At 60.1% G+C, this 54,592-nt stretch carries 61 protein-coding genes (2 of these 61 cut by a window edge); 37 read left to right on the top strand and 24 right to left on the bottom strand.

Features of this window, described 5'->3' with window-relative positions; translation table 11 throughout:
- The 8 genes from Q7W83_RS12515 to Q7W83_RS12480 form a co-directional block, all read left to right on the top strand.
- A protein-coding gene (locus tag Q7W83_RS12515; RefSeq protein WP_150634357.1) for a YceI family protein crosses the window boundary here: on the top strand, positions 1 to 273 show its final stretch. 297 nt of this gene lie to the left of the window's left edge; only the last 273 of its 570 coding nucleotides appear in the window; its start codon lies beyond the left edge, outside the window; the stop codon is at positions 271 to 273.
- Positions 274 to 393: 120 nt separating this feature from the next.
- Positions 394 to 939, top strand: coding sequence for a sigma-70 family RNA polymerase sigma factor (locus tag Q7W83_RS12510; protein WP_150634358.1), 546 nt, complete (start codon positions 394 to 396; stop codon positions 937 to 939).
- A complete protein-coding gene (locus Q7W83_RS12505; RefSeq protein ID WP_150634359.1) occupies positions 936 to 1,895 on the top strand; it encodes a FecR family protein in 960 nt (319 codons plus the stop codon). The genes Q7W83_RS12510 and Q7W83_RS12505 overlap by 4 nt, the downstream gene beginning before the upstream one ends.
- A 225-nt stretch (positions 1,896 to 2,120) precedes the next feature.
- On the top strand, positions 2,121 to 4,619 hold the full coding sequence (locus Q7W83_RS12500) for a TonB-dependent siderophore receptor (RefSeq protein ID WP_473656142.1): 2,499 nt from the start codon (positions 2,121 to 2,123) through the stop codon (positions 4,617 to 4,619).
- Between the two features lie 160 nt (positions 4,620 to 4,779).
- Complete coding sequence (locus tag Q7W83_RS12495; protein WP_150636115.1) at positions 4,780 to 5,289, top strand: sigma-70 family RNA polymerase sigma factor; 510 nt, start codon at positions 4,780 to 4,782, stop codon at positions 5,287 to 5,289.
- Positions 5,290 to 5,295: 6 nt separating this feature from the next.
- Complete coding sequence (locus Q7W83_RS12490) at positions 5,296 to 6,249, top strand: FecR domain-containing protein (protein ID WP_150634362.1); 954 nt, start codon at positions 5,296 to 5,298, stop codon at positions 6,247 to 6,249.
- 114 nt (positions 6,250 to 6,363) lie between these two features.
- Positions 6,364 to 8,850 (top strand): TonB-dependent siderophore receptor, encoded by a 2,487-nt coding sequence (locus Q7W83_RS12485; protein WP_150653229.1) that lies wholly within the window; start codon positions 6,364 to 6,366, stop codon positions 8,848 to 8,850.
- A 247-nt stretch (positions 8,851 to 9,097) separates the two neighbouring features.
- Positions 9,098 to 9,790 (top strand): GNAT family N-acetyltransferase, encoded by a 693-nt coding sequence (locus tag Q7W83_RS12480; protein WP_150634364.1) that lies wholly within the window; start codon positions 9,098 to 9,100, stop codon positions 9,788 to 9,790.
- A gap of 227 nt (positions 9,791 to 10,017) precedes the next feature.
- Here the strand turns inward: Q7W83_RS12480 and Q7W83_RS12475 are convergent, their stop codons facing one another.
- Both Q7W83_RS12475 and Q7W83_RS12470 read right to left on the bottom strand, forming a co-directional pair.
- Positions 10,018 to 11,136: a DmpA family aminopeptidase gene (locus Q7W83_RS12475; protein WP_150636119.1), complete on the bottom strand. Its 1,119-nt coding sequence runs from the start codon at positions 11,134 to 11,136 to the stop codon at positions 10,018 to 10,020.
- Between the two features lie 161 nt (positions 11,137 to 11,297).
- Positions 11,298 to 12,401: a polyamine ABC transporter substrate-binding protein gene (locus Q7W83_RS12470; RefSeq protein ID WP_150634366.1), complete on the bottom strand. Its 1,104-nt coding sequence runs from the start codon at positions 12,399 to 12,401 to the stop codon at positions 11,298 to 11,300.
- A 111-nt stretch (positions 12,402 to 12,512) separates the two neighbouring features.
- Between Q7W83_RS12470 and Q7W83_RS12465 the strand changes: the two genes are divergently transcribed.
- Positions 12,513 to 13,286 (top strand): helix-turn-helix transcriptional regulator, encoded by a 774-nt coding sequence (locus Q7W83_RS12465; RefSeq protein ID WP_150634367.1) that lies wholly within the window; start codon positions 12,513 to 12,515, stop codon positions 13,284 to 13,286.
- Between the two features lie 158 nt (positions 13,287 to 13,444).
- On the opposite strand, the gene Q7W83_RS12460 is transcribed toward Q7W83_RS12465, so the two are convergent.
- Positions 13,445 to 14,380 (bottom strand): class I SAM-dependent methyltransferase, encoded by a 936-nt coding sequence (locus tag Q7W83_RS12460; RefSeq protein WP_150634368.1) that lies wholly within the window; start codon positions 14,378 to 14,380, stop codon positions 13,445 to 13,447.
- Positions 14,381 to 14,552: 172 nt separating this feature from the next.
- Between Q7W83_RS12460 and Q7W83_RS12455 the strand changes: the two genes are divergently transcribed.
- The 5 genes from Q7W83_RS12455 to Q7W83_RS12435 all read left to right on the top strand — a co-directional run bounded on the left by Q7W83_RS12455 (position 14,553) and on the right by Q7W83_RS12435 (position 17,603).
- Positions 14,553 to 15,161, top strand: a complete 609-nt coding sequence (locus Q7W83_RS12455; RefSeq protein WP_150636121.1) for a cytochrome b/b6 domain-containing protein — start codon at positions 14,553 to 14,555, stop codon at positions 15,159 to 15,161.
- Positions 15,158 to 15,937 (top strand): molybdopterin-dependent oxidoreductase, encoded by a 780-nt coding sequence (locus tag Q7W83_RS12450; protein WP_150634370.1) that lies wholly within the window; start codon positions 15,158 to 15,160, stop codon positions 15,935 to 15,937. The genes Q7W83_RS12455 and Q7W83_RS12450 overlap by 4 nt, the downstream gene beginning before the upstream one ends.
- A 63-nt stretch (positions 15,938 to 16,000) precedes the next feature.
- Positions 16,001 to 16,282: a pentapeptide MXKDX repeat protein gene (locus Q7W83_RS12445; protein ID WP_150653232.1), complete on the top strand. Its 282-nt coding sequence runs from the start codon at positions 16,001 to 16,003 to the stop codon at positions 16,280 to 16,282.
- A 155-nt stretch (positions 16,283 to 16,437) separates the two neighbouring features.
- The gene (locus Q7W83_RS12440) at positions 16,438 to 16,845 is read left to right on the top strand and encodes a response regulator (RefSeq protein WP_150634372.1); all 408 of its coding nucleotides are present in this window, start codon (positions 16,438 to 16,440) and stop codon (positions 16,843 to 16,845) included.
- A gap of 89 nt (positions 16,846 to 16,934) precedes the next feature.
- Complete coding sequence (locus tag Q7W83_RS12435) at positions 16,935 to 17,603, top strand: HAD-IA family hydrolase (RefSeq protein WP_150634373.1); 669 nt, start codon at positions 16,935 to 16,937, stop codon at positions 17,601 to 17,603.
- 28 nt (positions 17,604 to 17,631) lie between these two features.
- On the opposite strand, the gene Q7W83_RS12430 is transcribed toward Q7W83_RS12435, so the two are convergent.
- Positions 17,632 to 18,291 carry a methyltransferase family protein gene (locus Q7W83_RS12430; protein ID WP_150636127.1) on the bottom strand — a complete coding sequence of 220 codons (660 nt, stop codon included), beginning with the start codon at positions 18,289 to 18,291 and terminating at the stop codon, positions 17,632 to 17,634.
- 111 nt (positions 18,292 to 18,402) lie between these two features.
- Positions 18,403 to 19,347 (bottom strand): GlxA family transcriptional regulator, encoded by a 945-nt coding sequence (locus Q7W83_RS12425; RefSeq protein ID WP_150634375.1) that lies wholly within the window; start codon positions 19,345 to 19,347, stop codon positions 18,403 to 18,405.
- A gap of 124 nt (positions 19,348 to 19,471) precedes the next feature.
- Between Q7W83_RS12425 and Q7W83_RS12420 the strand changes: the two genes are divergently transcribed.
- Positions 19,472 to 20,263: an SDR family NAD(P)-dependent oxidoreductase gene (locus tag Q7W83_RS12420; RefSeq protein ID WP_150634376.1), complete on the top strand. Its 792-nt coding sequence runs from the start codon at positions 19,472 to 19,474 to the stop codon at positions 20,261 to 20,263.
- Positions 20,264 to 20,403: 140 nt separating this feature from the next.
- Here the strand turns inward: Q7W83_RS12420 and Q7W83_RS12415 are convergent, their stop codons facing one another.
- A complete protein-coding gene (locus Q7W83_RS12415; protein ID WP_150636131.1) occupies positions 20,404 to 20,721 on the bottom strand; it encodes a DUF2388 domain-containing protein in 318 nt (105 codons plus the stop codon).
- A 418-nt stretch (positions 20,722 to 21,139) separates the two neighbouring features.
- Between Q7W83_RS12415 and Q7W83_RS12410 the strand changes: the two genes are divergently transcribed.
- Positions 21,140 to 21,739: a DinB family protein gene (locus Q7W83_RS12410; protein ID WP_150653233.1), complete on the top strand. Its 600-nt coding sequence runs from the start codon at positions 21,140 to 21,142 to the stop codon at positions 21,737 to 21,739.
- On the opposite strand, the gene Q7W83_RS12405 is transcribed toward Q7W83_RS12410, so the two are convergent.
- The 4 genes from Q7W83_RS12405 to Q7W83_RS12390 form a co-directional block, all read right to left on the bottom strand.
- Entirely contained in the window at positions 21,645 to 22,580 is a 936-nt protein-coding gene (locus Q7W83_RS12405) for a LysR substrate-binding domain-containing protein (RefSeq protein ID WP_150636133.1), read from the bottom strand. The genes Q7W83_RS12410 and Q7W83_RS12405 overlap by 95 nt on opposite strands.
- A gap of 148 nt (positions 22,581 to 22,728) precedes the next feature.
- Positions 22,729 to 23,706 carry an RHS repeat-associated core domain-containing protein gene (locus Q7W83_RS12400; RefSeq protein ID WP_150636135.1) on the bottom strand — a complete coding sequence of 326 codons (978 nt, stop codon included), beginning with the start codon at positions 23,704 to 23,706 and terminating at the stop codon, positions 22,729 to 22,731.
- A gap of 188 nt (positions 23,707 to 23,894) precedes the next feature.
- A complete protein-coding gene (locus Q7W83_RS12395; RefSeq protein ID WP_150636137.1) occupies positions 23,895 to 25,001 on the bottom strand; it encodes an RHS repeat-associated core domain-containing protein in 1,107 nt (368 codons plus the stop codon).
- Positions 25,002 to 25,131: 130 nt separating this feature from the next.
- Complete coding sequence (locus Q7W83_RS12390; RefSeq protein WP_473656141.1) at positions 25,132 to 26,037, bottom strand: LysR substrate-binding domain-containing protein; 906 nt, start codon at positions 26,035 to 26,037, stop codon at positions 25,132 to 25,134.
- A 117-nt stretch (positions 26,038 to 26,154) separates the two neighbouring features.
- Here Q7W83_RS12390 and Q7W83_RS12385 point away from each other — a divergent pair, with 117 nt between their 5' ends.
- Genes Q7W83_RS12385 through Q7W83_RS12375 form a run of 3 tightly spaced genes read left to right on the top strand, consistent with a single transcriptional unit; the run spans position 26,155 to position 28,409 of the window.
- Positions 26,155 to 27,171, top strand: coding sequence for an aldo/keto reductase (locus Q7W83_RS12385; RefSeq protein ID WP_473656140.1), 1,017 nt, complete (start codon positions 26,155 to 26,157; stop codon positions 27,169 to 27,171).
- A gap of 2 nt (positions 27,172 to 27,173) precedes the next feature.
- Complete coding sequence (locus Q7W83_RS12380) at positions 27,174 to 27,971, top strand: SDR family NAD(P)-dependent oxidoreductase (protein ID WP_150636141.1); 798 nt, start codon at positions 27,174 to 27,176, stop codon at positions 27,969 to 27,971.
- A gap of 27 nt (positions 27,972 to 27,998) precedes the next feature.
- Positions 27,999 to 28,409, top strand: a complete 411-nt coding sequence (locus Q7W83_RS12375) for an SRPBCC family protein (protein WP_150632903.1) — start codon at positions 27,999 to 28,001, stop codon at positions 28,407 to 28,409.
- Between the two features lie 133 nt (positions 28,410 to 28,542).
- On the opposite strand, the gene Q7W83_RS12370 is transcribed toward Q7W83_RS12375, so the two are convergent.
- Entirely contained in the window at positions 28,543 to 29,937 is a 1,395-nt protein-coding gene (locus Q7W83_RS12370; protein ID WP_473656139.1) for a sensor histidine kinase, read from the bottom strand.
- Complete coding sequence (locus tag Q7W83_RS12365) at positions 29,915 to 30,598, bottom strand: response regulator transcription factor (RefSeq protein WP_095055782.1); 684 nt, start codon at positions 30,596 to 30,598, stop codon at positions 29,915 to 29,917. The genes Q7W83_RS12370 and Q7W83_RS12365 overlap by 23 nt, the downstream gene beginning before the upstream one ends.
- A gap of 175 nt (positions 30,599 to 30,773) precedes the next feature.
- Between Q7W83_RS12365 and Q7W83_RS12360 the strand changes: the two genes are divergently transcribed.
- A complete protein-coding gene (locus tag Q7W83_RS12360; protein WP_473657619.1) occupies positions 30,774 to 31,082 on the top strand; it encodes a YdcA family protein in 309 nt (102 codons plus the stop codon).
- A 182-nt stretch (positions 31,083 to 31,264) separates the two neighbouring features.
- Entirely contained in the window at positions 31,265 to 32,197 is a 933-nt protein-coding gene (locus Q7W83_RS12355; protein ID WP_473656138.1) for a hypothetical protein, read from the top strand.
- 184 nt (positions 32,198 to 32,381) lie between these two features.
- On the opposite strand, the gene Q7W83_RS12350 is transcribed toward Q7W83_RS12355, so the two are convergent.
- Positions 32,382 to 32,993, bottom strand: coding sequence for a glutathione S-transferase (locus Q7W83_RS12350; RefSeq protein ID WP_150632900.1), 612 nt, complete (start codon positions 32,991 to 32,993; stop codon positions 32,382 to 32,384).
- 373 nt (positions 32,994 to 33,366) lie between these two features.
- Between Q7W83_RS12350 and Q7W83_RS12345 the strand changes: the two genes are divergently transcribed.
- From Q7W83_RS12345 to Q7W83_RS12335, 3 genes are all read left to right on the top strand, one after another.
- Positions 33,367 to 33,771: a TraR/DksA family transcriptional regulator gene (locus tag Q7W83_RS12345; RefSeq protein WP_007907888.1), complete on the top strand. Its 405-nt coding sequence runs from the start codon at positions 33,367 to 33,369 to the stop codon at positions 33,769 to 33,771.
- Between the two features lie 199 nt (positions 33,772 to 33,970).
- Positions 33,971 to 35,575: a methyl-accepting chemotaxis protein gene (locus Q7W83_RS12340; RefSeq protein ID WP_473656137.1), complete on the top strand. Its 1,605-nt coding sequence runs from the start codon at positions 33,971 to 33,973 to the stop codon at positions 35,573 to 35,575.
- Between the two features lie 121 nt (positions 35,576 to 35,696).
- Positions 35,697 to 35,900, top strand: a complete 204-nt coding sequence (locus tag Q7W83_RS12335) for a hypothetical protein (protein WP_150632898.1) — start codon at positions 35,697 to 35,699, stop codon at positions 35,898 to 35,900.
- Here the strand turns inward: Q7W83_RS12335 and Q7W83_RS12330 are convergent, their stop codons facing one another.
- Positions 35,901 to 36,140, bottom strand: a complete 240-nt coding sequence (locus tag Q7W83_RS12330; protein ID WP_150632897.1) for a DUF2789 domain-containing protein — start codon at positions 36,138 to 36,140, stop codon at positions 35,901 to 35,903. It abuts the gene before it with no gap.
- Between the two features lie 341 nt (positions 36,141 to 36,481).
- On the opposite strand from Q7W83_RS12330, the gene Q7W83_RS12325 reads away from it, so the two are divergent.
- Complete coding sequence (locus Q7W83_RS12325) at positions 36,482 to 37,114, top strand: hypothetical protein (RefSeq protein ID WP_150632896.1); 633 nt, start codon at positions 36,482 to 36,484, stop codon at positions 37,112 to 37,114.
- Complete coding sequence (locus Q7W83_RS12320; RefSeq protein WP_150632895.1) at positions 37,107 to 37,685, top strand: hypothetical protein; 579 nt, start codon at positions 37,107 to 37,109, stop codon at positions 37,683 to 37,685. Before Q7W83_RS12325 ends, Q7W83_RS12320 begins: the two co-directional genes overlap by 8 nt.
- Positions 37,686 to 37,827: 142 nt before the next feature.
- On the opposite strand, the gene Q7W83_RS12315 is transcribed toward Q7W83_RS12320, so the two are convergent.
- Both Q7W83_RS12315 and Q7W83_RS12310 read right to left on the bottom strand, forming a co-directional pair.
- Entirely contained in the window at positions 37,828 to 38,058 is a 231-nt protein-coding gene (locus Q7W83_RS12315; protein ID WP_150632908.1) for a hypothetical protein, read from the bottom strand.
- A 158-nt stretch (positions 38,059 to 38,216) separates the two neighbouring features.
- Positions 38,217 to 38,465: a hypothetical protein gene (locus Q7W83_RS12310; RefSeq protein ID WP_150632907.1), complete on the bottom strand. Its 249-nt coding sequence runs from the start codon at positions 38,463 to 38,465 to the stop codon at positions 38,217 to 38,219.
- 412 nt (positions 38,466 to 38,877) lie between these two features.
- Here Q7W83_RS12310 and Q7W83_RS12305 point away from each other — a divergent pair, with 412 nt between their 5' ends.
- The 3 genes from Q7W83_RS12305 to Q7W83_RS12295 all read left to right on the top strand — a co-directional run bounded on the left by Q7W83_RS12305 (position 38,878) and on the right by Q7W83_RS12295 (position 40,683).
- A complete protein-coding gene (locus tag Q7W83_RS12305; protein ID WP_008035847.1) occupies positions 38,878 to 39,348 on the top strand; it encodes a hypothetical protein in 471 nt (156 codons plus the stop codon).
- A complete protein-coding gene (locus Q7W83_RS12300; RefSeq protein ID WP_150632893.1) occupies positions 39,348 to 39,551 on the top strand; it encodes a hypothetical protein in 204 nt (67 codons plus the stop codon). Before Q7W83_RS12305 ends, Q7W83_RS12300 begins: the two co-directional genes overlap by 1 nt.
- A 118-nt stretch (positions 39,552 to 39,669) precedes the next feature.
- A complete protein-coding gene (locus tag Q7W83_RS12295; RefSeq protein ID WP_150653235.1) occupies positions 39,670 to 40,683 on the top strand; it encodes an ABC transporter substrate-binding protein in 1,014 nt (337 codons plus the stop codon).
- Between the two features lie 133 nt (positions 40,684 to 40,816).
- Here the strand turns inward: Q7W83_RS12295 and Q7W83_RS12290 are convergent, their stop codons facing one another.
- A complete protein-coding gene (locus Q7W83_RS12290; protein WP_473657711.1) occupies positions 40,817 to 40,954 on the bottom strand; it encodes a hypothetical protein in 138 nt (45 codons plus the stop codon).
- Positions 40,955 to 41,019: 65 nt separating this feature from the next.
- On the opposite strand from Q7W83_RS12290, the gene Q7W83_RS12285 reads away from it, so the two are divergent.
- Entirely contained in the window at positions 41,020 to 41,457 is a 438-nt protein-coding gene (locus Q7W83_RS12285) for a DUF3995 domain-containing protein (protein ID WP_150632891.1), read from the top strand.
- Positions 41,458 to 41,581: 124 nt separating this feature from the next.
- Here the strand turns inward: Q7W83_RS12285 and Q7W83_RS12280 are convergent, their stop codons facing one another.
- The 7 genes from Q7W83_RS12280 to Q7W83_RS12250 form a co-directional block, all read right to left on the bottom strand.
- A complete protein-coding gene (locus Q7W83_RS12280) occupies positions 41,582 to 41,944 on the bottom strand; it encodes a Na+/H+ antiporter subunit G (protein WP_150632890.1) in 363 nt (120 codons plus the stop codon).
- Positions 41,941 to 42,219: a K+/H+ antiporter subunit F gene (locus Q7W83_RS12275; RefSeq protein ID WP_045060409.1), complete on the bottom strand. Its 279-nt coding sequence runs from the start codon at positions 42,217 to 42,219 to the stop codon at positions 41,941 to 41,943. Before Q7W83_RS12275 ends, Q7W83_RS12280 begins: the two co-directional genes overlap by 4 nt.
- Positions 42,216 to 42,704 (bottom strand): Na+/H+ antiporter subunit E, encoded by a 489-nt coding sequence (locus Q7W83_RS12270; protein WP_150632889.1) that lies wholly within the window; start codon positions 42,702 to 42,704, stop codon positions 42,216 to 42,218. The genes Q7W83_RS12275 and Q7W83_RS12270 overlap by 4 nt, the downstream gene beginning before the upstream one ends.
- Positions 42,701 to 44,386 carry a monovalent cation/H+ antiporter subunit D gene (locus Q7W83_RS12265; protein WP_473656136.1) on the bottom strand — a complete coding sequence of 562 codons (1,686 nt, stop codon included), beginning with the start codon at positions 44,384 to 44,386 and terminating at the stop codon, positions 42,701 to 42,703. The genes Q7W83_RS12270 and Q7W83_RS12265 overlap by 4 nt, the downstream gene beginning before the upstream one ends.
- Complete coding sequence (locus Q7W83_RS12260; RefSeq protein ID WP_003202835.1) at positions 44,383 to 44,727, bottom strand: Na+/H+ antiporter subunit C; 345 nt, start codon at positions 44,725 to 44,727, stop codon at positions 44,383 to 44,385. Before Q7W83_RS12260 ends, Q7W83_RS12265 begins: the two co-directional genes overlap by 4 nt.
- On the bottom strand, positions 44,727 to 47,645 hold the full coding sequence (locus Q7W83_RS12255) for a monovalent cation/H+ antiporter subunit A (protein ID WP_150632887.1): 2,919 nt from the start codon (positions 47,643 to 47,645) through the stop codon (positions 44,727 to 44,729). Before Q7W83_RS12255 ends, Q7W83_RS12260 begins: the two co-directional genes overlap by 1 nt.
- A gap of 284 nt (positions 47,646 to 47,929) precedes the next feature.
- Entirely contained in the window at positions 47,930 to 48,949 is a 1,020-nt protein-coding gene (locus Q7W83_RS12250; RefSeq protein WP_150653236.1) for a DMT family transporter, read from the bottom strand.
- Here Q7W83_RS12250 and Q7W83_RS12245 point away from each other — a divergent pair.
- From Q7W83_RS12245 to Q7W83_RS12215, 7 genes are all read left to right on the top strand, one after another.
- The gene (locus Q7W83_RS12245; protein ID WP_150632885.1) at positions 48,944 to 49,507 is read left to right on the top strand and encodes a helix-turn-helix domain-containing protein; all 564 of its coding nucleotides are present in this window, start codon (positions 48,944 to 48,946) and stop codon (positions 49,505 to 49,507) included. The two genes, Q7W83_RS12250 and Q7W83_RS12245, sit on opposite strands and share 6 nt — an antisense overlap.
- A 156-nt stretch (positions 49,508 to 49,663) precedes the next feature.
- A complete protein-coding gene (locus Q7W83_RS12240) occupies positions 49,664 to 50,866 on the top strand; it encodes an SfnB family sulfur acquisition oxidoreductase (RefSeq protein ID WP_473656135.1) in 1,203 nt (400 codons plus the stop codon).
- A 10-nt stretch (positions 50,867 to 50,876) separates the two neighbouring features.
- Positions 50,877 to 51,314 carry an acyl-CoA dehydrogenase gene (locus Q7W83_RS12235; RefSeq protein WP_150653237.1) on the top strand — a complete coding sequence of 146 codons (438 nt, stop codon included), beginning with the start codon at positions 50,877 to 50,879 and terminating at the stop codon, positions 51,312 to 51,314.
- Complete coding sequence (locus tag Q7W83_RS12230; protein ID WP_150636150.1) at positions 51,314 to 52,717, top strand: LLM class flavin-dependent oxidoreductase; 1,404 nt, start codon at positions 51,314 to 51,316, stop codon at positions 52,715 to 52,717. The genes Q7W83_RS12235 and Q7W83_RS12230 overlap by 1 nt, the downstream gene beginning before the upstream one ends.
- A gap of 104 nt (positions 52,718 to 52,821) precedes the next feature.
- Positions 52,822 to 53,727, top strand: a complete 906-nt coding sequence (locus Q7W83_RS12225) for an AMP-binding protein (RefSeq protein WP_473656134.1) — start codon at positions 52,822 to 52,824, stop codon at positions 53,725 to 53,727.
- Positions 53,724 to 54,500: an ABC transporter ATP-binding protein gene (locus tag Q7W83_RS12220; protein ID WP_150632880.1), complete on the top strand. Its 777-nt coding sequence runs from the start codon at positions 53,724 to 53,726 to the stop codon at positions 54,498 to 54,500. Before Q7W83_RS12225 ends, Q7W83_RS12220 begins: the two co-directional genes overlap by 4 nt.
- Positions 54,500 to 54,592: the start of a branched-chain amino acid ABC transporter permease gene (locus tag Q7W83_RS12215; protein ID WP_150632879.1), read on the top strand. 789 nt of this gene lie beyond the right edge of the window; 93 of the gene's 882 nt are visible here — the first part of the coding sequence; the start codon lies at positions 54,500 to 54,502; its stop codon lies beyond the right edge, outside the window. Before Q7W83_RS12220 ends, Q7W83_RS12215 begins: the two co-directional genes overlap by 1 nt.

Raw genomic sequence — 54,592 nt, 5'->3', positions numbered from 1 at the left:
TCGGCCACTTATCCGCAGGGGACCTTTGAGTCGACCGGTGTGAAAGCCCTGGGGAACGACCGATATGCGATCACCGGCAATCTCACGCTCAAGACCATTACACGCGCTGTGGAAGTGCCGGTCCTGCTGAAGTCCGAGAGCGGCATCGGGATTTTCGATGGTCAATTGACGCTCAAACGCAGCGACTTCAAAATCGGTGCCGGCGAGTGGGCGGACACGGTGGTTTCCGACGATATCAACATCAGGTTCCGGATGGTTGCGCCTGCGCAATAGCCGTTTAGCGTGCTGTGCAGCGTTGTGCTTCACCGCGTCTTTTCGTCGCTTGCCCTGCCATGGTTTTGCTGTCATCGTTTGCGCGACTGGTAATCTTTCTTATTTGAGAAATTTTTGCGTATGCGCGATTTTTCCGTAGCGGATGACGACTTTTCCCGTCGTCAGCGGACATTCACCGACCTCTATAGCGATCACCATTCCTGGTTGCATGGCTGGCTACGGAAAAAACTCGGCTGCTCGCACCGTGCGGCCGATCTGGCCCATGACGCGTTCATTCGCGTGCTCACCCTCGCCGAGCCTCACACCATCAAAGAGCCGCGGGCGTTTCTGGCGACCATGGCCGGACGCTTGTTGATCGATGGCGCCCGACGCCGACGGATCGAGCAGGCGTACCTCGAGGCGCTGGCGATCCAGGCGCATGACGCCGGCATGCCCGACCCCGAAGCGGTCCATGTGGCGCTTGAGGCACTGGAAAAAATTGCCGTGATGCTCGCCGGGTTGCCGGAAAAGAACCGTGAGGCGTTCCTGCTCAGCCGGCTCGACGGCCTCACCTACAGCGAGATCGCGATTGAGCTGAAGGTGTCGGCCAGCACGGTCAAGAATTACGTCGCCGGTGCGCTCGTCCATTGCTACAACACCTTGTACGGTGCGGAACAGCCGTCGTGACGAGCACTCATCCACCCTCAGAACAGATGATCCTCGAGGCGGCTTACTGGCTGACGTTGTTGCACGACGACCTGGCCACGGAAGCCGACCGCGCGGCTTTCGACACCTGGTGCAAAGCCGATCCGCGCCATGCGCTCGCGCTGGAGCGCATGCAGGCGTTGTGGGGCGGTTTTGACGAGCTGCCCGCCGCGCCTGCACGCGTTGCCCTCAAGCAGGCCTTTGCGCGGCCGGGCCCGAGAGTGTCGGGTCGTGGCGCCCAGGCGATTGCGCTGCTGGGTGTGTTGGTCTGTGGCTGGATCGGCCTGGACAATATGCCGATATGGCTCGCCGATCAGCGCACTGGCGTGGGCGAGCGGCGTGAGGTGGCGCTTTCGGACGGCAGCCATATTCAACTCAACAGTCATTCGGCGCTGGACGTGAAGTTCGACGGCAAGCAGCGCGTCATCGAGTTGTTGGAAGGGGAGATGTGGGTCGAGGTGGCCAAGGACGCCCGACGTCCGTTTGTGGTGCGCACTGATCAGGGCACCGCGACGGCGCTCGGTACGCGCTATCTGGTGAAGCGCGCAGCCGATGGTTCGACCGTGGTCAGCGTGCTGGAGTCCGTCGTTGCCGCCAAAGCCAACGGCGCCGAGGCAGTTAACGTTGCGGCGGGCGAGCAAACCACCCTCAAAGAGGGCCGGGTGCAAGCACCGCAACCCCTCGGCAACGCCCATCCGGATGCCTGGACTCGAGGCCTGCTCAAAGTCGATGACCGCCCGTTGAGCGAAGTGCTTCAGGCCCTTGCCGGTTATCGACGCGGCTTGGTGCGATACGACGAGCAGGCGTTGCAAGGGCTGCGCGTCTCCGGCGTGTTCCGCCTCGACGACACCGATGCTGCGCTGGCGACATTGGCGGACAACCTGCCGATTCAGGTCGAGCACTTCACCGATCTACTGGTGGTGATCAAACCCCTCTGAAACCCCAACCTGCAGGCGCCGGCTTGCCGGCGATCCAGGCGACGCGGTGTGTTTGACGCGCCGCCATCGCTGGCAAGCCGGCTGCAGCAAGGTGGTGCGTGAAGGCAGCAACATCGTTTCACCCCCAGGCCCAAAAAATATTAATGCAAATCGATCGCATTCGTTGTCTGTTTTTCCGACATGGCCGTCATGGTTAGTAACGCCTTCCATTTCGCAGGATTTCCCATGTCACGCTTTGCTCGTCCGTTGCACCCACTGGCGCTTTCAGTGGCGATGGCTTTTGTCGCGGCGCCGCTGTTGGCTGCCGAATCGTCGGTCTCTGGTGCACACGCCAGTAGTGCTGTGCGCAGTTTTTCAATTCCCGCCGGGGATTTGAGCCAGGCGCTGAACAGCCTGGCCGAGCAGGCGGGGTTGGTGTTGGCCTTCGATCCTGCGTTGACGCGGGGCAAACGCAGCAACGGCCTGAACGGACCCTTCAGCACCGGCGATGCCATCACGCAATTACTTCAGGGCAGCGGCCTCAGCGCCATCGCGCTGTCGGCCACGCGCTATCGTATCGAGCCTGCGCCCGAGGCGGTCGAAGGTTCTCTGGAGTTGCAAGCCACCAACATCAACGGTGCCTATGCGAGCGAAAGTCCGACCGGCCCGGTGGCGGGTTATGTCGCGACGCGTGCGCTGTCGGCGACCAAGACCGATACGGCGCTGAACGAAACGCCGCAGTCGATTTCCGTGGTCACCAAGGATCAAATGCGTGCCCAAGGCGCGGAAAACCTCAATCAGATTTTGCGCTACACCGCTGGCGTGATTCCCGAAACCCGTGGCTCTACGGCCTCGCGACTGGATCAGATGACCATCCGTGGATTTTCTCCGGCGGTGTATCTGGATGGCTTGCGCATGCCGGGCAGTCGCGATGCCTCGCCGCAAAAAGACTCGTTTGACCTGGAACGCGTGGACGTTTTGCGCGGGCCGTCGTCGGTGCTGTACGGGCAGGCCAGCCCTAGCGGGGTGGTGAACATGGTCAGCAAGCGGCCGCTGGATACGCCGTTCCATGAAATCGGCGTCGAGTACGGCACCTTCGACAAGAAACGCACGACCTTCGATTTGAGCGGCCCGCTCGACGATCAAGGCGTTTACTCCTATCGCCTGGCCGGTCTGTACGACGAGGCCGATGGTCAAATCGAACACACCGAAACCCAGCGTCAGTCCATGTCATCCGCGTTCACCTGGCGCCCGAGCGACGACACGTCGCTGACGCTGCTGGGGCATTTCCAGAAAGACCCGAAGGCGGCGTCGTACGGCTCGACACCGGCGTGGGGCTCGGTGTTGCACAGCCCGACCGGGCGTGACATCGACGTCGATTTCTATGACGGCGACAAGGATTTCGAGAAGAGTGACCGCGAATATTTCTCCCTCGGTTATCTGTTCGAACACCACATCAACGATGTCTGGACCGTGCGTCAGAACGCGCGTTACCTGCGCAGCGAAGGCGTTTATCGCAGCCTCTACAACAGCAACCTGCGCGCCGATTACCGCACCGCCAACCGGTCGACCATTGCTACAGACGTCGACCTGGATTCTTACACCCTCGACAACCAGGCGCAGGCCAAATTCGACACCGGCCCCCTGCAACACACCGTGCTGTTTGGTGGCGATTATCAGAACACCAGCACCGATACCAAATCCGGTTTCGGCACGGGGCCGACGCTGGATATCTTTGACCCGGTCTATGGCGTTCCGGTCGTCACGCCGGCGTTCACTAGTGACGCGACGCAGCGTAACCAGCAGAAAGGCCTGTACCTGCAAGACCAGATCAAATGGGACAAGTGGGTGTTGCTGATGGGCGGCCGCTACGACTGGGCGACCAACCACAACAGCTCGATGAACTTGCGCAACAACGTCAAGACCAAAACCTCTCTGGACAGCGAGGCGTTCACCGGCCGGGTGGGTCTGGTCTATCTGTTCGATAACGGCCTGTCTCCGTACATCAGCTACGCCGAATCCTTCGAACCGCAGTCGGGCACCGGCTACGGCGGCTCGGTGTTCAAACCGACTGAGGGCCAGCAATACGAGGTCGGGATCAAGTACCAGCCACCGGGCAGCAACAGCTTTATCACTGCGTCGGTCTTCGACCTGCGCCAAAGCAACGTGCCGACGCTTGATCCGGACCCGACGCACCTGTGCGGTACCGGGCGTTGCCAGGAACAGAGCGGTGAAGTGCGCTCCCGTGGCTTCGAACTCGAAGGCAAGGCCAGCCTCAACGACAACCTGGACATCACCGCCGCGTACGCTTATCTGGACAACCGCATCACTAAATCCAACAGCACCGTCAACTACGCGCCGCTGACCGATATCGCCGTCGGCCCGGCCGTGTCCGCCAAAGGCACCACCAACTATGGCGTGCCGCGTCACACCGCGTCGGTCTGGGCGGATTACACCTTCCACGACGGCGTCGCCAAAGGCTTCGGCGTCGGCGGCGGGGCGCGTTACGTCGGCTCTTCCTGGGGTGACACCGCCAATACGTTGAAAGTCCCGGGCTACACGTTGCTGGATGCGGCGGTGCACTACGACATCCCGCACATCAACAGCCTCAAGGACAACCTGCGCCTGGCGGTGAACGCCAGCAACCTGGCCAACAAAGAGTACGTCGCGTCCTGCTATTCCTACTCGTGGTGCTGGTATGGCGCACAGCGTACGGTGCAGGCGAGCGCGACGTACCAGTGGTGAAACGCTGACAGATCCCGCCGATCCATGCCCCGTCATCCATACGGATTCGGGGCGTACCGACGCCATCGCCGAAGGCGTTGCAGGATCGGTCTTGCAAACATGCAGTGCCATGGAAGAAAATGAGATTCATTATCAAAAAATCCTCCTCCGGGCCTTTTCCATGTCCTCCGTCGATCTCTCGCTGCAACACGCCGTGCATACGCTTTACGAGGACCATCATTCATGGCTCTGCGGCTGGCTGCGCAAGCGGCTCGGTTGCGTCGACAACGCGGCGGACCTGGCGCAGGACACCTTCCTTCGCGTGCTGACCCAGCGCAAGGCACCGCAGTTGCGTGAGCCGCGTGCCTACCTGAGTACGGTGGCACGCAGCTTGATGATCGACATGTTCCGGCGTCGGGCGCTGGAGCAGGCCTATCTGGAAACCCTCGCGCTCAGCCCGGAACCGGTGGAGATTTCCCCCGAAACCCGTTCGTTGATTATCGAAACCCTGATGGAAATCGACCGCTTGCTCGATGGCCTCGGCGGCCGGACCCGGGAAATTTTCCTCATGGCGCAGCTCGATGGTTTGAGTTACGTGGAGATTGGCCGGCGTCTGGGCGTCTCGGTGACCACGGTGAAGAAGCATGCCGTGCGGGCCCTGACGCATTGCCTGCTGCTGGTCGAGGACTGAAGCGCCATGCGTGCCCAATCGCTGGATCATGCAACCCTCGAAGCTGCCGCGCGCTGGTACGTCGACTTGCGCGGTGAGGTGCCCGATGACGCCACCCGTGAAGCCCATCGGCGTTGGCTGGAGCGTGATCCGCGCCATGCGCAGGCGTGGGAACGTCTCGCACGCTTGCAGGACAAACTCGGGCAAGTCGCCCCAGGCATCGCCCGCCCGACGTTGACCAGCGCCCGTGCCAAACGGCGTGACGTGCTCAAGGTCCTGTCGATCCTGCTGGCGGCGGGCGGCGCGGGCACGCTGGCCTGGAACACCACGCCACTGCCGACGTTGATGGCCGACCAGCGCACCGGCACGGGCGAGCGTCGCCGCCTGCGTCTGGATGACGGCAGTCAACTGCAACTCAACACCGCCACCGCGGTGGACATCCGCTACAGCGACACCTTGCGAGAAGTGCGTTTGCTCAACGGGGAAATTCTGATTGAAACGGCGCGTGACGATCTGGCGCGGCCCTTCATCGTGCACACGGCCGAAGGCAGCATCCGCGCGTTGGGCACACGGTTTATCGTGCGCTGCGAAGCGGGGCGCACGCAGGTCTGTGTGCAGGAGCATGCCGTCGAGGTGCGCACGGCCAGCCTGACTGGCCCGCCAGTGCGAGTGGACGCCGGCCAGCAAATGAGTTTTGCGCACGACAGCGTGGCCTCCGTGCAATCCGCCAACCCTCAGGCCGATGCCTGGACCCGCGACATGCTGGTGGTCAATGACTGGCGTCTGGGCGATTTCATCCTTGAGTTGCAGCGCTACCGTCCGGGCCACCTGGGGTGTGATCGCGCAGTGGCGGCGTTGCGTATTTCCGGTGCGTTCCACCTCGGCAGCACCGACACCATTCTGGACAACCTGACCTCGACATTGCCCGTGCGCATCCGTCGCTTCAGTCGCTATTGGGCGAGTGTGGAAGCGGTTGGATGACGTATCCGAAAAGAATTTTCAATGAGGGGTTGTTGATTCTGATTCTCGTTCGACTTTGTAGGTAGAGGCGCAATAGTCGCCGCCAATCACTGCCATCGGGCGAAAGGAAACTGCATGACCCCTCGCAATCCCTCTATCCGTTTTTCTGCTTTGAAACTGTCCGCCAAACCCTTGAACCGCGCCGTACATGCCGCATTGCTCGGCATGGCGCTGACGGTTCCTGTCGGTTTCGCGGTGGTGGCGCAACCCGCTTGGGCACAAGCCGACGTCGAAACGCAATTTGACATCCCGGCAGGTTCGCTGTCGTCAGCATTGACCCAATTCGCCTCCACGGCAGGCGTGACGGTTTCGTTCGAGCCAGCCTCTGCCGGTGGTCAGAAAACCGCAGGGCTGCGCGGTCGATACACGGTCGATGCCGGTTTGCGCCAACTGCTCGCCGGCAGCAAATTGCAGGCGGTGCGTCATGACAATGGCAGTTATTCACTGTTGCCGGTGGTGGAGGGCGCGGCGTTGCAACTGGGGGCGACGAGCATTTCTGCCCAGGTTGTCGAGTCGGCCTATGGCCCGGTAGAGGGTTACGTCGCCACCCGCAGCGCCACCGGCACCAAGACCGACACACCGATCCTGGAAATTCCCCAGGCGATCAACGTGGTCACCGCCGCTCAGGTCGAAACCCAGGGCGCGCGCAACCTGACCCAGGCGCTGCGCTACACGCCGGGCCTGAACACCGGAGGCTTCACCGACCGCAACTCGATTGCCGACGAGATCACCAGCCGTGGCTTCGCACCGACCCCGTTGTACCTCGACGGTGCGTACATTCCTTACGCCGGCAGCCTCGGCGGTGCACCGCAAATCGACCCATATACCCTGGAACGCATCGAAGTGCTCAAAGGCCCGTCCTCGGTGCTGTACGGGCAGAACCAGCCGGGCGGCCTGATCAACCTGGTCTCCAAGCGCCCGACCAGCGAACAGCGCAGCCAGGTCAAACTCGGCGCGGGCAGCTACAACCGGGTCAACGGCGCCTTTGATACCAGCGGCCCGATCGACGATCAAAAGGCATTCACCTATCGCCTCATCGGTGTCGCGAACAAAGGCAACGAACAGGTCGAGCACACTCACAGCGAACGCATGCTGCTGGCGCCGAGCCTGACCTGGACGCCGAACGACGACACGTCGCTGACCTTGCTGGCGCAGATCCAGCGCGATGACGGGCTCGAAGATTATCAGTCGCTGCCAAGGATCGGTTCGCTTGATCGCGGCCCTACCGGGCAGAAAATCGACCGGGATTTTTTCTCCGGCGACACGCGTTTCAACGACTACAAACGTGATCAGTACGTCTTCGGCTACGACTTCAGCCACAACCTCACCGACGACCTGAAATACCGCTCGACCGCGCGTTACACCGACGTGCGCGACCGCTACAAGGGCCTGTACCTGCGCGCCTTCGCCACCGACGCGGCGGGTGACACCGATTACACCCGCGTCAGTCGCACCAAGGTCGACTGGCGCCAGCACAACATCGCCTACACCCTCGATAACAACCTGGAATATAAATTCAACACCGGCGCCCTCGAACACACCACGCTGGCGGGTGTGGACTACCGCCATTTCAACCGCAAGTACGACGGCCTCAACGCTTACAACGTGACGCCGGTCAACCTCTACGGCAAGAACAACTTCGACACCAGCAGCGCGGTCCCGGTGCTGGATACGAAGTGGGACAACACCCTGCGCCAGACGGGCGTGTACGTGCAGGACCAGATCAAACTGGATCAGTGGATCCTGACCATCGGTGGTCGTGAAGACTGGGCGGAAATCGATAACAAGGACATCCTCGCCCGCACGGTCGCTTCACAGCGCGACCATAAATTCACCGGGCGCGTGGGCCTGACCTACGTCACCGAGTTCGGGCTGGCGCCTTACATCAGCTATTCCGAATCCTTCCTGCCGACCATTGGTACCGAGGCACCGGAGCGCGGCGGCAAAGCTTTCGCGCCGACCGAGGGCGAGCAATACGAAGTGGGTGTGAAGTACCAGCCGTTCGACAAGACGCTGATCACCGCATCGGTCTTTCAGGTCAAACAGAAAAACGTACTGACCGGCGACGACGACTACCCACAGTATCAATCCCAGGACGGCGAAGTGCGTTCACGCGGCGTCGAACTGGAAGTCAAATCCAGCCTCGACAACATCGACGTGCTGGCGGCGGCGACCTACATCGACTCGTTCTACACCAAGAGCACCTATGGCGATGAGGGCAACCGCAACGAAGCACAGGCGCCAGTATCAGCCTCGTTGTGGGCGGATTATCACTTCACCCAAGCGGCACTCAACGGCCTGACCTTCGGCGCGGGTGCGCGGTACACGGGACGCAAGCCGGGTGATTCGTCGCACTCGTTCGAGGTGCCGTCGTATGTCGTCTACGACACCACGATCCGTTACGACCTGGGCAAACTGGACCCGAGCCTGCGCGGTTTACAGACCCGCCTGAATGTACAAAACGTCTTCGACCGCGAGTACGTCTCGGACTGCAACTACTCGTTCGGTTGCTACTACGGCCAGGAGCGCGTGGCGTCGGTGGAAATGTCTTACGACTGGTAATCCCTCATTCTGTAGGAGCCAGCTTGCTGGCGATGGCGCGCTCAAATTTTGCACCCGTCTCCCGGCCGCCATCGCTGGCAGGCCAGCTCTTACAGTGGATCTCCATACGGCAAAGCTCCCTTGCAGTAGCCGGCTTGCTGGCGATAGGGCCGGAACATCCGGCGTGGCTGCCAACTGACACGCCACCCCGGTCGCGTCGGCGCGTTATGATAGGCGCGTCCGCCGCCAGAGTCAGAGCAGAGCCACGATGCCCCAGATCACCCACTTCAAAACCCCGTGCCCCGAGCACCTCACCAGCCAGATTTTGCAGATGGTGGTCGACAACCTGACCGACATCAGCATGGTCGCCATCCCGCCGAGCAACCTGTTGTACAACGTGTATCAGTACGCGATCGGCTATGAGGTTCACCTCTATCTGGAGGCGCTGAACGGGGCGAAAGGGGTGTCGGTGGAGTTGCTGGTCGCGACCGATGTGGACGATCCGGAGCAGGTCATCGGCTTCTTGCTGTACCTGCCGATCAAGGACGATCCCGAGGCGTGCGGCGTCGCGTACATGGCGGTGCAGTCCGGTCATCGGCGTCAGGGCGTGGCGCGGCGGATGCTGCGGGAAATGGTCGGCCGCTATCCGCATGCCGAGCTGACTTGCGCGGTGGCCAAGGTGCCTTGGTTCGAGTCGATGGGCTTTCAGGTGCTGGGTGCGCGCGGTACGCAGGTGTTGATGAACACCCGTGACCATCGCTCTGACGGCTTGATGGGGCTGCTCGACGTGGCGTCGATCTACAGCTCGCTGGAGGTGCGGCAGATTCATACGTACCTGCTGCAAAAACATGGCAAGCGGGCGATGCTCGATGCGGAAAAACAGCGTGACCGGCATCTGGATCAATTGACGCACAAGGCCAGTGAGTTTGTTCGCGAGCGGTGGGGCGATGGGGCACGCTGACCGCGCCACATCCGACCATTCAATCAACTGTGGGAGTGAGCTCGGTCAGCGTTCTCCTACAGTTTGAGGTGTTCGATGAATTCGGGAACACCGCAATCCAGTAGGAGTCGGCTTGCCGGCGATAGGGCCGTGAGCCATGCATCAATTAACTGATCAGGCGTAAAAATCCAGACAGACGTCTTTCACTGTCAGTCTGCGCGCGTCTTCCGGCGGACATCCTGATCCCGTCAAGCCTGTTCGCCCGGCCAGCCCGCCCGCCGCAATGCGTTGAGCAATGTTTCAGCGTCCAGTCCCGGCACCGCATGGCCATTGCCTTCGGCGGTGTCGCTGGCCAGCAGCGCATTGATGATCGCTTCTTCAACGGCTTCGGTGGCGGCCAGGAACAACTCGCTGATGTGGTCGTTGTTGACCATGCGCAAGTGGTCGCAGGTCGGCGCCTTCTTGCTCTCATAGGCTGCGGGAGGCACATCATTGCCGGTCGCAAAGGCAATGAAGATATCGCCGCTGTGGTCTTCGTTACCGCCACCGGTCCGCGCCAGACCGAGGCTGGCGCGCTGGGCGAGGCGGGTACATTGATGCGGCAGCAACGGCGCATCGGTGGCCAGGCACACCACAATCGAGCCCATGCCCGGATGCGGCAGCGATGCCTTGAGGAAGGGCGAGTCGGCCTTTTCCATGTAGCGCCCGACCGGGTAACCGTCGACGCGCAATTCGTTGCGGATGCCATGGTTGGCCTGGACGATGGCGCCGACCGTCCAGCCCCCCTGAGCTGAATTCAAACGTCGCGAAGCCGTGCCGATGCCCCCCTTGAATTCGTGACAGATCATGCCGCTGCCGCCACCCACCGCACCTTCTTTCACCGGCCCGTTTGTCGCCGTGCGCAAGGCTTCGGCCACGTGTTCGAGTTTGACGTGAAAGCCGTTGATGTCGTTGAGCAAGCCATCGAAGGTTTCCAGCACCACCGGCATGTTCCAGTAAAGTCGCCCGTCATCCGGTTGCTGTTCGCGGTCCAGCACAATCAACGCATCACGCACCACGCCCAGGCTGTGGGTGTTGGTGAAGGCGATCGGGCTGGTGAGCAGGCCGGCCTCGCGGATCCATTCCAGACCTGTGGCGTCGCCATTGCCGTTGAGCACATGGACGCCGGCAAAACACGGTTGCTGGCTGGTGGAACCGACACGCGGTTCGATCACAGTGACGCCGGTCAGAATGTCGCGACCGTTGGCGGTGCGACCTCGCACATTGCTGTGGCCGACCCGGACGCCGGGCACATCGGTGATGGCATTGAGCGGGCCGGGCTGCAGTTGGCCGAACTGGAGGTTCAGGTCGCGGGCACGTGGTTTCATTGTTTCTCTCATCTTCAATTCGTGGCAGAAAAAAGTGGTTGGATCTGACGCGGACCCTGTGGGAGCGGGCTTGCCCGCGATGAGGTCGTCACATCCAACATTGATGTCATCTGACACACCGCCATCGCGGGCAAGCCCGCTCCCACAGGTTTACGGCACAATTACTGCCCGTTTTTGACTTTGCTCCAGATCCGCGTACGCACGCGCTCGGTAGCCGGCGGCAGCGGCTGGAGGGTGAATAACGTGGCCAAGGCTTCGGCGGACGGGTACACCGCCGGGTTGTTGCGAGTCGCTTCGGCCACCAGCGGTGTGGCGCTGCGGTTGCCGTTGGGGTAGGACAAGTGATCACTGACCGGGGCAATCACTTCAGGGCGCATCAGGTAGTCGATGAAGGCCAGGCCCTGCTGCGGGTGCGGCGCGTCCTTGAGCAACACGAGGGTGTCGAACCACACCGGCGCGCCTTCTTTCGGCAGGCTGTAGGCGATCTTCACGCCGTTGTTGGCCTGCTCGGCGTTGGTCTTGGCTTCCAGCATCGCACCGGACCAACCCACCGCGACGCAGATGTTGCCGTTGGCCAGGTCGCTGATAAATTTCGAAGAGTTGAAGTAGGCAATGTGCGGACGCAGTTTGAGCAGCAGCGCTTCGGCCTTCTTGTAGTCCTCGGGGTTGGTGCTGTTGGGCGGCAGGCCGAGGTAGTGCAGGGCAACCGGCAGCATCTCGGACGGCGAGTCGAGCATGGCCACGCCGCACTGGCCGAGCTTGGCCAGGTTGGCTTCGTTGAACACCAGGTCCCAGGAGTCCACCGGCGCCTTGTCGCCCAGCGCGGCGCGCACTTTATCGACGTTGTACCCGATGCCGTTGGTGCCCCACAGGTATGGCACGGCGTACTGATTGCCCGGATCGTTGTTGGCCAGTTTTGCCAGCAGGTCCGCATCCATGTTTTTGAAGTCAGGCATCTGCGCGTGTGGCAGCGGCGCCAGGGCGCCGGCCTTGATCAGCGTCGGCAGGCTGAAGTTGCTGGCCACCACCACGTCGTAGCCGCTGCGACTGGTCAGCAGTTTGCCTTCCAGCACTTCGGCGCTGTCGAAGGTGTCGTAAACCGGCTCGATCCCGGTGTCGCGCTTGAAGTCATGCAGGGTGTTGGGGCCGATGTAGTCGTACCAGTTGTAGACATGAACCGTCGGGCCCTCGGCCGCTACCGCCGACAGCGAGACGCATAAACACGCGCTCAGCCCGAGATTGATCTGTTGATGGCGACGACTCATGATGCGGCACTCCTGGCCTGCTGCAGGCCGGTGATGAACAGGTGCTTGCAGCGTATCGGCAGGCCGGGGACTCACCCATTCCCATCATGGGTTACTCGAAAGGGGTAGAGCGTGGACGCGTTGCTGAAAGAGTTGCCGATGCACCAGGGCCTGGCGCGGGTGTTTGGCGCACTGGGCCAGGACGGTTTCTGGCGCGCGCTGGTCGACACGCTGCGGTTGCTGGTGCCGCTGGACAACGCATTGGTCGCGGTGATGCGGCCGGGGCGCGTGCCGCGCCTGCTGATCGATTTCGACGCCAAGGGCAGCGCCGATGAGCGTGAAGAACTGGCCGGTTACAGCGCTGGCATGTACCTGCTCGATCCGTTTTATCAGGCTGCGTGTGCAGGCATTGCCGATGGTTTGCACAGCCTTGAATCGGTGGCGCCAGACCAGTTTCAGCAGAGCGAGTACTACCTGAGCTACTTCCGCTCGGTGGTGGGCGGTGACGAGTTGCAGTTCATGATCAACGCCGACGATGCCGTGCTCGGGTTGTCACTCGGTCGTTCCACGCGTTTCAGTCTGCAAGAGCAGGGCCGTCTGCTCTGTGTGCGCGACTGGGTGTTGGCGGCGATGCGCCGTCACCTGCAATTGATGCCAGCGGAGGGCCCGGCGGTCGAGGCGCTGGCCGGGGATCTGGCGACCCTGCTGGATCGCTTTGACGCACGCCTGACGGTGCGCGAAATCGAGACGGCGCGTCTGATTCTTCAGGGCTTTTCAAGCAAGGCGATTGCCCAGCAATTGGGGATTTCGCCGGAAACGGTGAAGGTGCACCGGCGCAATGTCTATCACAAGCTCAATGTGAATGGGCATGGGGAGTTGTTTGCGTTGGTGTTGCAGCCGCGCTGAACCTTGGCGATTGGCGATTGGCGATTGGCGATTGTCAGTTCAGCGAAAACCCTGTGGGAGCGGGCGTGCCCGCGATGCCGGCGTACCAGCCGACATGAAGGTTGAATGTGCAGACGCTATCGCGGGCAAGCCCGCTCCCACAGTAATCGCGCTCGGTATTACTGCCGGAACACCAACGCCTTCAACCCGCATTCGACATCCGCATCCGGAAACTCCGGCGGGTTCTCCAACCGTTGCTCGAACCGCAGGCTCGGCGCTTCGCGCATGACGCCATCAATCAGGAAATCCGCACCGAACGCCGGGTCGTTCATGCAGGCCAGCACCGTGCCCTGTGGCGTGAGCAATTCCGGTAACCGACGCAGCACGCGCTGGTAATCCTTGGTCAGCAGAAAACTGCCTTTCTGGAAGGACGGCGGATCGATGATCACCAGATCATAAGGCCCTTTACCGATCACCTTGCCCCAGGACTTGAACAGGTCGTGGCCGAGAAAACTCACCTTGCTCATGTCGTGGCCGTTGAGCCGGTGATTATCGCGGCCACGGTTCAGGGCCGGGCTGGACATGTCCAGGTTGACCACGTGTTCGGCGCCGCCCTCGATGGCCGCCACGGAAAAACCGCAGGTGTAGGCAAACAGATTCAACACGCGCTTGCCCTCGGCATTGGCGCGCACCCAATCGCGGCCGTAGCGCATGTCGAGGAACAGCCCGGTGTTCTGCTTGCGGCCCAGGTCCACACGATAGCGCAGGCCGCCCTCGGTGATGGTCATGTCATCGATGACTTCCCCGACCAGCCATTCGGTGGTGCTTTGCAGCAGGTAACGATGTTGCAACGCCAGCGTGTGCGCGCCGGATGTCGCCCATGCGGGCGACCGGGAGATCTGCAGCAGCCGCTGTTTCAAATCTTCCAGCTGCGCCGATTCGGGCTCCTTGAACAGCGACACCAGCACCACGCCCTGCAGCCAGTCGACGGTCAATTGCTCCAGCCCCGGCCAGCAGCGACCTCGACCGTGAAACAGTCGGCGGGTTTCTGCGGGAGCCGCGGCGAGGGCGGTCAGCAGATGGTCGTGGAGGGTGGTGAGCGCTTCTGAATTCATCGGGTGGTGTCGGTCATTGGAGGGGGCGGCATTTTAACCACAATTGCCACTCAAGGACCGCAGCCGGGCGTCGCGAGTTATCACGTTTTATTTAACTTTACGTGAGGATTTGGCGATCTGTCGGCTCCCATACTCGGCTCCAACGAATAACAACAACCGCCGGGAGCCGATCATGTCGCCGATACCTGCTTCATCCCATCCGCGCTGGCTGCGCCTGACCCATTGGCTCAATGCCCTGGCGGTGCTGGTCATGGTCACCAGCGGTTGGCGCATCTACAACGCATCGCCGCTTTACGACTTCAGTTTTCCCAAGAGCATCACGCTGGGAGGCTGGCTCGGCGGGGCGCTGCAATGGCATTTCGCGGCGATGTGGTTCCTTGCCATCAACGGCCTTGTCTACCTGATCATCAACCTCGCCAGCGGTCGTCTTTCACGCCGCTTTTTCCCGGTGTCGCCCAAAGGTGTTCTGCAGGACGTGTGGGCCGCATTGCGCGGACGGCTGGGGCATGCCGACCTGAGTCATTACAACCAGGTGCAACGGCTGGCGTACCTGTTTGTGATGCTTGATATCACGCTGCTGGTGGTCTCCGGGCTGGTGTTGTGGAAGTCCGTCCAGTTTCCGTTGTTGCGCGAGTTACTGGGGGGCTACGACGCGGCGCGTCATGTGCATTTCATCGCGATGGCGCTGTTGGTGGCATTTGTTGCGGTGCATCTGGTGATGGTCGCGCTCGTTCCCAAAACGCTGCTGGCCATGATTATCGGTCGCAAGGAGCCCGTATGAAAAAGCCCATTGAAGGTCTGGACGAGTCATCCATCCTCAAAGACGCCCGGAACATCATTGCGCCGCAGATCGAAGACCGCTCGCGTCGCTCGTTCCTGATGCGTGGGCTGACCCTCGGTGGCGTGGCCATGTTGTCGGGCTGCAACATTACCGATAACGACAGCGTCGAGACCGCGTTGTCCTCCATGTCGCGGTTCAACGATCGGGTACAGGGCTGGTTGTTCAATCCCAATGTGTTGGCGCCGACCTATCCGGCGTCGATGATCACCCGGCCGTTTCCGTTCAATGCCTTCTACGGCATCGACGAGGCGCCGACCGTCGAGGAGCAAAGCTATCGACTGGAAGTCACCGGACTGGTCGCCGACAAGCGCAGCTGGCGTCTCGAAGAACTGCGCGCCATGGCGCAGAACGAACAGATCACCCGGCACATCTGCGTCGAAGGCTGGAGCGCGATCGGGCGTTGGGGGGGCGTGCGCTTCAGCGACTTTCTGAAACGAGTCGGCGCCGACACCGATGCCAAGTATGTCGGCTTCAAATGCGCCGACGATTATTACACCAGCATCGACATGGCCACCGCACTGCACTCGCAGACCTTGCTGGCGCTGACCTATGACGGCGCGGTGCTGCCGCGCGAATACGGCTTTCCGATGAAGCTGCGCATGCCCACCAAGCTCGGCTACAAGAACCCCAAACACATTCAGGCTATTTTCGTCAGCAACACCTACAGCGGCGGCTACTGGGAAGACCAGGGCTACAACTGGTTCGGTGGCAGCTGACGGCAACGTCACCACGCAGCTCACGCTGCGTTCATTCGCACCTGTGCTTCAAGGAGTTTCATCATGAAAAAGTTGACCACCGTCGTATTGTCCATGTGCCTCGCCGTAGGCGCCGTCAGCGTGTTTGCCGCCGATACCACAACCAGTGATGGCATGAGCAAGGACAGCATGAGCAAGGACTCGATGTCCAAAGACGCCATGAAAAAGGACACGATGTCCAAGGATTCCATGAGCAAGGATTCAATGAAGAAAGACGCCATGTCGAAGGACTCCATGAGCAAAGACGCCATGAAAAAAGACGCGATGTCCAAGGACCCCATGAAAAAGGACAACATGGCGCAGTAACTCGAACGCCGTCGCTCATGGAACATGGGTGAGTACCGCTGACTTCATCAATCTGGTTGTATCAAAAATGAATTTCCGCCGAGCCCGCTGCTCATACCTGTAAGCCGCGGAGTTGAGCCCGCGAAATCATTAGGCAATCAGGGAGTGGCAAACTCATGTGTCCAGTATCGACGGCGGGCGAGCACCTTCCTGGCGGGTTGATTCTTGTGGTTGAAGACGACCCACTGATCCTGGAGTTTCTTTGCGAGATCCTCCAGGAGGAAGGTTTCGTAGTCGAACCGCAGATTAGCGCGGACGCTGCAGCCGGTTATCTGGAGCTGCACGCGGACAACGTCGCGTTGCTGCTGACGGACATCACCATGCCCGGCAAACTTAACGGTGCCGATTTGGCCAATCAGTTCGGCGACCGCTGGCCGGACAAACCGATCATGATCATGTCCGGTTTCGAAACGCCGGAAACGTCCGGGGTGAGGCATGAGGTTTCGTTCATCAAGAAACCTTGGGCGCTGGGGCAGTTACTCGATTGCGTGGAAGGTGCATTGAAGTCAAAGAGGGTTGGCTGAAACGACACGCAACGCTTGGGCTTCGTTCACTCGCAAATGCTACATTGCTCGGCAAAACCCGCCCGGCTCTTGTAAAAGGACGCTCATCCTTGTCAGCTCAACCCTCGGTTTTCAACACGCCTTATCGCGCCTTCCTGTTTGATATGGACGGTACTGTCCTCAATTCCATCGCCGCCGCCGAGCGCATCTGGACTCGCTGGGCCTTGCGCCACGGCGTGGATGTCGAATCTTTTCTGCCGACCATTCACGGCGCCCGAGCCATCGACACCGTCAACCGCCAGGCATTGCCGGGTGTTGATGCAGAGGCTGAAGCCGCGTGGATTACCGAGGCGGAAATCGAGGACGTCGAGGGGATTGTCGAGGTGGCCAGTGCGGCGGCGTTCTTGAAATCGTTGCCTGCCAGTCAGTGGGCCATCGTGACTTCTGCGCCCAAGGCGCTGGCGCTGCGACGGATGGCGGCGGCGGGGATTCCCGAGCCTGCGGTGATGGTCACAGCGGAAGACGTCAGCGCCGGCAAGCCGGATCCTGCGGGGTATCGATTGGCGGCCCTGCGGTTAGGTGCTGAAGTGACCGATTGCCTGATCTTCGAAGACGCCACCGTCGGCATTCTCGCCGCACAAGCCGCGGGCGCAGACCTTTTGATCATTACCTCGACTCACGATCATCCGATCGAAACGCCGCATGCGACGATGGCCGATTATGACTCGGTCACCGTGCAGGTTGACCCCGACGGCCAGCTTCGCCTGCTTGCTTCGTAACAACACCATCCACCAAGGAGCCGAGGCGTTAATAAACACCGGGAATCAACCGCCAGCTACGGCTGCAATAGGCCTCATATTCACTGCCGAACTGCGCCCGCAACAGCGCTTCTTCAGCGTGGATGCGGGCGATCAGCGGGATCACCGTCAGCGCTGCCAGCAACAGGCCAACGCCAGAACGAAACACCAGCGCCCAACCCACGGCAATGACCAACATCCCCAAATAGCTGGGGTTGCGCAAACGGCGATAAATCCCCTCCGTCACGAGGCTATGCCCCGGCTGGATCGCCACCAGTCCGCTGAAGCGCTTGCCCAGCACAAACACCGGCCACAGGCGCAACGCACCGCCGACGATGAACACCCATGCCCCGAACCAACGCACGCCTTCGCCACCGAAGGTCCAGAAGTCGATCCGGTCGGTGTAGGCGGGTAGAAAACCGCTCACTATCCCGATCACCCCGAAGGCCGGCAGCACCCAGCGATTGGCCCGGTCTTCACGTTCGCCGGAGCTGAGGTTGACCTCGGTGAACAGCGCGGCGACCGTCATCAGCAGCGTCGCCAACACAACGACCACCAGCGCCCCATGAGAGAAAAACGCCGCCCACCCGCCTAACCCCCACACGGCGAGCCCGAGGTAGGCGAGGGTGCCGACAATGGCGAAAAACGCCAGTCTGGCCGAGATTTTCATAAACACCCCAGGTACTCAGTCCACATACACATCAGTGTAGGCGCTGCAATGCGTCGTTCCGACTTGCCGGCGATGGCGTGCGTGAGATCGCCTTCGCCAGCAAGCTGGCTCTTACAGGATCTCGGCTCGGGCGCTGCGGCGAATTACCTGCGGCGGTTGGCCGAAGGCTCTGAGGAAGGCTTCACGCATGCGCCGGCGATCAGTGAAACCGGTCTCGGTGGCGATCTGATCGAGGGTCAGCCGTCCGCGTTCCAGCATTTGCCGAGCCGCTTCCAGGCGCAGGTTTTCGATGGCTTTGGCTGGCGACTGCCCGGTTTCGGCGCGAAACGCGCGGCTGAACTGGCGTGGGCTGAGGCTCGCCACGTCCGCCAGCTGTTCCACCGACAACGCTTCGGCGAGGTGTTCACGGGCGTAGCCGAGCACGGTCTGGATACGGTCGGATTTCGGTTCCAGTTCCAGCAGCGCCGAATGCTGGGACTGTCCGCCCGCACGTCGGTGGTACATCACCAGTTTCTGCGCCACGGAGCGGGCAAGTTCGGCGCCGTGGTCCTTTTCAACCATGGCCAATGCCAGGTCGATGCCGGCGGTCATTCCGGCGGACGTCCAGATCGATCCATCGACCACGTAAATGCGATCCTCTTCCACGTTGATCGACGGAAACCGCGCTTGCAGCTCCCGGGCGTACGCCCAATGCGTGGTAGCCCGCCGCCCTTCAAGCAAACCGGCCTGAGCCAACACGAAGGCGCCGGAACAGATCGACGCCGTACGCCGTGCGGTCTTGATGCTGGCGCGCAGGTAATTCAACACACCTTCGGGCGCCTGCTCGAGAATGGCATCGCCGCCGACCACGATCACCGTGTCGAACACCTGTTCACCGAACGCCTCGGTGCCCACGCTCAAGCCACCGGAGGCGCGCAAAGTGCGGCCGTCTTCGGACACCACGCTCACCTCATACAGCGTCTCGCCAGCGCTGAAGTTGGCGTACTCGAACACCGGCATCGCCGCCAGCGCCATGGACTGGAAGCCTTCAAACACCACAAACGCCACGGAAGTCATTGCCAGACCCTCAAATGGAAATGTCCTGAAAACGTACTTTAAACGTCATTTGAGACAGGCGTCACTCAATTTATAACTGTTCACACCCGGCGAACACCTCGCCTCATTGTGAAGGAAACTGAACATGACTCTCTCGTCCAAAGGCACCGCCCTGATCACGGGCGCTTCTTCCGGTATCGGCGCGGTCTACGCCGACCGTCTCGCCCGTCAGGGGTATGACTTGATTCTGGTCGCCCGCAGCCAGGCCAAACTCAACGCGCTGGCCAATCACCTGAGCAACGAAACCGGCCGCGCCGTGGAAGTGGTCGCCGCCGACCTGAAAGACCAGGCCGATCTGCGCCGTGTTGAAGGCATTCTGCGTACTGACGCGAGCATTACATTGCTGGTCAACAACGCCGGGGTCGGCGCGGTCATGCCGCTGTTGGGCAGCCCGGTGGATGACATGGAAGACATGATCACCCTCAACATCACCGCGCTGATGCGCCTGGCCTACGCGGTAGCCCCCGGATTTGTCGCCCGTGGCACCGGAACCATGATCAACATTTCTTCGATCGTCGCGATTGCGCCGGAAATTCTCAACGGCGTGTACGGCGGGACCAAGGCATTTGTGTTGGGCCTGAGCCAATCGCTGCACCACGAATTGGCGGATAAAGGCATTCGTATTCAGGCCGTACTGCCCGGCGCCACTGCGACTGACTTCTGGAGCGAGGCGGGCAACCCGGTGGAAAACCTACCGCAGGAGATCGTGATGTCCGCTGAAGACATGGTCGATGCCGCACTGGTAGGGCTTGCGAGTGGTGAAGTGGTGACCATTCCGGGGCTGCACGATGGCGAGCAGTGGGATCGTTACGAAGCTCAGCGCAAAACCCTTTCTGGATTGTTCGGCAACTCCACGGCAGCACCGCGCTATCGTTGAGGCTGAAAAAAGATCGCCACCTCGCTGCGCTCGACCGCGCCTACAGGGATTTACGTCCAACTGTAGGAGCTGTCGAGCGCAGCGAGGTGGCGATTTTTGATCTTCCAGCCGCTACGCTTGTCGGCGTCAACCGGACGCTGTTATTGCCCGACCGAAAGGCCTTCCTGAACCAGAATGGCTCTGGCCAGGTCTTCGTCGCTGGCGTCTAACCCGGGATTGTCCTGGCGAATCTGCTTGATGACCGATTCCAGATACACGCCACGAATCGCACCGCCACTGGCCACGAAGCTGGAGGCGTCATCCCGGGCGGGGATCATGAGCTTGTCGTCCTTGAACGTCGAGTACAGCGAAGCGGAAACCCCGGCCGAGGTGGCCACATCGCCCGCATCCACTTTCGCGAAAGCCGAGCCGAAGGGTAAGCACAACACAAGGGAAGAGATGATGATCAGACGGCGCATGACGGTGTCCTCCGAAAGCGTGAAGCGTAAAGGAAGTACCACATAATTTAGGATGCGCGGAGACCGTCAGGAGTTCCTTGCCGCACACACAATCACTTCAACCCGTAACCCCGGATCTGCCAGTTTCGCCTCACCGCACGTGCGGGCCGGTGCGTGGCCGGCCTGCTGCCTGAAAACAGAGCGGCCGGGTTCCTCAGCCAGTTGGGCAGAAATGAGCGCTCGTGTTGAGCGCTCATTTTTTCCTGCGCGGTGCCTCGTTTGCAGGCGTGACAATCGGGCTCCCTGACAGGTCAAAATCTGCCGCTGGACGGCGGTCGTCACCCCGGTACGCTTTGATCGACCGATGATCAGCGTCCGCGCTGCCTCGCGTCCTTGGGACTATGCTTTGCAGTGCGCCCATCGCAATGGGAGACCTCTGATGATCAACGTACGCACTGCCCGCATGCTCGCCGATTACAAACGCTGGGCCGATCAACGTCTCTTTGACAGCCTCGCTGATTTGCCGCCGGGTGAGGTCAACAAGGAACGGATCTCAGTGTTCAAAAACATGATCGGCACGCTGAACCACATCTACGTGGTGGACTGCATCTGGAAGGCTCACCTCGAAGGCCGGGGGCACGGCTTCAAGACCTCGCATGACCTGCTGCATCCCGACCTCGATGACCTGCGCCTGGCGCAAAAGGACATCGATCACTGGTACTGCGCCTGGAGCGAACGGCAGACCGAGGCATCGCTGGATAAACCCGTCGAGTTCACGTTTGTCTCGGGCGAAAGCGGCACCATGAGCGCCGGCGCGATGTTGATGCACGTGGTCAATCACGCCAGTTATCACCGTGGCTGGGTGATCCAGATGTATTTCGACATTCCGGCCATGCCGCCGATGACGGACCTGCCAATCTTCCTGCGCGAGACCGACCCGTCCTTCAACGCGATCCAGGCACCGGCCCCGGCAGCGGCGCCGACATGTGTTGGGCAATTCGCGAGCGCAACCAACGTTCTGCCGGATCGTTATCGTTGACCCCGTTCCAGACCATCGACAGTTCGGACAGGTTAATGTCAAACGGCGGGTCGTCGGCGCGCAACTGGCTGCTGCCTTCGATCAGCGCGCACGCGGCGTAATCCGGTACCGTGGCGAGCATGTCCGTGCCGGCCAGCAACGCGCGCAGTCCGGCGAACTGCGGCACCGCCAGCACCACACGGCGTGAGCGGCCGATGCGCGCCAGGTCATTGTCGATGGCCCCGGTCAGGTCTCCGGAAAACGACACCAGTGCGTGCGGCCGCTCGCAGTAATCATCCAGCGTCAGGGCGCCGGGCCGATTGTCGCCGCGCAGGATCTTCACGCTCAGGTCACGCAACTTTTTGCGCTTGGCGTTGGCCGGGAGTTCGGTGGTGTAGCTGATCCCGACGGAAATCTCACCGCTGGCGAGCATCGACGACATCAGCAGGAAATTCACCCGCCGCACGACCACCACCACGTTCTGCGCCTCTTCGCGGATCTGCTTGAGCAGCGGCGGAAACAGACCGAACTCGGCGTCGTCGGACAGACCGATGCGAAACACGTCGCGGCTGGTGGCCGGGTCGAAATCCTTCGCTCGGCTGACCGCGCCGGAAATGGTGTCCATCGCTGGCTGCAATTCCTTGAGAATCTGCAATGCGCGTTGGGTCGGCTCCAGAACACGACCGTTACGCACCAGCAGCGGGTCATCGAACAGGTCACGCAGTTTTGCCAGCGAAGCACTGACCGCAGGCTGGCCGAGGAACAGTTTTTCCCCGGCCCGGGTCAGGTTCTTTTCGAACATCAGGGTTTCGAAAATCACCAACAGGTTCATGTCCACGCGGCGCAGGTCGTTGCGGTTCATGGTGGGGGTGCTCGAAAGTTTTCAGGGTCTTTTCATTAAAGCAGTAAACCTGTCCGGTGCATCGTATCCGGTCAGGCTCGATTTTCGAGGGCATGGAGTTTGAGTGTCGGCGAAGGTGTTGCGGTTGAGCACTATCAGAACTGATAGGTCATGTACCTCTGCGAAGTCTGTCGACGTTCATTGCTTCTGTGCTGCCGTGGCTGGTTGTGGGAGCAGCTTGGACGGAGCGTTGAGTTGGACTTGGAGTGAGGTTTTGGAAAAAGTTTGGCACTTCGACGTTCACCGGTGACATTCGTCTATTTTGCAAGCGCTCTCTGAATGCCATATCGGTTGCCGCTGGGGCAAATTGGTCGTTACTTATCGTTTCAGTAATAACCACAGTGTTTTCCGATATTACGGGGGCAGTAGTGAAGCGCCTTGCGGGCACCCATCCATTGGTCCTGGGTTGAGTGGGAATTAGAGGAGTCTCAGTTCTTGCCGCGGGTTGTGGCGTTGGCGTGGGCTGATCCATTAATCCGTTCATAGCGTTTGGAAGGGGGCGTCGAGGATAGCGTGCACGTACAGTTTGTCGTTCAAGTCCCAATAACCAAATAGATCTATGTCCCGTCGGATCGTTTTGATTCACGGGATCACCTTGGCAATACGCATAGGTATTCAATCCCCCTTCACCAAACGGGCTCACACTGTCCGGACCGTTAAACCGCATCAACACCGGATTAAACCCTCGATACCCATTTCCCAACAAATAATGCCCCGTCACCGGGTCGGGCCGTTCGCCATTGAACCCTAACAGGCTGAGTAACCCGTTTTCAGGGTGGCGGTGGCCATAGGGTGAATAGGCGATGGGCTGGCACTGATGGTTCGCTTTAAGCGTGTGCAACACGGAGCGTTGTTGATCGGTGGCCAGCAGCGTGGTGTCGAGTGCATCGCCCTCACTTCGCTGCTGCGCCAACAGCCAGTCGTCGTGTTGGACGATCGAATGCTGCAGCGCACCCTGTATCTCGGTGGCCAGGCGGCTTTTGCAGTAGAAACGCCGATGCTGTTGCGCGTCCTGCTGTGCATGGCCGATCAACCGGTCGAGGGCGTCGTAGCGATAGTGGCAGAGGGGTTCGCGCAGTAATGGCATGGGGATGCTCCGAAGGTTCAACGTGCCTTCGATCAGTATTGGCGGTTTCGCAATGGGTGGGAACTAGCAGAACTGATAGTCCGGAACCTGTGGGCCCTGGAGTGATGGTGGCGAGGGCAGCTTGCTCCCTCGCCACAGGGGATTGGTGAGGACATCACCAACTTCAGCTGTTGTGATTTTGTCTGATGTTAAACCTTAAACTGAACTATCGTACGGTCGCTAGTGCGTTGTTCCCACCAACGATCACCGTCAAACCTGAAATGAGGATCTCTGATGAGTAACTTTGCTCTGCTTGGGCGCACTCCCTTAAGAAGCCCATTTTCCGCAGCGGTGTTTACCTGTCCGACGGTCATGGAATTACTGAACTCATCCCTGGCTTTCAATAAGTTACGATGATCAATTGATATAGGGACTTCTGGTAATTCTAATTGACTGTAAAACGACTCTAATTCAAGTCCAAGTGTATCAGAGTAGCTGTTCTCGTCGGGTGTGAGCTTTCTCTGCATAAACGAAATCTTATTCCCTTTTTTAATCGAGACTTCGTCATAACCAAAGCCTATAACTGACTTAATCAGGGTGCTGTGTCCCTCGTTGGCTTTGATTCTATGAGTGACTTCATTAAAGCTATGAAGCGTGGTATCCAGGGTTGGGGTAAATGTAGTGACGTCCGTGTAGTTATTTTTGTTTTTAGTAACCGCACTAAATGTTAGTCCCGGGCCGCTTTTATAGACAGGCCGGCCTAACATCCGGTTGAGGACGCCGGGGATTGTACCGTTCGGATCACTCAGATTGACGGGGTCCCCCAAACAATAAGCATATGCGTTCAATCCGCCCCTGCCAAACGGACTAAGTCTGTCCGGACCGTTAAACCGCATCAACACCGGATTAAACCCTCGATACCCATTTCCCAACAAATAATGCCCCGTCACCGGGTCGGGCCGTTCGCCATTGAACCCTAACAGGCTGAGTAACCCGTTTTCAGGGTGGCGGTGGCCATAGGGTGAATAGGCGATGGGCTGGCACTGATGGTTCGCTTTAAGCGTGTGCAACACGGAGCGTTGTTGATCGGTGGCCAGCAGCGTGGTGTCGAGTGCATCGCCCTCACTTCGCTGCTGCGCCAACAGCCAGTCGTCGTGTTGGACGATCGAATGCTGCAGCGCACCCTGTATCTCGGTGGCCAGGCGGCTTTTGCAGTAGAAACGCCGATGCTGTTGCGCGTCCTGCTGTGCATGGCCGATCAACCGGTCGAGGGCGTCGTAGCGATAGTGGCAGAGGGGTTCGCGCAGTAATGGCATGGGGATGCTCCGAAGGTTCAACGTGCCTTCGATCAGTATTGGCGATTTCGCAATGGCTGGGAACTAGCAGAACTGATAGGTCGTTCCGGTTCTTACCGAAATCCATGGGCCAGTCGTTTCAGCGCCAACTTCAGCCGCTGTAAACATCCGCCGGCTCGGTCAACACCTTCCTGAACGTCTCCACCAACGGTCGCAAATTAACCCGATGCCAGGCCGCCCACAGCGGCGTGGTAAAGGAAATCCACGGCACCTCGCGCAGCACCACACCCGGTGGCGCGTTTCGACTCAAACCTTTCTGAATCATCGCGATTCCCAGCCCCGACGCCACCAGCCCCAGCGCAGTGAACGGTTCGGTCGCCTCCATGCGGATGTCCGGGGTAAAACCGGCGCGGATGCAGGCGCTGATGAAGTCGTCTCGGCTCGCACAGTTCTGGCGGTGTTGCACGCCAATCCATTCCTGATTGGCCAGGTCTGCCGGGCCCCATGTTGCTTGGCGGGCGAGGGGATGATGCTCGGGCAAGGCCAGCAGCATAGGGTCGTCCAGCACCTGAAAACCCAGCAGGTCCGGATCGTCGGCGACGGGCGGTTCGCTAACCAGTGCGATATCGAGGCTACGCTGACGCAGGCCTTCGAGTTGTTCGGCGGAGCTGAGGTTGTATAGCGCGACGTGCACGTTCGGCCGGTCGACCCGCAGCACGCGCAAGGCATTCGGCAGGACGCCGGCATGCATGGCGTTCTCGATGTAGCCGATGCACAAACCGCCTTCTTCACCACGACCCAGGCGTTTGCCAAGGGATTCCAGGCGATTGGCGTGGGTCAGCAGGGCGCGGGTTTCGGCGAGGAACGTCTGACCGTCGCGGGTCAGCCGAATGCGTTGCTGGCTGCGTTCGAACAGGGTCAGGCCCAGGCGTTCCTCGATCTGGGCGATCTGTCGGCTCAGGGGCGATTGGGAAATGTGCAGGCGTTCGGCGGCGCGACCGACGTGTTCTTCTTCGGCGACGGCGACGAAGTAGCGCAATTGGCGGATGTCGATCATGTCAGACCTGTAGGGACTCAAGTGCTGCGCATTATGTCTTGGACGGTCCGAACGTCGCAATCTACGATCTGCTCAACGGTCATTCAACTGACCTCTGAAACTGACGAGGATTGAATCATGAGCTTGAAAGACAAACTGCCCGGCGCGCTGGGCTTCGGTACCGCGCCATTGGGCAACATGTTCCGCGCCATCCCTGAAGAAGAAGCGCTGGCCACTGTTCACGCGGCCTGGGATGCCGGCGTGCGTTACTTCGATACGGCACCGTTTTACGGTTCGGGCCTGTCGGAGATTCGTCTGGGCGCGGCGTTGGCCCAATACAACCGTGACGACTATGTGCTGAGCAGCAAAGTCGGGCGGGTGATTCTTGATGAAGTCGAAGACGCGGCGGCCCGTGATCTGGGTGAGAAGAGCGGTGTGTTCGAACACGGCCGCCCGAACAAGATCGTCAACGACTACAGCGCCGACGCGACGATGCGTTCGATTGAAGACAGCCTCAAACGTCTGCAGACCGATCGCCTGGACATCGTCTGGGTGCACGACATCGCGCAGGATTTCTACGGTGATCAATGGCTGGAATACTTCAATCAGGCCCGTATCGGCGCTTTCAAAGTACTGACCCGTTTGCGCGAAGAAGGCGTGATCAAGGGTTGGGGACTGGGGGTGAACAAAGTGGAACCGTGCGAATTGACCCTCGATCTGACCGAAGCCCAACCAGACGGTTTTCTGCTGGCGGGGCGCTACACGCTGCTCGACCACGACCGTGCCTTGCAACGCCTGATGGACGCCGCGCTGGCGCAGAACGTCGAGATCGTCGTCGGCGGACCCTACAGCTCGGGCATCCTGGCCGGCGGCGCGCACTTCGAATACCAGAAGGCCAGCCCGGCGATCATCCATAAAGTCGAGCAGATCAAAGGTATCGCAGCGGCTCACGGGGTCGACATCAAGGCCGCCGCGTTGCAGTTCTCCCTGGCTAACCCGGCGGTTGCCGCGGTGATTCCAGGTTCCAGCCGTCCGCAGCGGATTGCCGAAGACGTGGCCGCGTTGTCGGCGGTGATTCCCGCTGCGTTCTGGCAAGCCATGCACGAAGCGAAACTGGTGTCCGAACGCGCTCCATTACCCATCGCAGGAGTTTGAGCATGAAGATCGATCTGACGGGGAAACTCGCCATTGTCAGCGGCAGCACCGCCGGCATTGGCCTGGGTATCAGCAAGGCGCTGGCCGAGTCCGGTGCCACGGTGGTGGTGATCGGCCGCGAGACGACCAAGGTCGAGCAAGCGCTGGCAAGCATTCGCCAGAGCGTGCCGGGCGCGCAACTGCGTGGCCTGACGGCGGACCTCGGCACCGCCGAAGGGGCCGAGCAGTTGTTCGCCGCCGAGCCACGAGCAGACATTCTGGTGAACAACCTCGGAATCTTTAACGAGGTGGATTTCTTCGACACGCCAGACAGCGAATGGACGCGGTTTTATGAGGTCAACGTGATCTCCGGTGTGCGTCTGTCGCGGCATTATGTGCCGGAGATGGTCAAGCAGGGCTGGGGCCGGGTGATTTTCCTGTCCTCGGAATCCGGGATCGCGATCCCGGCAGACATGCTCAACTACGGCGTGACCAAAAGCGCTAACCTCGCGGTGTCTCATGGTTTGGCCAAACGGCTGGCGGGTACTGGCGTGACGGTCAATGCGATCCTGCCGGGGCCGACCCTGACCGATGGCCTGGAGCAGATGCTCAAGGACGCCACGGCCGAATCGGGGCGCAGTGTGCGCGAAGAGGCCGATGCGTTTGTGCGCAAGGCCCGGCCGACGTCGATCATCCAGCGCGTGGCGGACGTCGAGGAAGTCGCGAACCTGGTGGCTTACATCGCTTCGCCGTTGTCCTCGGCTACTACGGGCGCGGCATTGCGTGTGGACGGTGGCGTGGTCGACAGCCTGGCGATCTGATTTTTTTTGCTTGAGAGAGAGGACTACATGGCAACTGCATCAGCATTTATCGATATCCCGGCTTCGACCGACAGCGTTTGGCAATTGATTGGCGGCTTCAATTCGCTGCCGGACTGGCTGCCGTTCATTCCCAAAAGTGAACTGAGCGAAGGCGGGCGTGTGCGCAGTCTGCAAACGGCCGATGGCGCAGTGGTGGTGGAACGGCTTGAGTCGTTTGATAACGCCGGGAAGACGTACAGCTACTCGATTGTGCAGGCACCGTTTCCGGCGACGGATTATCTGGCGACGATCCGCGTCGAAGCACGAGGCGAGGGTGCCCGGGTGACGTGGTCGGGTCGGTTTGCGCCGGTGGGTGTGAGTGAGGAAGAAGTGGCGGCGCTGTTTGCCGGCATTTATCAGGGTGGTCTTGAGGCTTTACGGGCAAACTACCCCGCCTGATTTCGCCATCAATCCCTGTGGGAGCGGGCTTGCCCGCGATGGCGGAGTGTCGGGCAGTATAATTTTGTCTGTCCGGTCGCTATCCCGGGCAAGCCCGCTCCCACAGGTTTTGTATCAGTTCAGGAGATCCGGGTCAGGTCTGGGTAATCAGGTTCTGCCGGCAGTCGAGCACCAACCGTGCGCCGCCCAATTCGCTTTCACCCACCTCAAGCGTAAACCCATGCAGGCTGACAATCGCCGCGACGATCGACAAGCCCAGGCCGAAGCCGCTTTGCTGATTGCCACCTTCGGCGCGATAGAAGCGCTGGAATACGGCGTCCCGTTCGGTCGCAGGAATGCCCGGTCCCGAGTCGAGCACTTCGATCCGCGTATGCCCATTTTCATTGACCCCGCGCAAAATCACCTCGCCGCCCGGCGGTGTGAATTTGATGGAATTGCTCAACAGGTTCGCCACGGCTTCGAACAACAGCGCCCGATCACCGTTCAGTGCCGGCAGTGATTCGGGCAATTGCAGCTTGAAAACCAGCTCATCTTCCTCCGCCAGCGGCAGATAAAAGTCGTGCAGTTCCTGCAACAACGGCAGCGGATCCAGCTGCACAAACCCCGAACGCCGCTGCCGATCCTCCAGCTCGGAAATCCGCAGCAACCCGCGAAAACGCGCCATCAGCGTATCCGCTTCAGCGAGCACCGAATCGAGTTGCGTCGCTTCTGCCGACCCTTCGCCGGCCTGTTGCTGCATGCGGTACAACTGCGCCCGCAAGCGGGTCAGCGGCGTGCGCAAGTCGTGTGCAATGTTGTCGCACACACCCTTGACCTCGTTCATCAAGCGCTCGATGCGTTCGAGCATGGCGTTGACGATGGCGGCGAGCATGTCCAGTTCGTCACGGCGATCAGACAGCGGCAAACGTCGGGTCAGGTCGCCGGCGACGATGGCCTCGGCGCTGGCCTGAATCCCGCGAATGCGTCGCAGCGGTCGACGGCGCAACAGGTGCCATCCGACGATGCCCGGCAAAATGGTCAGGGTCACGCCCCAGAACAACGCGTGGAGGATGATGCGGGTCACGGCGAACAGTGAACCGTTGTCACGCACCAGAATCAGCCAGCGACCGTCCGGCGTCTGGGTCGCCACGGCGTCGCAACTGTCGGCGGGCAGCGTCGGATCGTCGGAGTCGGCGCAGTCGCTGAGCATGTGGATCTTGCCGTCCAGCGGCAAACCTTTGGGAATGTGGCGCAGGGCACCGCTGAGGTAGTGATGCTCGGCATCGAACAGGCCATAGGCATCGATGCCGCGAATGTCGAAAGTCATGCTGACGGCGAGGGCGTCCACCAGTTGTTCGCCGGAAAAACGCGAGAACAAATGCTGACGTTGCATTAGCGAGTGCTTGGCCAGGTTGTCCAGATAGGTGGACACCTCGTAATACATGACCCCCATGAGAATCCCGCTCCAGAGCACGAACAGCGAGCTGTAGAGCGCCAGCAACCGACTGCTGGACGAACGCCAGCCTTTAGAGGGGTTCGGCAATGACATAACCCGAGCCTCGCACGGTCCGAATCAGTGGGACATTGCCGGGCGGGTCGATCTTTTTGCGCAGGCGGCCGATGTGCACGTCGATCAGGTTGGTGCCGGGGTCGAAGTGATAACCCCAGACCTCTTCGAAAATCATCATCCGCGAGAGAATCTGGCCGGTGTTGCGCATCAGGAATTCCAGCAGCTTGTACTCGGTGGGCAACAGCGTCAGCAGTTGACCGTCGCGGCTGGCCTCGTGGCTGATCAGATTCAGTTCCAGGTCCGCCACCCGCAACGTGGTGGCCTGGGCGGTCACGGTGTTCTGCCGGCGCAGCAGCACTTCGACCCGGGCGGCCATTTCATCCGTGGCAAACGGTTTGGTCAGGTAATCGTCACCGCCGGCACGCAATCCGCGCACGCGTTCATCGACATCGGAGAGGGCGCTGATCATCAGGATCGGCGTCGCCACGCCCATGGTTCGCAGTGTGGTGACGATCGCCAGGCCATCGAGCTCGGGCAACATGCGGTCGAGGGTGATCAAGTCGTAATTGCCGCTGACCGCGCGCTCAAGTCCTTCGCGACCATTGTCGACCCAATCCACGTCGAGCCCGTGGCTGCTCAATTCGGCGACGATCTCCCGGGCGGTCACGGCGTCGTCTTCGATGGTCAAGATGCGGGTCATAGGGCGGACCTGATAGTCAGTTCAAGGCAAGTGTGTGGGCATTCTGCCAAGAAATGCCGGTGACTTTTTAAATTAACTTTCATGTGGCTCATGGGGCGGCCCGGAACGTTGATATCATATGGCCATAACCTTGAAAGGGAGTTCGACTGTGCGCACTTTGATTTGCCGTGGCGGGATGCCGATTGTTGTGTTGTTGCTGTACGTCATCAGCGGCAGTGCCTGGGCGGGTAACACGCCGTGTTCAGGAAAGAAGGGCGGTATCGATCGCTGTGATGGCGACCTGTTTGTGTGTAATGACGGCTCTATCAGCGCTTCGAAGAAAAGCTGCTCGGCTCGTTATGGCGAATCAAGCCAGGCTCGCCCGCAAACCTTATTGCAGAGCGCCGATGGCTGCGCCTGCGGTTCGGGGTCGTTTTGCACTGGCCCGAGAGGCGGGGTGTATTGCCTGACACCCAGCGGTAACAAGAGCTACAAGCGCAAGTAGGGCAATGCATAAAACCCGCTGCGATGCGGCCGCTCCTTGCAAAATGCATGGGAATGAGAAGTTCAAACTTTATAAATCATTGAAATTTATCTATTTATTGAAAACGGGCGACTGGCACGTTGACTGCAATTCCTCATTTGACGAGTTGTAACAACATCTTTCCTGCCTGGAGCGACATAACAATGAATAGATCCCCTGATGGTTTCTATCCTGCCGCAGAAGAGTCAAGCACGATGTCGGGCGTTTCCTGGGGAGCGATTTTCGCCGGGGCCGCTGCGGCGGCGGCGTTGTCGCTGATCCTGGTGCTGCTCGGTTTCGGATTGGGTTTTTCGGCGGTTTCCCCGTGGGCCCATGAAGGCGTCAGCGCCAAGGGTTTGGGCGTTTCAACGATTGTCTGGTTGGCCGTTACCCAAATCGTCGCTTCCGGGCTTGGGGGTTACATCGCCGGTCGCCTGCGGGTGAAATGGGCGAACATGCATGGCGATGAAGTCTACTTTCGCGACACCGCTCATGGCTTCCTGGCCTGGTGCGTGGCGACCCTGGTGACCGCAACGCTGGCCGTCGGCTCGGTCAGCAGTATTGTCAGCGGTGGGGTGCAGGCCGGGGCGAGTGTTGTCGGCGGTGCTGCAAGTGTGGCCACGCAAGCGGCGGGCACTGCCGCCGGGAATACGCCCAGCGATCAATACGGCTATTTCGTCGACAGTCTGTTTCGCGACGATCGTCCCGCAGCCATCAGCGATGACGCGGCGCGTGGCACCGTGACTCGCATCTTCGTTCGCTCGTTGAGCAACGACGGTCAACTGGCGGCTGAGGACCGGACCTATCTGGCGCAACTGGTGGCGCAACGGACCAACCTGACGCAAGCGGACGCTGAGCGTCGTGTCGATGAAGTCTATGCCGCTGCGCATAAAGCCGTGGAAGACGCCAAGGTAGCCGCGAGACAAGCGGCCGACACCGCTGCAAAAGTGGCGGCCATGACGGCGTTGTGGATGTTCGTTGCACTGTTGATCGGCGCGTTCTTCGCCAGCTTTGCTGCAACCTTTGGTGGTCGTCGTCGGGATGCGGTGGTGTATGTCGAATCCGATGCCTATGTCGCCACAGCCCCTATTCGTTAACCCAGGAGAATTCTCATGCGCTCACTACTGTTGTTTTTTCTCGGTGTACCGATCCCGATCATCATCCTGATTGCCCTGTTCATGCATTGATCCGCTGAGGTCCATGCCTGCGCCGCTTCTGCCTTGGGTAGAAGCGGCGTTTTTGCGAGCGCCACCGGGAGCAGGTCAGGCGCAACACATCCATCTACTCAATCGGTGTACTCATAAACGCCTCAAGCCCCTCGGCATACGCGGTAAACGCGCTGATCTGCGGAAACTGCCGGGCGTCCACCTGATCAGGCACGACCAGGTTGGTAAAGCTCCAGGCCACCGCCAACGTAATTCCGGCCTGATCAATCGAACCATCGACCTTCAACGGGTGCAATTCCAGCTCCCGTTCCAGCGCCGAATACGCCGCCGCCAATTGCCCCTCGACCCGCTCCACCCATGGCTCGAACTGAATTTCTGCGGGCCGCAGGTTGCGTTCGTAATAAAGCTGCACCGATTTCTCGCAGGCTGCCAACGCCAGGCCGATCAGGCGCAACGACCGCAAGCGTTGAGGCGGCTCGCCAGACATCAGGCTGTTACCCGGTCCGGCCAGTACCTCCAGGTAATCGATGATCAACGTCGAGTCGATCAACACCTCGCCGTCATCCAGCACCAGCGTCGGCGCCTTGACCACCGGGTTGATCTGCTGGAACTGCTCGAAGTGCCGAAACACCGAAACAGATTGGTGATCGAGGTCGATGCCCAGGCGTTTGGCAGTAATGGCGACCCGCCGTACATAGGGCGAATCCAGCATGCCGATCAGCTTCATTGAACCTCTCCTCAAGATTGCCATTTCGGGATGGACAACCTTAGCTGAGGTTCACTGCCCTGCAAATGGGTTCAAGAAACACCGTCGTCGAGGCCGTTTGTCTTCTATATACAGCCGCTCGGTTGAATTTCTTGCTATAAACGCACTCCGATAATCACCACAAAGACTGCCATAGAGCACTTTTCAGGGCTTTGTCGGACAAATTCGCTGTCTTTTCAGTTGCTGAGGCCTCAAGTCGGCCTTAGACTGCCGCCCCTCGTAAATTGAGTGCCGGGTGGCGCTTGGAATAAACGGCGCCTTTCCGATGGCCAGACCAGGTCCGCCGGAACGCTCCCTAATTCGCCTTAATGCACGTTTTTTTATAGAGATATCAATGACAAAGGACAAGTTGCTGGCCATGCCGGCGGATGACTACATGAATGCCGAGCAACATGCTTTTTTCTCTGAGCTGTTGCAGAACATGAAAGTCGAAACCCATGAGCGCATCGAACAGAACCGCATCGCCATCGAGAGCCTGGACACCCCAGCCGATCCGGCTGACGCGGCGTCTGTCGAAGAAGAGCGCACCTGGCTGGTGAACGCGATCGATCGCGACCAGCGCATGCTGCCTCAGTTGGAACAGGCGCTGGAACGCATCAAGGAAGACAGCTTCGGCTGGTGCGACGACAGCGGCGAGGCCATTGGCCTGAAGCGTTTGCTGATCAGCCCGACCACCAAGTACTGCATCGAAGCGCAAGAGCGTCACGAACAGATCGACAAGCACCAGCGTCAGGCCTGATTTCGTAGCGCCCGCATCGCGGGCAAGCCTCACTCCTCCAGGAGCAAGGCTTGCCCGCGATGCTTTTTTTCGTCTGCGGAAAACCTCGGGCACTTCTATTGATCTGCTTCAACGCCCACTACTAATGGACCATGGATAATGGCCCTGTAGTGGCGTTTAATGCAGTCACAACAATTAGAAGACGCATGGGGTGACGAAGATGACGAGAGACGGATCTCTGGTTGGGGCATTGCCTGCACCAGTGCTTGCACCGAATACCCGCTGGTTGACGCCGACGCTGCAAAGCATCGCCCTGATGCTCTTGCTATGCGGTATGACGCTGGGTGGCTGGTCGCTTTATGTTGGCCTGCCGTTGGCCTTGCTGGTTGTCTGGCTGCCTCGCTTGCGTTCCCGCAGCACCGCTGCAGCTGCACCCGTCGACAGCTCCGGCGCCATCGCCGAACTGACTCGCGATCTTTCCTACACCACCAGTCACAACGCCCTGTCAGCCGCCGGCGTGGCGTTTTCGGTCAAGCAACTGGCCGACAAACTGCAATCACAACTCGGTGCGGCGGCGCAGATTGTCAGCAACGCCGAAGTGATGATCGCCACCGAACAAGCCACCTCGACCCTCAGTCGCGCCGCCCTCAGTGCCGCCAGTGAAGCCCATCAGAGCAGCGCGGCCGGGCGCACGGAGCTGGTCGAATCGATCAGCCGCATGCATCAACTCAGTCAGCGCGCCAGCAACAGCCGCGAGCTGATCGAAGCCCTGAGCCTGCGCAGCGACGACATCCAGCGGGTCACGCTGGTGATCCAGTCCATTGCCAGTCAGACCAATCTGCTGGCATTGAACGCCGCCATCGAAGCGGCCCGGGCCGGGGAGCACGGTCGCGGGTTCGCGGTGGTGGCCGACGAGGTTCGAGGCCTGGCCGCACGCACGGCGACGGCCACTGGCGAAGTTGGCGAGATGGTCGCCGATATCCAGCAACGCACCGCACAAGTGGTGGAGCAGATTCGGCAGTTGTCCAGCGACCTCGATATCGGTGTCGAGCAGGTCGAGCACACCGGTCAGCACCTGGAAAACATTGCCCGCCTGGCGGCTGGCGTCGAAAGCCAGGTCGGCGAAATCGCCAAGGGCGCCGAGACCAACCGCGAACAACTCGACAGCCTGTTTCACGCCATTGAACAGATGCGCAGCGATCTGGCGATCAGCGATCAACAGACCCAGCGTCTGGCTCAGGCCGCTGTGCAGATGGAGGGGCAGGCCGAAACCATCAGCGAACGTCTCGCCGAAGTCGGACTGGATGACTATCACCAGCGTGTTTATGACCTGGCCCGCGAAGGCGCGCGTCAGATTACGGCGCGTCTCGAAGCTGATATCGACCAGGGCCTTGTCAGTCTTGATGATTTGTTCGATCGCAATTACCAGGCTATCCCCAATACCAGCCCGGCCAAGTTTCAGACGCGTTTCGACCGTTACACCGATCAGGTGTTACCGGCGATTCAGGAGCCGTTGTTGCCGCTTCATGAAGGCCTGGTGTTCGCCATCGCGTGTACGCAGCAGGGTTACGTACCGACCCACAACAAGGTTTTCTGTCAGCCACTGACCGGTGATGCGCAGGTCGATACGCTGCAGAACCGCACCAAACGCAAATTTGCCGACCGCACCGGGATTCGTTGTGGCAGTCATCAACAGGCTGTTCTGTTGCAGACCTATACGCGCGATACCGGGGAGTTGATGCACGATCTTTCGGTGCCAATCATGCTCAAGGGGCGGCATTGGGGTGGGTTGCGGTTGGGGTATAAGCCGCAAAGTCCTCGCTGACAGGGTTGGCATTGTTGCGATTCCGGCAATTGATCTATGCAACACCGTTGCTGTTTCCTCGTCGATGAACTCATTACCATGCCTACATAGTTAGGCTGCTAATGAAGTTGGAGAGGTCAGCATGCGTAGCAAAGTCGATGTTGCCGTCATGATCGGCAGCGGTGTGCCTGCCAGTTTGCGCGCGCAGGGGCAGAGCGTCTGCTGGGTCGTGCTGCTGAACGGCGAACGCCGGGGGACGGCGTTCGCCCGCCGTGATGAAGCGGAGGAGTGCAGGGCTGCCTGGTTGGCGCAATTAAGTGCCGAAGCCCCCGACAGCCTGCATTGACTAGTGAATCTGGTGCATACGCAGGTTCAGGTCATCGACTACCCGCGCCCAATCGGCATCTTCACGTAATTGCTCTTTAAGGAAACCGGCCTGTTGCGGCGTCCAGAACTCGGCATCGATGAGCTTTTTATCATCGGGCAGAGGGGAGTGAGTGGCGATGAAATCGTCGATGGCTTTTTCGCTGGAGTCCAGACCGAGTTGGTCGAACAAGCCTTTCAAATCGTGTGTAGGTGAATCCATCTTCATCTCCTTGAGGTTATTCAGTCGCATCGAGTATGCATTCGGCCGTGCAGTGTCATTGCATCAGAGGGAGCCGCGCACCAAGAGTTCGATAGGGGTTTAGCAGCTTTCTCGAGATTCGCCATGATGGTGGCAGTATGCGATTGCCTGGCAGGGCTGCAACGATTACGATGCTGTCGCGTTTTTGGCGCCAATCAGCCGCCATGCGAAGAGTTCGAACAAGGATGTGGACGACACTCGATTCCCAGGTTTACCGCCTTCCAGTGCTGAACTACCCACTCCTTGCTCGATTTTCTTTCGAGTCGACGCGTCCCCGATCCCGCATGAAAAGGATGTAAGCAGTGAAGCGTCTTGTTTATCTGATGGCCATCGCACTTGGCCTGTCGTTGACTGGTTGTGTGTCGTTCACACCGCTGGGCCCCATTGGTGAACCCTTGAAACCCGCGCCATCGACCCTCGATCGTAGTGCCGAGATCAGCGATGTCGTGATTTCCGCCCCTGAGTTGGACGATAAAGTGCGTGTCGCCGGCAGCCGACAGTTGACGGAGCAGATCAGCGCCTATGTCGACAAAAGCGATTACTTCAAGCGAATCGTGGTGTTCCCGGCCAAGGCCGGGGAGGACGACGTGGTGCTCAAGTTCAACCTGACCTCGCTGGCAGGCAAACGCACCATGCATCCGGCTTACATTCCCGGTGCGCTGGTGACCTTGACTATCTGGATCTGGGTCGACGGTCCGATCTACGTCGATAAATACGACCTCGCGGGCGAACTGATCATCGAAGACCGCCAGGGCAAGCAACTGGCCAGGTCGGTCGAGCAGGTGAAGCTCGACAAGAATGTTGGCCTGTGGAACGCCGATTATCTCAATCCCCGCCTGGGCGGTACTCAATTGCGCGAATTGGTCGCTCAATTGCTGGCCGGTGCCACACCTCAACTGCGTCCACTGTCAAAGGAATTGGCTGCACATGAATAAATACCTTTTGGTTTTGCTGTTGATGGTCAGCAGTGCCCTGACGGGCTGTATTTCCTATTCCCAGCATGACTTGCCACCAGTGGATCAGTGGCCCCCGGCTCAGGCCAGGCAAGACAAGCCCAGTGCTTATCTGCACGTGACCACTCAGCAGCAGTTCAACGGCGAACTGTCGGGTGGCATGGGCAATGCGGCGCTGGTGGAAAAGAACATGCTGGAAACCTTTAAGGAATCCGGACAGTTCAAAAACGTGACCACGGACAAAGTTGACTCGAACGTGTACGTCACGAGTACCTTGACCAATAACGAGCAGGGCAATATCGCCAGTGCCTGGTTGACGGGATTCACGTTGTTCGTGATCCCGACTACGTTCAGCAATACCTTCACGCTGGAAACGGTGTTCAAGGATCAGGAAGGTAACGTGCTGGGCAAAATCGTCAAACAGGAGAGCACTCGGACCTGGTTGCAGATTCTGCTGATTGTCGGGTTGCCGTTCAATGAACGAGGGGACGTGTTGCTCAAGCACCTGACCCAAAGCACGCTGGATGAAGCGGTCAAGCGCAAACTGATCTGATTAATTGTCAATTTGAAAGCGTGCAACCTTTGCAAGGTTGGCACGCTGCAGACACCTCTCGGGCCGAGGTGCCGACGCTATCGGCGAGGCACGCTCTGGCCTGATACCGCGCTGTCCGGCGCCGGACGTGTCCACGCCCATTTCAGGCTTTCAATGCCCCATCATCGACCGCCAGCTTCAGGGCCATGGCGGCCTCCTTGGCAGCGATTTCGGCGACGTCCGAGGTTTTGAACCAGCGATCCTTCTCGACCTGGTGATACGTCACTGTGGTCAGCGGCGGTTTGGCGCGCATGATAATCACCGCCTGAAATTCGCCTTCGACTTCTCTGGCTTCGCCCCGGATAAAAAATTCACCGATATCAAATTCCGTCACGTAGCAGCCTTCCCTTGGAAATGTTCTGTTGTGTTGAGCGCCGTCCGGCTTGGGAACGGATTTCATTGGTTCGGCAGTATGGCAGTAGTTGCCCGCCGACGGCTGAGTTAAGTCGTCGGCATGACGAAACGTATATAAGAAGGGACTGAGCGCAGCGCTCAGCGATGCAGTTCGAACTTTCGGGCGAGCGCACACGCTTCGTTGTGGTCGCTGCGGAAACCTCTGACATGACCGGTGGAAATTTCTTTGATGTGGAAGAACGCATTACCGGCCAGGACAACCTGAAAACGCGGTGTGGCAAGCGCTTCAGGGCTGAACTCAGGGTGTTGAAACCCCGCAGGGTATGGCGTCGAGGCGTTGCTTGGATCAGGCGCCAAGGACGGAGTGAAGTGTGTCAGGGTGCACATATGAAGTCCTTTTCGTTGTTTTACCGACGTGTGTACGTCGTTTTGGGTAGTCTCGATGAGCATCGCTGCTCTAGAATCACCGTCACTGGTGCGCGACTGATGTTTATCTAAAGCAATTTTTTGCGGGCGATATGTCGGAAAAGTGCTTTTTTTAAGGAGTTTTTTCCCTAAGGTTGGTAATCCGTTTTTTCTGGCTGTCAGAAGGGCTTTTTCCTTCAACCTCTGACGAACACCAGGCAAGACGACGCGAGTGACTTTCCATTAGTCTTCTTACGCCTCGCGATGAATGAGCGCTCTGCTCGTTTCTGGATTTCAACACGGGTCATTTGGCGACACCTTCGGCATTGCCGCTTTTTTCTGCTGTGCGCTGTTTGCCAGCGTGCAGCATCATTTCAGATGTGGGGATGTTTCCTTGGCAGTAAGTAATCTCGATATGCATGCTTTGTTCGTGCTGGGTGATTTGCGCGCAAAGCTGGTCAAACAGTTCCAGTCACGTTTTGTTTACATCACCGAACAGAACGCCGAAGGCATTTACATTGCCGAGATCGACACCGAATCAGCTCTGGTGGTGGACGACAAGCCCGGCCTGAAACTTAAAGTCGGCGATCATTTCAGCGCTTCGGTATTGCCCAGTCGCGAAGGCGGCAAGCTCGATATCAAGTTCCGCGAAATAAAACTGACGGTGTATGGCCTCGGCGATTACGCGTTCGTGACCACCGCCGACGGTCACGGGATCGTCTTCAAGGAAGGTCACAGCGTGGTCATGGTGTTTGCCGCCCACCAACAGTTGCAGGAAGGTCTGACCAAAACCCTGAAAGCCGTGACGGCCAAGGCCGCCAAGTGGCGCAAGGGCGAATTGGTGACTTTCAAGGCCAGCGAGTAATGCCCCTGACTCGCGCCGATTTCCACCTGCAGAACCAGGCCAGCGCTCAAGTGGAAGCCCGACGGCTGTTCGAGCAGAAGTCCATCCTGCAGGGGGCCTGGCTGGGTTGGGTCGCGTCGCAGATCTACACGTTGCGCCCGGCGGAATACGCCAGCATGGTCAGAAGAGAGCTGGCGCGCTTGCAGGAAATTTCTGAAAAGTAATCCTCGCCCCTCGAAAGCAGGAACCTCTACTACAGTCAGTTGACTGAGTATTTTGAGGCTTGCGGTCTTTTTGTCAGGCCATCCTGCTATTGCTGTGAACAGCACGAGGTGCAAAAGCATGAACGGATTTCGACGGTTGCTGGCCACTGTTCTGATCGCTTTCGGTCTGGGTTCGCCCATTCCGGTATTCGCCGCCCAGGCGCCGATCCACTTCGCCGACCTGAACTGGGAAAGCGGCAGTCTGATCACCGATATCCTGCGGATCATTGTCGAGAAGGGCTACGGGCTGCCGACCGATACCTTGCCGGGAACGACCATCACCCTGGAAACCGCACTGGCCAACAATGACATTCAGGTCATTGGCGAAGAATGGGCCGGTCGCAGCCCGGTCTGGGTCAAGGCTGAAGCTGAAGGCAAAGTCGCGAGCCTGGGCGATACCGTCAAGGGTGCCACCGAAGGCTGGTGGGTGCCCGAATACGTGATCAAGGGCGATCCGGCCAAGGGTATCAAGCCGCTGGCACCCGGCTTGCGCAGTGTCAGTGACCTGCCGAAGTACAAGGACGTGTTCAGTGACCCGGAAAGCCCGGGCAAGGGGCGCTTCCTCAACAGCCCGATCGGCTGGACCTCGGAGGTGGTCAACAAGCAGAAGCTCACGGCCTATGGCCTGAACGACAGTTATGTGAATTTTCGCAGCGGTTCCGGGGCGGCGCTGGATGCGGAAATCAGTTCGTCGATCCGTCGTGGCAAGCCGGTTCTGTTCTATTACTGGTCACCGACACCGTTGCTCGGGCGTTTCAAACTGGTTCAGCTGGAAGAGCCTCCGTTCGACGCCGAAGCCTGGAAAACCCTGACCGACGCCGACAATCCCAATCCGAAACCGACGCGCTCGTTGCCCTCGAAGCTCTCGATTGGCGTGTCCACACCGTTCCAGAAACAGTATCCGCAGATTGCCGAATTCTTCAGCAAGGTCGATTTTCCGATCGGCCCATTGAACAAGGCGCTGGCTGAAATGAGCGAAAAACACACCCCGCCACGTCAGGCGGCGGAGGCGTTCATGAAGGCGCATCCCGATGTGTGGCAGGCGTGGGTGCCGAAGGATGTGGCGGACAAAGTCTCCGCCGAGTTGAAATGATGGGGAGCGGTTGATATCGCCGGACTGTAGGAGCCGGCTTGCTGGCGAGACCGGCGAAGGGATATCGCCAGCAAGCCGGCTCCTGCAAACCGCGCATCGACGCCTCCTTGCCATTGCGGCGCATAGTCATAAGTCAGCCACAGGTTGCCGAGCCGCGACCGTCCAGATAGTCGAATTGGCTGCCAACCTCCCATTGCTTGCCGGTCGAGACATCAAAGTCCTGCGTGCCGTCGGGTTGCTCGGCGGCGGCCGCTTTATCACCGTTGATCATCCGCGCACTTCTAAAAATGCCGACTAGGATCATTCTGTTCAAATCCCTTTCAAGGATTCCCGACCATGACATTTGTGTTGGCTCAATGGCTGGTGACGATCTTCGCGGTGATCAGCCTGATACATGTCTACTGGGCGCTGGGTGGCCAGTGGGCTGCCGTCGCGGCCGTTCCGCAGGTGCCGGAGGAGGGCGGCGCAAGATCGCGGCCCGCGTTCAAGCCCACGGGGTGGTTGACGTTGCTGGTGGCTTTCGGATTGCTGCTGATTGCTGCGTTGGTGTGTTTGCGCGTTGGCTGGTGGGTGCCGGCGGTGTCCCATCAATCGCTGCAATGGGTGATCAGCGCCATTGCGATGCTGATGTTCGCCCGGGCGATTGGCGATTCGAACCTGGTGGGGTTTTTCAAGCAGGTCAAAGGCTCAAAATTTGCCCGGCTCGACACTTGGGTTTATTCGCCGTTGTGTGTGGTGTTGGGGGCGGGATTGTTGGCTGTTGCCTGGATCTGAGTTGCCTCGACTGACGCCTTCGCGAGCAGGCTCGCTCCCACAGGGGGCATGTAAACAATGAAGATCCAATGTGGGAGCTAGCCTGCTAGCGATGAGGCCCTGCCATCAACACAAATCCCTGAATTTAACTCCCGCTCTCACTCCGCCGACTACTCACCTCAGCCGGCACATCGTCCCCGGCCATACGCTTGCGGAACAACGCCGCCCGCGCCAGCAGTAACGTAGTCACCGGCACCGTGATCGCCAACAGAATCGGGATCAGCCAGGCATGCAGCACCGGCCCGGACTTGAGCGCCGAAAAGTAAATGATCGAGCCCAGCGCCACGCACCACGCACCTAATGTCGAGGCCAGGGCCGGCGGGTGCATGCGTTGAAAGTAATCCTTCATGCGCACCAGCCCGATCGCCCCGATCAGCGCAAAAACACTGCTGAGTACCAGCAGAATCGCCACCGGGATTTCCACCCACAGAGACAGTTCAGCGTTCATTCGATCACCTCGCCACGCAGGAGGAATTTCGCCAGGGCAAACGAGCCGACGAAGCCGAACAGCGCGATCAGCAGCGCTGCTTCGAAGTAGGTGTCACTGGCATAACGAATGCCGAGGGTCAGCATCATCAGCATGGCCACGATGTACAGGTAATCCAGCGCCAGAACCCGGTCTTGCGCCGACGGCCCTTTGAACAGGCGAATCAGGGTCAGGACCATCGCCAGCGAAAAAATGAACAGGCTCAGCAGAATCGCGTTCGACAGCAGCGGGCTCATTCGAAGATCTCCATCAATGGGCGTTCGTAGGCTGCCTTGAAGTGGTCGATGAACAGCGCTTCGTCATCCAGATCGAAGACGTGCAGCAACAAAATGCTGCGGTCCAGCGCCAGTTCCGACCAGACCGTACCGGGTACCACCGTGCAGATCATCGCCAGCGCTGCAAGGCCGTTGGCATCGCGCAGGTCCAGCGGCACCTTGATGAAGTGCGAGCGGGGCGGGCGTCGGCCGGCGTTCAAAACGCTCCAGGCCACGGCGAGGTTTGACACCAGCACGTCGCGCCCGACGATGAAAAACAGGCGCAGGATCACACCTGGGCGACGAATACGGATCGGCAGGGGTCGCAACTTGCGCATCATCAACGGCGCGCAAAACCCGAGCACCGCACCCAACAGCAGATTGCCGGGGCTGATCGACAGGTTCAACAGCAGCCACAACGACCAGAGCGCCAGCGACAGCCATGGGGCAGGAAACAGACGTTTCATGGTTGCACCTCCGCGACCGCGGCTTTGGCTTCCGGACTCGGAACCGCACGGGTGCCAACTACCGCCATCACGTACTGCTGCGGATTGTTCAAAGTCTGCGCGGCGGCCTGGGTGTAACGCAGCAGGGGTTCAGCCTTAAAGGTCAGCAGAATGCTCAGGCCCAACAGAGCGAAGATCGGCACGCATTCGAGCCGTCGCAGCAACGGCGACGGCCGTTCTTCAGGCGTCCAGAAGCGCTGGATGCCCAGGCGTGAGAAAGCAATCAACGATGCCAGCCCGGAGACAATCAGCAGCGCCAGCAAGCCCCACGCGGCGTTCGACACCGGTTCATCCGCGCCATTGCCCAGGCCCAGCGGGTTGAGCAGGGCGTGCATTAAACCGAGTTTGCCGATAAAACCGGACAGCGGCGGCATGCCGATGATCAGCAGCGCGCAAGCGATGAAGCTCAGACCGAGAAAGGCCATGGTCCAGGGGATCACTTGGCCGACCACGGCTTTCTGTTCGTCATCGAGGTTGATGCCTTTGGGCGGTTGCAGGGATTCCAGCGGCCGCGCAATCAGGTCGCCGTCATCGAACAGCGGCATTTCATTGGCCGAACGCGAACGCTCGATCAACTCGGCCAGCAGGAACAACGCGCTCAACGCCAGGGTCGAGCTGACCAGATAGAACAGCGCCGCGCCAATCAGGTTTGGCTGGGCGAAACCGATGGCCGACAACAGAATACCCGCCGACACCAGAATGCTCAGGCTGGCCATGCGCTCCAGACGTTGCGCGGCGAGAATCGCCACGGCGGCGCAGACGATGGTCGTCATGCCGCCGTAGATCAGCCAGTCGCCGCCAAAGTACGCCGAGGCCCCCGCCTGACCGGAGAACAGCAAGGTCCACAGGCGCAGCAAAGTGTAGACGCCGACCTTGGTCATGATCGCAAACATCGCCGCCACCGGTGCGCTGGCCGAAGAATAGGCCGGCACCAGCCAGAAATTCAGCGGCCACATCCCGGCCTTGGCCAGGAACGCCACGGCGAGAATCGCCGCGCCGGCATGCAACAAACCGCGATCGGCTTCCGGCACCAACGGGATTTTCAGCGCCAGGTCGGCCATGTTCAACGTGCCGGTGACGCCGTAGATCAGCGCTGCGCCAATCAGGAACAGCGACGAGGCCAGCAGGTTGATCGAGATGTAATGCAGCCCCGACGACACCCGCGCCCGGCCCGAGCCGTGGAGCATCAGGCCGTAAGAAGCGGCCAGCAGCACTTCAAAAAATACGAACAGATTGAACAGGTCCGCCGTCAGGAACGCGCCGTACAAACCCATCATCTGGATCTGGAACAACGCGTGAAAACTCGAACCGGCGCCGTCCCATCGGGCCATCGCGAACAGCAGCGCGCTGACGCCGATGATTCCGGTCAGCACCAGCATCAGTGCCGACAGGCGATCGACCACCAGCACGATCCCGAACGGCACTTGCCAGTTGCCCGGCAGATAAACGCCGATGGAGCCGGGCACGCCGGTGGTTTGCGTCCATTGCAACAGCAGTACGGAAATCCCCAGGCCCAACAGGCTGGAAAGCAGATTGATCCGGGCTTTTAACGGTCGGTGTTTTTCGCCGAGCATCAGCATGATCGAGGCAGTCAGCAGCGGCAGCAGAATTGGCGCGGCGATCAGGTGCGTCATCGCATTCATTCTTTAGGCTCCCGGCCATCCACATGGTCGGTGCCGGTCAAACCGCGCGAAGCGAGCAGCACGACGAGGAACAGCGCGGTCATGGCGAAACTGATCACGATGGCAGTCAGTACCAGCGCTTGCGGCAAGGGGTCGGTGTAATGCAACAGGTCCTGAGGCACGCCATCCTTGATGATCGGCTCCTTGCCGATGAACAGACTGCCCATGCTGAAGATGAACAGGTTGACGCCATACGACAGCAGACACAGACCCATGACCACCTGGAACGTCCGTGGCCGCAGCACCAGCCAGACGCCGGACGCGGCCAGCACGCCGATGGCGATTGCGATGACTTCTTCCATCAGACGGCTCCTTTCGTGGCGACGGATCTGGGCAGGGCCGCGGTTTTGTGGCCGCGTACCGATTGGTGGGCGAGGGCGGTGAGGATCAACAGCGTCGAGCCGACCACCACCGAGTACACGCCGATGTCGAAGAACAGCGCGCTGGCGATGTGGATGTCGCCAAACACCGGCAGTTCGAAATGCCAAGTGTGGGTGGTCAGGAACGGATACCCGACCGCCATTGCGCCGAGCCCGGTGACGGTGGCAAACAGCAGACCGGTACCCATCCAGCGCAGCGGTCGCAGGCTCATTTGCGCCTCGACCCACTGCGTGCCGGCGACCATGTATTGCAGGATGAACGCCACCGACATCACCAGCCCCGCGACAAAACCGCCGCCTGGCTGATTGTGCCCGCGCATGAACAGGTAGATCGACACCACGAACGCGATCGGCAGCAACAGGCGCACCAGCACCGCTGGCACCATCATGAAACCCAACGCGGTGTCGCTGGCGTGACGCGGGTTGACCAGGTCGGTGACCACGTCCGGCGCGAGTAAACGCTGTTGGGCCGGCAGTTGCAGGCTTTCTTTCGGCGGGCGGAAGCGTCGCAACAGCGCAAACACGGTCAGCGCCACGGCCACCAGCACGGTGATTTCGCCGAGGGTGTCGAAGCCGCGGAAATCCACCAGCATCACGTTGACCACGTTGCTGCCGCCGCCTTCCGGCAGGGCGCGGCTGAGGTAGAACGAGGAAATATCGTTGGGGGTCTGGCGCGTCAGCATCGCGTACGACAGCAACGCCATGCCGCCACCGACGGCAATCGACAGCAGCAAGTCGCGCAGACGCCGGATGCGCGCCTTGCGCAGGGTGCTTGGCAGCGGCGAGACTTCTTCGATCCGACGCGGCAACCAGCGCAGGCCCAGCAGAATCAGCACCGTGGTCACCACCTCGACCGCCAGTTGCGTCAGCGCCAGGTCCGGTGCGGAGAACCAGACAAACGTGATGCACGTCATCAAGCCACAGACGCTGACCATGGTCAGGGCCGCGAGCCGGTGATACTTGGCTTGCCACGCCGCCCCCAACGCACAGGCAATCGCCAGCAGCCACAACGTCACGAACACGATCGAGCCCGGAATCTTCGGCCGGTCGCCCCAGCTCAGGCTGCTGTGCAGCATCGGGATCAGTCCGGCCAGCACGGCGGCAAGCACCATCAGAAACAACTGGGTTTGCAGGCGTTTGGTGCTGATCCGCCGCTCCAGGCGGCGGGCCAGGCGCATCATGATCACCAGGCTGCGTTCGAACAGGCGCTTGCCATTGAACAAGCCAATGATCGGAGGGTATTTGAAACGTCCGCGCTTGAGTTGGTTGCGCAGCAGCAGGTAAAGCACGATGCCGCCGGACATGGCGATCAGGCTCATGATCATCGGTGCGTTCCAGCCGTGCCAGATCGCCAGGCTGTATTCAGGCAAGGTGCCGCCGACGACCGGCAGGGCAGCGGCGGCCAGTAACGACCCGACCACCTGTGCCGGAAAAATCCCCACGATCAGGCAGGTAAACACCAGCAACTCCACCGGCGCACGCATCCAGCGTGGCGGTTCATGCGGGGTGTGCGGCAGGTCGGTGGCGGTCGGGCCGAAGAACACGTCAACCGTGAAACGCAGCGAATAAGCGACGCTGAACGTGCCGGCGATGGTCGCGACGATGGGCAGCGTCATCTCGACCCAGGCGGTCGCGTTGATGAACACGGTTTCGGCGAAGAACATCTCTTTCGACAGGAAACCGTTGAGCAACGGCACACCGGCCATCGAGGCGCTGGCGACCATTGCGAGGGTGGCGGTGAAGGGAATCAGTTTGATCAGGCCACTGAGCTTGCGAATGTCGCGAGTGCCGCTTTCGTGGTCGATGATCCCGGCAGCCATGAACAGCGATGCCTTGAAGGTGGCGTGGTTGAGAATGTGGAACACTGCGGCCACGGCGGCCAGCGGACTGTTCAATCCCAGCAGCAAGGTGATCAGGCCGAGGTGACTGATGGTCGAGTAGGCGAGCAGGCCCTTGAGGTCGTTCTGAAACATCGCGCAATACGCACCCAGTAACAGGGTACAAGCACCGGCGCCGCTGACGATGTAGAACCATTCTTCACTGCCGGACAGCGATGGCCACAGCCGCGCCAGCAGAAACACCCCGGCCTTGACCATGGTCGCCGAGTGCAGATAAGCCGAGACCGGTGTCGGCGCCGCCATCGCGTGGGGCAGCCAGAAGTGGAAAGGGAATTGTGCGCTTTTGCTCAGGGCGCCGATCAGAATCAGGGGCAGCAGGATAGGGTAGAGGGCATGTGCGCGAATCAGATCGCCGGCGGCCAGGACCTTGTCCAGGTCATAGCTGCCGACCACATGGCCAAGCAGCATGACCCCCGCCAGCAAGCACAAACCGCCCGCGCCGGTGACCATCAACGCCATGTAGGCGCCGCGTCGTGCATCGGCGCGGTGGTGCCAATAGCCGATCAACAGGAATGAAAAGAGGCTGGTCAACTCCCAGAAAAACACGATCTGGATCAGGTTGCCGGAAATCACCAAACCGAGCATGGCGCCCATGAACGCCAGGAAAAACGCGAAGAACCGCGGCACCGGGTCGTCCGGTGACATGTAATAGCGGGCATACAACGACACCAGCGTGCCGATGCCCAGCACCAGCATCGAGAACAGCCAGGCAAACCCGTCCATGCGCAGAACGAAGTTCAGGCCGAGGCTGGGCAGCCAGAAAAATTCTTCGCGAATAACCCCGCCATGAGCGATTTGCGGGTACAGCAAAGCGACCTGGACGGTGCCGATAAGGGCAACGACGCCAGCCAACAAAGATTCGGTGTTACGCGCGTTGTGCGGCAGCAAAGCTGCCAGACAGCTGCCGACAAAGGGCAGAAGCAGTAGAACTATCAGGGACATAGGCTTCTAATCTGCGGAAGTTTGTGAAGCATCATACGTGCCAGTCCCTGGATCACCAAACGGCAAGCTGTGGCAGAATCCTACAAGGTAGACGGAAAAAGCCTGGTTCACATTGATTCAGGAAGAGTGATATTGCCTGTGCCGACGCCATCGTCGGAGCGCCGCCCGGGGCAAGCCCGCTCCCACAAAGTTCTTGGTTGTTATGCGCATCGCGTGTGCACCTCCGGCCCTGTGTGCGGGCTTGCCCGCGATAGCTACTTATCAGACACCGCAGATATCGAGGCTTAACCTTGGGTTTCCCGCTCCAACGCTTTCTCGGCCGCCACAGCCTTACCCTTGGTCTTCAACTCACTCACAATCACCGCCGCCACTATCAACCCCGCGCCCACCAGCGCAATCGCCGGCAACCGCTCCCCGGCGATCCGCCCGACGATCCCGGCCCACACCGGCTCACCCGCATAAATCAATGTCGCCCGCGTCGGCGAAACGCTCTTCTGTGCCCAGTTCATCGCCACCTGAATCGCCGCGCTCGCGGCACCGAGGCCGAGGGCGCTGCACAGCAGTAACCATGAAAAATCAGGAATGACTTCCTGAGTCGGCACCACCAGCAAGAACGACAACACCGAGGTGGTCGCCAATTGCACCACCGTCACTCGCCGCACATCGACCTGACCGGCATAGGTGCTGATCAGGATGATCTCCGCGGCAATCGCGATAGCGCTGATCAGCGTGGCGATTTCACCGGGGCTGAAATTGAACGAAGCACCCGCAGGCCCCGACAGCAACATCAACCCGGTAAACGCCAGCATGATCCCGACGCTCGGCATCAACCCCGGGCGCCGCCCCAGCACCAGCCATTGCAGCAACGGCACAAAGGGCACATACAACGCGGTAATGAAGGCCGACTGACTGCTGGGAATACTCTGCAAGCCGACGGTCTGCAAGCCGTAACCGAGCATGATCGCCACGCCGATGAAGGCGCCGGCCTTGAGTTCGAACAGGGTCAGTTCCCGCAGATGACGCCAGGAGAACAGGGCGACGATAATCGCCGCCGCCGCAAAGCGCAGGCCGACGAAGAACATCGGGCCGCTGACGGTCATCGCATGCTGCACCAGCAGGAAGGTTCCGCCCCAGACCATGGTGATCAACACCAGCACGCACTCGGCCTTGCTGAACTTGCGGGAAGAAGCCTGGGAGGAGTTCAACGACGTCATGACCTTGCGCGCTACCTGAGGGCGACGCACAATGCGCCGAATGTTGCGCAGTATACTGCCCAACCCCGCCAAGTGAGCAATATAGTGCACAAAGATTCAACGCAACGGGCTTCTGTCCTTCAGCACGTCAGCCTGAACGTTCGGCGTCTGCGCCATGCCGCAGACATGAGCCAGACCGCGCTGGCGGAAAAGTCCGGGGTCAGCCGCCGCATGCTGGTGGCCATCGAGGCCGGCGAAAAGAACGTCAGCCTGACCACCCTCGACCGTGTGGCCGAAGCGCTGGACGTGGCCTTCAGCGACCTGATCCAGGCGCCGGACGCCCGCGACCCGAGCCGAATCAACGAACTGGCCTGGGCCGGGGTAATTCCGGGCAGCAAGGCCGTTTTGTTGTCCAAAGCCACCGCCACCCGCGAGGTCGAGCAATGGGAATGGTGCCTGCAACCGGGCGAAATATACCCATCGCAACCGGATGCCGAAGGCTGGAGCGAACAGATCTATGTGTTCGAAGGCTGCCTGACCCTGATGCTCAGCGACACGCCCCATGAGATCGCCGCCGGCGAGTTCTATATGTTTGCCAGCAACCAGCCGCACAGCTATCGCAATGATGGGCCGGTCGCCGTTCGGTTCGTGCGCAACGTGGTGATCTAACTGTTCGCCGATCAACACTGGACGGACACTTTGTTGTTTTTAAGCTGCAAGACTTTCTCTGATAATTCTTCAACATACTGATAAATAACGTAAATTATTTCAGGCACGACTCCTGCAAAAGCTCTGGTGCATCCACCAGAATCCCGGAGTCGGCCCATGACAGCCTCTGCCCAAACCCCTCGCACCGCCCATGTGATCCGCTCGGACGCCGAGGCGATTGCCGTCGCTCACACACTCGCTACCCGCTTCGCCGTCGAGGCCAGCGTGCGCGATCGCGAGCGACGTTTGCCGGTCGCCGAGCTTGACGAGTTTTCCGCCAGCGGCCTATGGGGTATCACCGTTCCCAAGGAATACGGTGGCGCCGGCGTTTCCTACGTGACCGTGGCGCAAGTGATCAAGATCATTTCCGCCGCCGACTCTTCCCTCGGCCAGATCCCGCAAAACCACCTCGGCGTGCTCGACATCCTGCTGCAAACCGCCACCGAAGAGCAGAAGCATTACTACTTCGGCAAAGTCCTGCAGGGTTACCGCTTCGGCAATGCCTTCTCCGAAGCCAAAAGCAAAAACGCCGGTGCCTTTGAAACCCGCATCCGTTTCGACAAAGACACGGCGCAAATCGACGGCGAGAAGTTCTACTGCACCGGCGCGCTGTTCGCGCACATTGTCCCGGCGGTGGCGGTGAACGAGCAGAACCAGGCCTTCATCGCTTTCATCGAACGCGACAATCCAGGCTTGACCGTGATCGACAGCTGGGACGGCTTCGGTCAGCGCACCACGGCCAGCGGCGGTGTCACCCTTAACGCGGTGAAGGTGCCGTTGAGCGCGGTGATCCCGGCTCACAAGGCGTTCGACGAACCCACCGCCGACGGCCCTATTTCGCAAATCATTCAAGCCGCGGTGGACACCGGCATCGCCGTCGGCGCGCTGGAAGAAACCAAGCGCTATGCACGCGAATCCCGCCCTTGGATCGATAGCGGACAGGACCACGGCTGGCAGGACCCGTTCAGCATCGCCGCCATCGGCGACCTCGAATGGCGGGTCCACGGCACTGAAGCGATCCTCAGCAAGGCCGGACAATCCATCGACGCGGCGTTGCTTGACGCCAATGAAGACACTGTGGCCCACGCTTCAGTGGTGGTCGCCCAGGCCAAAGTCCTCTCGGCCGAAATCGCACTGCTCGCCAGCAGCAAACTCTTCGAGCTGGCCGGCACCCGTTCGGTGCTCGGCAAGTACAACCTCGACCGTCACTGGCGCAACGCTCGTACGCACACGCTGCACGACCCGGCACGCTGGAAATATCACCTGATCGGCCACTACCTGCTCAACGGCGTCAAGCCTGCGCGCCACGCCTGGAACTGAGGAGTCCACCATGAATGCCTTGACCCAACCGATTGTTGCCGGGCAACCCCTGGCCAACAGTCAGCATGACTTGCACAACGCCCGCAGTTTGCTCGATGCGACCCTGCGCTTCGTTCGTCAGCAGAGCCACATCAAGGATGACCCTTACGTCATCAGCCGTTTCGGTGATTTGCACATTCGCATCGAAGTCGCTGCCGCACTGCTGGAACGTGCCGAAGCTTTTCTGAACAGTCACGAAGACGACACCGAAATCAGTATCGCGATCGCTGAGTCGCATCTGGCCAGTGCCGATGCGTTGAGCGCCGTCAGCAACGCCGAATTCGAACTCACCGGACAACGCACCACCTTGCCCGGCTCACTGCACGAACCGCTGCGCTGGAAACTCCATCTCATCGGTAATTTTCGCCTCAACGGCATTCATCCCCCAAGTTTCAGGAGCGCCGTTTGATGGCCCGGGAAATTCGTCTCAATGCTTTCGACATGAACTGTGTCGGTCACCAGTCGCCCGGTTTATGGGCGCACCCACGGGACCGCTCGTGGCAGTACAAAGACCTCGAGTACTGGACCGATCTGGCGAAAATCCTCGAACGCGGCAAATTCGACGGGTTGTTCATCGCTGACGTGCTGGGCATCTACGACGTCTACAACGGCAACGGTGACGCAGCGATCCGCCAGGCGGCGCAGGTGCCGGTCAATGACCCACTGCAACTGATTCCGCCGATGGCGCTGGTCACCGAGCATCTGGGTTTCGGCCTGACCGCGTCGCTGTCGTTTGAACACCCGTATCCGTTTGCCCGCCGTCTGTCGACCCTCGATCACCTGACCAAGGGGCGCGCGGGTTGGAACATCGTGACCTCGTACCTGGAAAGCGGTGCGAAGAACCTCGGGCAGAAAAACCAGACGGAACACGACGCTCGCTACGACTTCGCCGAAGAGTACCTGGAGGTTTGCTACAAACTCTGGGAAGGCAGTTGGGAGGAGGGTGCAATCCTGCGCGATCGCGAGCGCAGGATCTTCAGCGATCCGAGCAAAATCCACGAAATCCAGCACGTCGGCAAACACTTCCAGGTGCCGGGCATTCACCTTTGCGAACCTTCGCCGCAACGCACGCCCGTGCTGTATCAGGCCGGCGCATCGAGTCGCGGCAAGCAGTTTGCCGCCGAACATGCCGAATGCGTGTTCGTGGCGGCACCGTCGAAAGTGCTGCTGAAAAAGACCGTGGCCGACATCCGCCGTCGTGCGGCGGAAGCGGGGCGCGATCCGAAGAAGATCCTGATCTTCAACCTGCAAACCGTGATCCTCGGCGAGACCGACGCCAAGGCCAAGGCCAAGTTCGAGGAATACAAAACCTGGGTCAGTTACGAAGGCGCGATGGCATTGATTTCGGGCTGGACCGGGATCGATTTCAGTCAGTTCAAGCCGGATGAGCCGCTCAAACATGTGCACACCAACGCCATCCAATCGGCGGTGGAGGCGTTCTCCACGGCTGATCCGAACAAGGTCTGGACGCCCAACGAACTGGCCGACTGGGTCGGGATTGGCGGGTTTGGTCCGCTGTTTGTCGGCAGTCCCGAAACGGTGGCCGATCTGCTGCAAGAGTGGGTTGAGGAGACCGATGTCGACGGTTTCAACCTGGCCTATGCACTGACGCACGAAACCTTTATCGACGCCGTGGAATTGCTGGTGCCGGAGTTGCAGAAGCGTGGGGTCTACAAGACCGAGTACGCGCCGGGGACCTTGCGCGAGAAGCTGTTCGGCGAAGGGCCGCGGCTGCCCCAGATTCATCCGGGCGCTGGGTATCGGGATCTGGCGGCGTTGCGGCAGCAGGAGAAGAAAGTCGTGTCGGCCTAGACGCCATCGCCGGCAAGCCGGCTCCCACAGGGTTTTGTGGTGTGTAAAAGATTTCAGCCCAGCGGACCACCGCACGCTTTTGCCCATGAACAGGAGGTCACCCCATGAGCGTGCATGAACTCAAACGTCCGCCCGTCGCGGACACCGCCGAGTGGCGGGTCGAGCTGCCCACGGCGCTGGAGCAATTGCGCCACTGGGCGCAGGTCAGCCCGTTGCAACCGGCGCTACGCCACAAACGCCACGGCCAGTGGTTTGTCTGGCGCTGGATCGATGCCCTGCGCGATGTCGAGCGCTTGGCCGACGGCTTGCGCCAGCAAGGTTTCACCGAGGATTCGCGCCTGGCCCTCAGCGGTGCGTTCGAACCTAATCTGTTGCTGCTGGCCCTGGCCTCGCAACACATTGGCGGGCAATGGCTGACGCTGCCGGACAACCTCGCCCCCGAATCCCTGCACAAAATCCTGTGGCGCAGCGGTCCCACGCACGCCTTTGTTCAGGGCCGGCAAACGCAGCAACTGTGGCTCAATCAGGGCCAAACGCTGCTGAATTTCCACGACCTGCTCGGGCCGGTGGACACCCCGCAACGCCTCAACCGCTGGAACCAGGGCGCGCAACTGTGGAGCGAAGAGGGCACGCAATGGCAGGCCGGCCTGACGGTGTTGCTGGAGCAATGGCTGAGCAGCGGCCAATCGCTGGCCTTCCCGGAAAGCCCCGGCAGTGCCAGTCGCGACCGTCGTGAAGTGGCGCCATCCGGGCTGTTGCTGTCGACCGAACGTCTGCAACTGCTGGCCGAGGAAATCGACAGTCGCCTCGCCGCCCAAGGCACCTGGCGTCGACGTCTTTGCGAGTGGGCCATCGCTCGCCCGGAAAAAGGCCTGCAACGGCTGATCAAGAATCGCGTTCGCCGACTGCTCGGGTTTCACAACCTGCATTACATCTGGCAGGCCACGCGCACGCCTGAGGTGATAGCCGCGCCAACCTGGCTGACTGAATTCAAACGGGACATCGCATGACCTCGACCGATTCCATCCTGCAAGTCAGCGGCATTTCCCTGTCCTTCAAAGGCGTGAAAGCGATCAACGAACTGTCCTTCGACGTGCGTCGGGGCGAGATCTGCGCGCTGATCGGCCCTAACGGCGCGGGCAAGAGTTCGCTGCTCAACGTGCTGAACGGCGTGTACCGCTTCGACGCCGGTTCGATTGTCTTCGAACAACAGCCGTTCAAACGCATCGACCCGTTGACCGCTGCGCGCCGAGGCATTGGCCGCACTTTCCAGAACAACGCGCTGTTCAAGAAGATGAGCGTGATCGACAACATTCTCACCGGTCTGTCGCGGCACTTGCGCAGCCGCTTCATCGAACAGGCGCTGAACCTGCCGCGAGCACGACGCGAAGCCGAAGCCTTCCGCCAACAAGCCCAGGGCATTCTCGAATTCCTTGAGCTGCAAGCCCATCGCGATGTGCCGGTGGGCAATCTGTCCTACGGCCTGCAAAAACGCGTAGAGCTCGGTCGCGCCTTGATCGCCGGCCCGCGCCTGTTGCTGCTGGATGAGCCGATGGCGGGGATGAACGCCGAAGAGAAACAGGAAATGGCCCGTTTCATCGCCGACATCAACCGCGACCTCGGCACCACGGTGGTGTTGATCGAGCACGACATGAGCGTGGTCATGGGCCTGTCCGACCACGTCGTGGTGCTCGATTACGGACGCAAGGTCGGTGACGGCACGCCCGCCGAAGTGCAGGCCGATCCCGAAGTGATCGCGGCGTATCTGGGAGTGGCGCACTGATGACGTTCTTCTTCGAAACCCTGCTCGGCGGCCTGCTTGCCGGCACCCTGTATTCGCTGGTCGCCATCGGCTTCGTGCTGATCTACAAGGCC

It is taken from the genome of Pseudomonas sp. 300, from assembly GCF_055803035.1.
This window is presented reverse-complemented; position numbering and strand designations above follow the sequence as displayed.

Excerpts from the sequence above, each read along its gene's own strand:
- Q7W83_RS12470 (WP_150634366.1), bottom strand. The coding sequence starts at position 12,401 with ATGAGTCGTCGCCATCAACAGATCAATCTCGGGCTGAGCGCGTGTTTA.
- Q7W83_RS12270 (WP_150632889.1), bottom strand. The coding sequence starts at position 42,704 with ATGAAACGTCTGTTTCCTGCCCCATGGCTGTCGCTGGCGCTCTGGTCG.
- Q7W83_RS12280 (WP_150632890.1), bottom strand. The coding sequence starts at position 41,944 with ATGAACGCTGAACTGTCTCTGTGGGTGGAAATCCCGGTGGCGATTCTG.
- Q7W83_RS12360 (WP_473657619.1), top strand. The coding sequence starts at position 30,774 with ATGCCGATTGTTGTGTTGTTGCTGTACGTCATCAGCGGCAGTGCCTGG.
- Q7W83_RS12380 (WP_150636141.1), top strand. The coding sequence starts at position 27,174 with ATGAAGATCGATCTGACGGGGAAACTCGCCATTGTCAGCGGCAGCACC.
- Q7W83_RS12495 (WP_150636115.1), top strand. The coding sequence starts at position 4,780 with ATGTCCTCCGTCGATCTCTCGCTGCAACACGCCGTGCATACGCTTTAC.
- Q7W83_RS12265 (WP_473656136.1), bottom strand. The coding sequence starts at position 44,386 with ATGAATGCGATGACGCACCTGATCGCCGCGCCAATTCTGCTGCCGCTG.
- Q7W83_RS12475 (WP_150636119.1), bottom strand. The coding sequence starts at position 11,136 with ATGAAACCACGTGCCCGCGACCTGAACCTCCAGTTCGGCCAACTGCAG.
- Q7W83_RS12400 (WP_150636135.1), bottom strand. The coding sequence starts at position 23,706 with ATGCCATTACTGCGCGAACCCCTCTGCCACTATCGCTACGACGCCCTC.
- Q7W83_RS12460 (WP_150634368.1), bottom strand. The coding sequence starts at position 14,380 with ATGAATTCAGAAGCGCTCACCACCCTCCACGACCATCTGCTGACCGCC.
- Q7W83_RS12485 (WP_150653229.1), top strand. The coding sequence starts at position 6,364 with ATGACCCCTCGCAATCCCTCTATCCGTTTTTCTGCTTTGAAACTGTCC.
- Q7W83_RS12480 (WP_150634364.1), top strand. The coding sequence starts at position 9,098 with ATGCCCCAGATCACCCACTTCAAAACCCCGTGCCCCGAGCACCTCACC.
- Q7W83_RS12295 (WP_150653235.1), top strand. The coding sequence starts at position 39,670 with ATGAACGGATTTCGACGGTTGCTGGCCACTGTTCTGATCGCTTTCGGT.
- Q7W83_RS12510 (WP_150634358.1), top strand. The coding sequence starts at position 394 with ATGCGCGATTTTTCCGTAGCGGATGACGACTTTTCCCGTCGTCAGCGG.
- Q7W83_RS12230 (WP_150636150.1), top strand. The coding sequence starts at position 51,314 with ATGGCCCGGGAAATTCGTCTCAATGCTTTCGACATGAACTGTGTCGGT.
- Q7W83_RS12375 (WP_150632903.1), top strand. The coding sequence starts at position 27,999 with ATGGCAACTGCATCAGCATTTATCGATATCCCGGCTTCGACCGACAGC.
- Q7W83_RS12320 (WP_150632895.1), top strand. The coding sequence starts at position 37,107 with ATGAATAAATACCTTTTGGTTTTGCTGTTGATGGTCAGCAGTGCCCTG.
- Q7W83_RS12450 (WP_150634370.1), top strand. The coding sequence starts at position 15,158 with ATGAAAAAGCCCATTGAAGGTCTGGACGAGTCATCCATCCTCAAAGAC.
- Q7W83_RS12310 (WP_150632907.1), bottom strand. The coding sequence starts at position 38,465 with ATGTGCACCCTGACACACTTCACTCCGTCCTTGGCGCCTGATCCAAGC.
- Q7W83_RS12385 (WP_473656140.1), top strand. The coding sequence starts at position 26,155 with ATGAGCTTGAAAGACAAACTGCCCGGCGCGCTGGGCTTCGGTACCGCG.
- Q7W83_RS12290 (WP_473657711.1), bottom strand. The coding sequence starts at position 40,954 with ATGATCAACGGTGATAAAGCGGCCGCCGCCGAGCAACCCGACGGCACG.
- Q7W83_RS12395 (WP_150636137.1), bottom strand. The coding sequence starts at position 25,001 with ATGCCATTACTGCGCGAACCCCTCTGCCACTATCGCTACGACGCCCTC.
- Q7W83_RS12220 (WP_150632880.1), top strand. The coding sequence starts at position 53,724 with ATGACCTCGACCGATTCCATCCTGCAAGTCAGCGGCATTTCCCTGTCC.
- Q7W83_RS12340 (WP_473656137.1), top strand. The coding sequence starts at position 33,971 with ATGACGAGAGACGGATCTCTGGTTGGGGCATTGCCTGCACCAGTGCTT.
- Q7W83_RS12275 (WP_045060409.1), bottom strand. The coding sequence starts at position 42,219 with ATGAGCCCGCTGCTGTCGAACGCGATTCTGCTGAGCCTGTTCATTTTT.
- Q7W83_RS12300 (WP_150632893.1), top strand. The coding sequence starts at position 39,348 with ATGCCCCTGACTCGCGCCGATTTCCACCTGCAGAACCAGGCCAGCGCT.
- Q7W83_RS12425 (WP_150634375.1), bottom strand. The coding sequence starts at position 19,347 with ATGACTTCCGTGGCGTTTGTGGTGTTTGAAGGCTTCCAGTCCATGGCG.
- Q7W83_RS12415 (WP_150636131.1), bottom strand. The coding sequence starts at position 20,721 with ATGCGCCGTCTGATCATCATCTCTTCCCTTGTGTTGTGCTTACCCTTC.
- Q7W83_RS12355 (WP_473656138.1), top strand. The coding sequence starts at position 31,265 with ATGAATAGATCCCCTGATGGTTTCTATCCTGCCGCAGAAGAGTCAAGC.
- Q7W83_RS12410 (WP_150653233.1), top strand. The coding sequence starts at position 21,140 with ATGATCAACGTACGCACTGCCCGCATGCTCGCCGATTACAAACGCTGG.
- Q7W83_RS12350 (WP_150632900.1), bottom strand. The coding sequence starts at position 32,993 with ATGAAGCTGATCGGCATGCTGGATTCGCCCTATGTACGGCGGGTCGCC.
- Q7W83_RS12390 (WP_473656141.1), bottom strand. The coding sequence starts at position 26,037 with ATGATCGACATCCGCCAATTGCGCTACTTCGTCGCCGTCGCCGAAGAA.
- Q7W83_RS12235 (WP_150653237.1), top strand. The coding sequence starts at position 50,877 with ATGAATGCCTTGACCCAACCGATTGTTGCCGGGCAACCCCTGGCCAAC.
- Q7W83_RS12420 (WP_150634376.1), top strand. The coding sequence starts at position 19,472 with ATGACTCTCTCGTCCAAAGGCACCGCCCTGATCACGGGCGCTTCTTCC.
- Q7W83_RS12365 (WP_095055782.1), bottom strand. The coding sequence starts at position 30,598 with ATGACCCGCATCTTGACCATCGAAGACGACGCCGTGACCGCCCGGGAG.
- Q7W83_RS12440 (WP_150634372.1), top strand. The coding sequence starts at position 16,438 with ATGTGTCCAGTATCGACGGCGGGCGAGCACCTTCCTGGCGGGTTGATT.
- Q7W83_RS12330 (WP_150632897.1), bottom strand. The coding sequence starts at position 36,140 with ATGGATTCACCTACACACGATTTGAAAGGCTTGTTCGACCAACTCGGT.
- Q7W83_RS12225 (WP_473656134.1), top strand. The coding sequence starts at position 52,822 with ATGAGCGTGCATGAACTCAAACGTCCGCCCGTCGCGGACACCGCCGAG.
- Q7W83_RS12455 (WP_150636121.1), top strand. The coding sequence starts at position 14,553 with ATGTCGCCGATACCTGCTTCATCCCATCCGCGCTGGCTGCGCCTGACC.
- Q7W83_RS12345 (WP_007907888.1), top strand. The coding sequence starts at position 33,367 with ATGACAAAGGACAAGTTGCTGGCCATGCCGGCGGATGACTACATGAAT.
- Q7W83_RS12500 (WP_473656142.1), top strand. The coding sequence starts at position 2,121 with ATGTCACGCTTTGCTCGTCCGTTGCACCCACTGGCGCTTTCAGTGGCG.
- Q7W83_RS12335 (WP_150632898.1), top strand. The coding sequence starts at position 35,697 with ATGCGTAGCAAAGTCGATGTTGCCGTCATGATCGGCAGCGGTGTGCCT.
- Q7W83_RS12285 (WP_150632891.1), top strand. The coding sequence starts at position 41,020 with ATGACATTTGTGTTGGCTCAATGGCTGGTGACGATCTTCGCGGTGATC.
- Q7W83_RS12370 (WP_473656139.1), bottom strand. The coding sequence starts at position 29,937 with ATGTCATTGCCGAACCCCTCTAAAGGCTGGCGTTCGTCCAGCAGTCGG.
- Q7W83_RS12260 (WP_003202835.1), bottom strand. The coding sequence starts at position 44,727 with ATGGAAGAAGTCATCGCAATCGCCATCGGCGTGCTGGCCGCGTCCGGC.
- Q7W83_RS12490 (WP_150634362.1), top strand. The coding sequence starts at position 5,296 with ATGCGTGCCCAATCGCTGGATCATGCAACCCTCGAAGCTGCCGCGCGC.
- Q7W83_RS12405 (WP_150636133.1), bottom strand. The coding sequence starts at position 22,580 with ATGAACCGCAACGACCTGCGCCGCGTGGACATGAACCTGTTGGTGATT.
- Q7W83_RS12445 (WP_150653232.1), top strand. The coding sequence starts at position 16,001 with ATGAAAAAGTTGACCACCGTCGTATTGTCCATGTGCCTCGCCGTAGGC.
- Q7W83_RS12255 (WP_150632887.1), bottom strand. The coding sequence starts at position 47,645 with ATGTCCCTGATAGTTCTACTGCTTCTGCCCTTTGTCGGCAGCTGTCTG.
- Q7W83_RS12240 (WP_473656135.1), top strand. The coding sequence starts at position 49,664 with ATGACAGCCTCTGCCCAAACCCCTCGCACCGCCCATGTGATCCGCTCG.
- Q7W83_RS12430 (WP_150636127.1), bottom strand. The coding sequence starts at position 18,291 with ATGAAAATCTCGGCCAGACTGGCGTTTTTCGCCATTGTCGGCACCCTC.